This window comes from Streptomyces sp. NPDC101234 (assembly GCF_044767525.1).
Classification (GTDB): Bacteria; Actinomycetota; Actinomycetes; order Streptomycetales; family Streptomycetaceae; genus Streptomyces; species Streptomyces sasae.
In genome coordinates this window covers 343108-399502 of sequence record NZ_JBIWOA010000006.1, presented here as the reverse complement: position 1 = coordinate 399502, position 56395 = coordinate 343108, and the positions used below count along the sequence as shown (strand labels likewise).

General features: G+C 71.3%; 49 protein-coding genes and 2 pseudogenes (1 of these 51 cut by a window edge). 18 read left to right on the top strand and 33 right to left on the bottom strand.

The annotated features are described in order from the left end of the window. Positions 1 to 95: the 3' end of an LLM class F420-dependent oxidoreductase gene (locus ACIRR9_RS14525; protein WP_403751107.1), read on the top strand. 751 nt of this gene lie to the left of the window's left edge; only the last 95 of its 846 coding nucleotides appear in the window; the start codon falls outside the window, past its left edge; it ends in the stop codon at positions 93 to 95. A 102-nt stretch (positions 96 to 197) separates the two neighbouring features. Here the strand turns inward: ACIRR9_RS14525 and ACIRR9_RS14520 are convergent, their stop codons facing one another. Beyond that, complete coding sequence (locus tag ACIRR9_RS14520; RefSeq protein ID WP_403751105.1) at positions 198 to 1793, bottom strand: peptidoglycan-binding protein; 1596 nt, start codon at positions 1791 to 1793, stop codon at positions 198 to 200. A gap of 393 nt (positions 1794 to 2186) precedes the next feature. Here ACIRR9_RS14520 and ACIRR9_RS14515 point away from each other — a divergent pair, with 393 nt between their 5' ends. After that, positions 2187 to 4799 carry a bifunctional FO biosynthesis protein CofGH gene (locus tag ACIRR9_RS14515; RefSeq protein ID WP_403751103.1) on the top strand — a complete coding sequence of 871 codons (2613 nt, stop codon included), beginning with the start codon at positions 2187 to 2189 and terminating at the stop codon, positions 4797 to 4799. A 97-nt stretch (positions 4800 to 4896) separates the two neighbouring features. Continuing rightward, positions 4897 to 5466: a hypothetical protein gene (locus tag ACIRR9_RS14510; protein ID WP_403751101.1), complete on the top strand. Its 570-nt coding sequence runs from the start codon at positions 4897 to 4899 to the stop codon at positions 5464 to 5466. Here the strand turns inward: ACIRR9_RS14510 and ACIRR9_RS14505 are convergent. Beyond that, positions 5459 to 5959, bottom strand: coding sequence for a DUF2165 domain-containing protein (locus tag ACIRR9_RS14505; protein WP_403751099.1), 501 nt, complete (start codon positions 5957 to 5959; stop codon positions 5459 to 5461). The genes ACIRR9_RS14510 and ACIRR9_RS14505 overlap by 8 nt on opposite strands. Before the next feature lie 128 nt (positions 5960 to 6087). On the opposite strand from ACIRR9_RS14505, the gene ACIRR9_RS14500 reads away from it, so the two are divergent. After that, positions 6088 to 7515: an aminotransferase class V-fold PLP-dependent enzyme gene (locus ACIRR9_RS14500; RefSeq protein WP_403751097.1), complete on the top strand. Its 1428-nt coding sequence runs from the start codon at positions 6088 to 6090 to the stop codon at positions 7513 to 7515. 14 nt (positions 7516 to 7529) lie between these two features. Here ACIRR9_RS14500 and ACIRR9_RS14495 read toward each other — a convergent pair whose 3' ends face one another. The 4 genes from ACIRR9_RS14495 to ACIRR9_RS14480 form a co-directional block, all read right to left on the bottom strand. Further along, complete coding sequence (locus ACIRR9_RS14495) at positions 7530 to 9236, bottom strand: ATP-binding cassette domain-containing protein (protein ID WP_403751095.1); 1707 nt, start codon at positions 9234 to 9236, stop codon at positions 7530 to 7532. A 49-nt stretch (positions 9237 to 9285) separates the two neighbouring features. After that, complete coding sequence (locus ACIRR9_RS14490; RefSeq protein ID WP_403751093.1) at positions 9286 to 10113, bottom strand: alpha/beta fold hydrolase; 828 nt, start codon at positions 10111 to 10113, stop codon at positions 9286 to 9288. Positions 10114 to 10423: 310 nt separating this feature from the next. After that, positions 10424 to 11896, bottom strand: coding sequence for an FAD-dependent oxidoreductase (locus ACIRR9_RS14485; protein WP_403751091.1), 1473 nt, complete (start codon positions 11894 to 11896; stop codon positions 10424 to 10426). A 137-nt stretch (positions 11897 to 12033) separates the two neighbouring features. After that, positions 12034 to 12435: a hypothetical protein gene (locus tag ACIRR9_RS14480; protein ID WP_403751089.1), complete on the bottom strand. Its 402-nt coding sequence runs from the start codon at positions 12433 to 12435 to the stop codon at positions 12034 to 12036. A gap of 200 nt (positions 12436 to 12635) precedes the next feature. On the opposite strand from ACIRR9_RS14480, the gene ACIRR9_RS14475 reads away from it, so the two are divergent. Next, positions 12636 to 15050 carry a tetratricopeptide repeat protein gene (locus tag ACIRR9_RS14475; RefSeq protein ID WP_403751087.1) on the top strand — a complete coding sequence of 805 codons (2415 nt, stop codon included), beginning with the start codon at positions 12636 to 12638 and terminating at the stop codon, positions 15048 to 15050. Positions 15051 to 15237: 187 nt separating this feature from the next. After that, positions 15238 to 15786 carry a DUF1062 domain-containing protein gene (locus ACIRR9_RS14470; RefSeq protein ID WP_403751085.1) on the top strand — a complete coding sequence of 183 codons (549 nt, stop codon included), beginning with the start codon at positions 15238 to 15240 and terminating at the stop codon, positions 15784 to 15786. A 323-nt stretch (positions 15787 to 16109) separates the two neighbouring features. On the opposite strand, the gene ACIRR9_RS14465 is transcribed toward ACIRR9_RS14470, so the two are convergent. The 3 genes from ACIRR9_RS14465 to ACIRR9_RS14455 are packed head-to-tail and all read right to left on the bottom strand — an operon-like array spanning position 16110 to position 17394. Further along, positions 16110 to 16397, bottom strand: a complete 288-nt coding sequence (locus ACIRR9_RS14465; RefSeq protein ID WP_403751083.1) for a hypothetical protein — start codon at positions 16395 to 16397, stop codon at positions 16110 to 16112. Beyond that, a complete protein-coding gene (locus ACIRR9_RS14460; RefSeq protein ID WP_403751081.1) occupies positions 16394 to 16585 on the bottom strand; it encodes a DUF397 domain-containing protein in 192 nt (63 codons plus the stop codon). Before ACIRR9_RS14460 ends, ACIRR9_RS14465 begins: the two co-directional genes overlap by 4 nt. Next, positions 16582 to 17394, bottom strand: a complete 813-nt coding sequence (locus ACIRR9_RS14455) for a helix-turn-helix transcriptional regulator (RefSeq protein ID WP_403751079.1) — start codon at positions 17392 to 17394, stop codon at positions 16582 to 16584. Before ACIRR9_RS14455 ends, ACIRR9_RS14460 begins: the two co-directional genes overlap by 4 nt. A 113-nt stretch (positions 17395 to 17507) precedes the next feature. Between ACIRR9_RS14455 and ACIRR9_RS14450 the strand changes: the two genes are divergently transcribed. From ACIRR9_RS14450 to ACIRR9_RS14435, 4 genes are all read left to right on the top strand, one after another. Continuing rightward, positions 17508 to 17927, top strand: coding sequence for an ATP-binding protein (locus ACIRR9_RS14450; protein WP_403751077.1), 420 nt, complete (start codon positions 17508 to 17510; stop codon positions 17925 to 17927). 228 nt (positions 17928 to 18155) lie between these two features. Continuing rightward, positions 18156 to 18494 carry a hypothetical protein gene (locus ACIRR9_RS14445; protein ID WP_403751075.1) on the top strand — a complete coding sequence of 113 codons (339 nt, stop codon included), beginning with the start codon at positions 18156 to 18158 and terminating at the stop codon, positions 18492 to 18494. 29 nt (positions 18495 to 18523) lie between these two features. Next, a complete protein-coding gene (locus ACIRR9_RS14440; RefSeq protein WP_403751073.1) occupies positions 18524 to 18889 on the top strand; it encodes a hypothetical protein in 366 nt (121 codons plus the stop codon). A 112-nt stretch (positions 18890 to 19001) separates the two neighbouring features. After that, entirely contained in the window at positions 19002 to 20120 is a 1119-nt protein-coding gene (locus tag ACIRR9_RS14435) for an ADP-ribosylglycohydrolase family protein (protein WP_403751186.1), read from the top strand. A gap of 33 nt (positions 20121 to 20153) precedes the next feature. On the opposite strand, the gene ACIRR9_RS14430 is transcribed toward ACIRR9_RS14435, so the two are convergent. The 8 genes from ACIRR9_RS14430 to ACIRR9_RS14395 form a co-directional block, all read right to left on the bottom strand. Next, positions 20154 to 20948 (bottom strand): hypothetical protein, encoded by a 795-nt coding sequence (locus tag ACIRR9_RS14430; RefSeq protein ID WP_403751071.1) that lies wholly within the window; start codon positions 20946 to 20948, stop codon positions 20154 to 20156. 162 nt (positions 20949 to 21110) lie between these two features. Next, positions 21111 to 22670 carry a sodium:solute symporter family protein gene (locus tag ACIRR9_RS14425; protein ID WP_403751069.1) on the bottom strand — a complete coding sequence of 520 codons (1560 nt, stop codon included), beginning with the start codon at positions 22668 to 22670 and terminating at the stop codon, positions 21111 to 21113. 219 nt (positions 22671 to 22889) lie between these two features. After that, positions 22890 to 23675 (bottom strand): SDR family oxidoreductase, encoded by a 786-nt coding sequence (locus tag ACIRR9_RS14420; RefSeq protein ID WP_403751067.1) that lies wholly within the window; start codon positions 23673 to 23675, stop codon positions 22890 to 22892. A 95-nt stretch (positions 23676 to 23770) separates the two neighbouring features. Continuing rightward, positions 23771 to 24628, bottom strand: a complete 858-nt coding sequence (locus ACIRR9_RS14415; RefSeq protein ID WP_403751065.1) for a hypothetical protein — start codon at positions 24626 to 24628, stop codon at positions 23771 to 23773. A gap of 127 nt (positions 24629 to 24755) precedes the next feature. Then, the gene (locus ACIRR9_RS14410; protein ID WP_403751063.1) at positions 24756 to 26105 is read right to left on the bottom strand and encodes a DUF4407 domain-containing protein; all 1350 of its coding nucleotides are present in this window, start codon (positions 26103 to 26105) and stop codon (positions 24756 to 24758) included. Next, the gene (locus ACIRR9_RS14405; protein ID WP_403751061.1) at positions 26095 to 27657 is read right to left on the bottom strand and encodes a hypothetical protein; all 1563 of its coding nucleotides are present in this window, start codon (positions 27655 to 27657) and stop codon (positions 26095 to 26097) included. The genes ACIRR9_RS14410 and ACIRR9_RS14405 overlap by 11 nt, the downstream gene beginning before the upstream one ends. An 11-nt stretch (positions 27658 to 27668) precedes the next feature. After that, complete coding sequence (locus ACIRR9_RS14400) at positions 27669 to 29813, bottom strand: hypothetical protein (protein ID WP_403751059.1); 2145 nt, start codon at positions 29811 to 29813, stop codon at positions 27669 to 27671. Positions 29814 to 30031: 218 nt separating this feature from the next. Further along, complete coding sequence (locus tag ACIRR9_RS14395; protein WP_403751057.1) at positions 30032 to 30805, bottom strand: hypothetical protein; 774 nt, start codon at positions 30803 to 30805, stop codon at positions 30032 to 30034. A 385-nt stretch (positions 30806 to 31190) separates the two neighbouring features. On the opposite strand from ACIRR9_RS14395, the gene ACIRR9_RS14390 reads away from it, so the two are divergent. After that, entirely contained in the window at positions 31191 to 31745 is a 555-nt protein-coding gene (locus tag ACIRR9_RS14390) for a hypothetical protein (protein ID WP_403751055.1), read from the top strand. A 10-nt stretch (positions 31746 to 31755) separates the two neighbouring features. Here ACIRR9_RS14390 and ACIRR9_RS14385 read toward each other — a convergent pair whose 3' ends face one another. Together ACIRR9_RS14385 and ACIRR9_RS14380 are read right to left on the bottom strand one after the other, a co-directional pair. Beyond that, a complete protein-coding gene (locus tag ACIRR9_RS14385; RefSeq protein WP_403751053.1) occupies positions 31756 to 32481 on the bottom strand; it encodes a Crp/Fnr family transcriptional regulator in 726 nt (241 codons plus the stop codon). 91 nt (positions 32482 to 32572) lie between these two features. After that, a pseudogene (locus ACIRR9_RS14380) lies at positions 32573 to 32824 on the bottom strand (MFS transporter); the annotation flags it as partial. A gap of 2 nt (positions 32825 to 32826) precedes the next feature. Between ACIRR9_RS14380 and ACIRR9_RS14375 the strand changes: the two are divergent. After that, positions 32827 to 33036: pseudogene (locus ACIRR9_RS14375) on the top strand (hypothetical protein); the annotation flags it as partial. 14 nt (positions 33037 to 33050) lie between these two features. Here the strand turns inward: ACIRR9_RS14375 and ACIRR9_RS14370 are convergent. From ACIRR9_RS14370 to ACIRR9_RS14360, 3 genes are all read right to left on the bottom strand, one after another. Beyond that, complete coding sequence (locus ACIRR9_RS14370) at positions 33051 to 33905, bottom strand: DUF6424 family protein (protein ID WP_403751051.1); 855 nt, start codon at positions 33903 to 33905, stop codon at positions 33051 to 33053. Between the two features lie 179 nt (positions 33906 to 34084). Further along, positions 34085 to 35986 carry an MFS transporter gene (locus ACIRR9_RS14365; RefSeq protein WP_403751049.1) on the bottom strand — a complete coding sequence of 634 codons (1902 nt, stop codon included), beginning with the start codon at positions 35984 to 35986 and terminating at the stop codon, positions 34085 to 34087. A 197-nt stretch (positions 35987 to 36183) separates the two neighbouring features. Continuing rightward, positions 36184 to 38850: a D-alanyl-D-alanine carboxypeptidase gene (locus ACIRR9_RS14360; RefSeq protein WP_403751047.1), complete on the bottom strand. Its 2667-nt coding sequence runs from the start codon at positions 38848 to 38850 to the stop codon at positions 36184 to 36186. Between the two features lie 144 nt (positions 38851 to 38994). Here ACIRR9_RS14360 and ACIRR9_RS14355 point away from each other — a divergent pair, with 144 nt between their 5' ends. From ACIRR9_RS14355 to ACIRR9_RS14345, 3 genes are all read left to right on the top strand, one after another. Then, positions 38995 to 39756, top strand: coding sequence for a GPP34 family phosphoprotein (locus tag ACIRR9_RS14355; RefSeq protein ID WP_365336171.1), 762 nt, complete (start codon positions 38995 to 38997; stop codon positions 39754 to 39756). A gap of 288 nt (positions 39757 to 40044) precedes the next feature. Beyond that, on the top strand, positions 40045 to 40902 hold the full coding sequence (locus tag ACIRR9_RS14350) for a helix-turn-helix transcriptional regulator (protein ID WP_089102094.1): 858 nt from the start codon (positions 40045 to 40047) through the stop codon (positions 40900 to 40902). A 225-nt stretch (positions 40903 to 41127) separates the two neighbouring features. After that, the gene (locus ACIRR9_RS14345; RefSeq protein ID WP_293995171.1) at positions 41128 to 41319 is read left to right on the top strand and encodes a DUF397 domain-containing protein; all 192 of its coding nucleotides are present in this window, start codon (positions 41128 to 41130) and stop codon (positions 41317 to 41319) included. A gap of 123 nt (positions 41320 to 41442) precedes the next feature. Here ACIRR9_RS14345 and ACIRR9_RS14340 read toward each other — a convergent pair whose 3' ends face one another. The 5 genes from ACIRR9_RS14340 to ACIRR9_RS14320 form a co-directional block, all read right to left on the bottom strand. Beyond that, positions 41443 to 42336 carry a MerR family transcriptional regulator gene (locus ACIRR9_RS14340; protein ID WP_403751044.1) on the bottom strand — a complete coding sequence of 298 codons (894 nt, stop codon included), beginning with the start codon at positions 42334 to 42336 and terminating at the stop codon, positions 41443 to 41445. Between the two features lie 77 nt (positions 42337 to 42413). Beyond that, positions 42414 to 42920 (bottom strand): glutathione peroxidase, encoded by a 507-nt coding sequence (locus ACIRR9_RS14335; protein WP_403751042.1) that lies wholly within the window; start codon positions 42918 to 42920, stop codon positions 42414 to 42416. Positions 42921 to 43085: 165 nt separating this feature from the next. Continuing rightward, positions 43086 to 44015 (bottom strand): SPFH domain-containing protein, encoded by a 930-nt coding sequence (locus tag ACIRR9_RS14330; protein ID WP_403751040.1) that lies wholly within the window; start codon positions 44013 to 44015, stop codon positions 43086 to 43088. 117 nt (positions 44016 to 44132) lie between these two features. Further along, positions 44133 to 45473, bottom strand: a complete 1341-nt coding sequence (locus ACIRR9_RS14325) for a twin-arginine translocation signal domain-containing protein (RefSeq protein WP_403751038.1) — start codon at positions 45471 to 45473, stop codon at positions 44133 to 44135. Between the two features lie 103 nt (positions 45474 to 45576). Then, positions 45577 to 45984 (bottom strand): tautomerase family protein, encoded by a 408-nt coding sequence (locus ACIRR9_RS14320; RefSeq protein ID WP_365336176.1) that lies wholly within the window; start codon positions 45982 to 45984, stop codon positions 45577 to 45579. Between the two features lie 144 nt (positions 45985 to 46128). Between ACIRR9_RS14320 and ACIRR9_RS14315 the strand changes: the two genes are divergently transcribed. Then, a complete protein-coding gene (locus tag ACIRR9_RS14315; protein ID WP_403751036.1) occupies positions 46129 to 47016 on the top strand; it encodes a LysR family transcriptional regulator in 888 nt (295 codons plus the stop codon). Between the two features lie 215 nt (positions 47017 to 47231). Here the strand turns inward: ACIRR9_RS14315 and ACIRR9_RS14310 are convergent, their stop codons facing one another. Next, positions 47232 to 49616 (bottom strand): FtsX-like permease family protein, encoded by a 2385-nt coding sequence (locus tag ACIRR9_RS14310; protein ID WP_403751034.1) that lies wholly within the window; start codon positions 49614 to 49616, stop codon positions 47232 to 47234. Next, on the bottom strand, positions 49613 to 50353 hold the full coding sequence (locus ACIRR9_RS14305; protein ID WP_403751032.1) for an ABC transporter ATP-binding protein: 741 nt from the start codon (positions 50351 to 50353) through the stop codon (positions 49613 to 49615). The genes ACIRR9_RS14310 and ACIRR9_RS14305 overlap by 4 nt, the downstream gene beginning before the upstream one ends. Positions 50354 to 50641: 288 nt before the next feature. On the opposite strand from ACIRR9_RS14305, the gene ACIRR9_RS14300 reads away from it, so the two are divergent. After that, a complete protein-coding gene (locus ACIRR9_RS14300) occupies positions 50642 to 52165 on the top strand; it encodes a sensor histidine kinase (protein WP_403751030.1) in 1524 nt (507 codons plus the stop codon). Further along, the gene (locus ACIRR9_RS14295) at positions 52162 to 52845 is read left to right on the top strand and encodes a response regulator (RefSeq protein WP_403751028.1); all 684 of its coding nucleotides are present in this window, start codon (positions 52162 to 52164) and stop codon (positions 52843 to 52845) included. Before ACIRR9_RS14300 ends, ACIRR9_RS14295 begins: the two co-directional genes overlap by 4 nt. Before the next feature lie 22 nt (positions 52846 to 52867). Here the strand turns inward: ACIRR9_RS14295 and ACIRR9_RS14290 are convergent, their stop codons facing one another. From ACIRR9_RS14290 to ACIRR9_RS14275, 4 genes are all read right to left on the bottom strand, one after another. Then, a complete protein-coding gene (locus tag ACIRR9_RS14290; protein ID WP_403751026.1) occupies positions 52868 to 54058 on the bottom strand; it encodes a flotillin family protein in 1191 nt (396 codons plus the stop codon). A gap of 12 nt (positions 54059 to 54070) precedes the next feature. Continuing rightward, positions 54071 to 54322: a hypothetical protein gene (locus ACIRR9_RS14285; protein ID WP_123976237.1), complete on the bottom strand. Its 252-nt coding sequence runs from the start codon at positions 54320 to 54322 to the stop codon at positions 54071 to 54073. Positions 54323 to 54463: 141 nt separating this feature from the next. Beyond that, positions 54464 to 54679 carry a hypothetical protein gene (locus tag ACIRR9_RS14280; protein WP_365336183.1) on the bottom strand — a complete coding sequence of 72 codons (216 nt, stop codon included), beginning with the start codon at positions 54677 to 54679 and terminating at the stop codon, positions 54464 to 54466. A 98-nt stretch (positions 54680 to 54777) separates the two neighbouring features. Beyond that, positions 54778 to 56373, bottom strand: a complete 1596-nt coding sequence (locus tag ACIRR9_RS14275) for an FG-GAP repeat domain-containing protein (RefSeq protein WP_403751023.1) — start codon at positions 56371 to 56373, stop codon at positions 54778 to 54780. Positions 56374 to 56395: the final 22 nt, after the last annotated feature.

The window sequence follows — 56395 nt, the reverse complement described above, 5'->3', positions numbered from 1 at the left end:
CGGAGCTGGGCATCGAGGAGGTCGTGGTGCAGTTGCCTCCGGCGGGGGAGGCGGAGGTGCTGGGGTTGCTGGACCAGTGTGCCCGGTTCCTCTGAGGGGGGTGCCGGACCGGCCGCGGCACCGCGATACCGGACGCGCCGGGGCCGGATCTCCCGGCGGCATCCGGTATCGCAGGTCAGGACCCGGAGCGCGCCCGGTCAGCGGACTCGGATGAACAGCACGTCGTAGCTGCTGTTCCTGCTGCGGGTCTTGACGTACACACCGTCCGACCCGCCGTCGGGGTTGCTGGTGTTGCCCTCGACGGTGGTGAAGCTGGAGCCGCTGCTCACCGTTCTCACGATGCCTATGTGCTCGTGCCCGCCGGTGAAGTCATTGCCCCCGTTCCAGTCGAAGGCCACGATGTCGCCGGGTTGCGGGTCCGTCGTCACCGAGAGGTGGTAGTTGCCGGCCCGCGCCTGGTTGACCCAGCCCGAGACGTAGGTGTTGCGGTAGGAGGTGGCCCCGGTCTGCTTGGCCACCCAGCTCACGAAGGTCGCGCACCAGGCGTAGTCGCTCGTGGACATCGACAGGCCCACGGCGGAGCCGTAGCTGTTCGCCCGCGCGCTGCCCTCGACCGTGCCGGCCTCGGCCTCGGCCACGTCCAGGATCTTGCTGTACCCGCCGCCGGGTGGGGTCGAGGCGGGCGGGGTGACCACGTTGTACAGGGCTGTCTTGGTGGCCGGACCCACCTGGCCGTCGACCGACAGACCGTTCTCGGTCTGGAAGTCGCGCACCGCGCTGTAGGTCAGCGGTCCGAAGTCGCCGTCGACGGCGAGATCGGCTCCGTGGTGGTTGAGCAGGCTCTGCAACTCGGTGACGCAGCCGCTCTTCTGGCCCTGCACGATATTGCCCGGGCATGAACTGGAGTTCAGGTCGACCGGCGCCGGTGCGCCGCTGCCGCCGCCCGTGCTGATGTTCGAGTACAGGGCGGCCTTGGTGTCGTGGCCGACCTCGCCGTCGGCGGAAAGGCCCGCCGCCGACTGGAACGCCTTCACGGCCGCCAGCGTGGCCGGGCCGAACTGGCCGTCCACGTCGAGGTGTTGTCCCTTGCCGTTGAGCAGGGCCTGCAGCGTCGAGATGCAGCCTCCGCTGTCTCCCTCCACGATGTTCGACGGGCAGGACGCCGATCGCAGGTCCATGGCGGTGGACGGCGACTCGTCGGTGTCGTAGAGCTCCCGCTTGGTGTTCGTGCCGACCTGGCCGTCGACCGTCAGGCCGTTGGACGACTGGAAGGCCCGGACCGCACTGTATGTCCCTGATCCGAAATCGCCGTCCACGTCGATCGAGTAGCCGAAGTGGCGGAGCAGCCGCTGCAGTTCGGTGACGCAGCCGCCCGTGTCGCCCTGGACGATGTTCGCCGGGCACGACGAGGAGTTCAGGTTGATCGGCGCCGGGGCGGAACCGCCGGTCTCGTACAGCTTGGCCTTGGTCTGCGGGCCCACCTTGCCGTCCACGGCGATCGCGGTGGAGGACTGGTACTCGCGGACCGCGTAAAGGGTCTTGGCCCCGAAGCTGCCGTCCACCGTCAGACCGGCGCCGTGGGCGTTGAGCAGGTTCTGCAACTCGGTGACGCAGCCGCTCGTCTGGCCCTGCACGATCTCGTCGGGGCAGGACGAGGACGTCAGTCTGATCGCCGTGGGTGCGGCGGACGCCGGACCGGCACCGAGCAGCATGCCCGTCGAGAGGAGCGCCGTCGTGGCGGCGAAGACGCCGACTCTGGCTCTCCAGGGAACATGAATGGGACTGTTTCTCATGACTTCGGAACGTCTCCTTGGCCGGACTGAGGATGAGGGGCGGACTGGTCGGTGCTCTGGCCGGGGCGAGGGGCCCCTGGGGCGTGTGAACGTCGTCAGCCGCAACTGGAGGCGGTCCCGGTGAGCAACGCGGACGCTATCGACGGCGGTTCTCCCCCAGAAGGGAATCCAACGGTCGTGGGAGGCTGGGATGCCGTTGCCGCGACCACCTGGGACGTTCCGCCGGTGGTGGGACGCCTGTGGGACGCCTGTGGGTGTGTGCCGCGGATCACGGTGCGGTACGGCGCGGCCCCGTCGCACGGGCGCGACCAGCCACAACGCACCCGCACCCGGCCACGCATCGCACGCCCCCGGCCCCACTGAACCCGCGGAGCCCCTACGTATGCTCAAAGAATGACGACTTCCGCGACCTCCGGAACCGGCCCCACCGACCGCCCCGGCGGTACCGGCCCCACCGAGAACTCCATGCGTCGCGCCCTCAAACGCGCCCGGGACGGTGTCGCCCTCGACGTCGCCGAGGCCGCCGTCCTGCTCCAGGCGCGCGGCGAGGCCCTGACCGACCTCGCAGCCTCCGCCGCCCGGGTGCGGGACGCCGGTCTGGAACAGGCGGGCCGCCCCGGTGTCATCACGTACTCGAAGAGCGTCTTCATCCCCCTCACCCGCCTGTGCCGTGACAAGTGCCACTACTGCACGTTCGTCACCGTCCCCGGCAAGCTGCGCCGGGCCGGGCACGGGATGTTCATGTCCCCCGACGAGGTCCTCGACGTCGCCCGCAAGGGCGCGGCCCTCGGCTGCAAGGAAGCCCTGATCACCCTCGGCGACAAGCCCGAGGACCGCTGGCCCGAGGCGCGCGAATGGCTCGACGCGCACGGTTACGACGACACGATCGCCTATGTCCGCGCCATCTCCATCCGCATCCTGGAGGAGACGGGCCTGCTGCCCCACCTCAACCCCGGGGTGATGTCCTGGACCGACTTCCAGCGTCTCAAGCCGGTCGCGCCGAGCATGGGGATGATGCTGGAGACGACCGCGACCCGGCTGTGGTCCGAGCCCGGCGGCCCGCACCACGGCTCCCCGGACAAGGAGCCCGCGGTCCGGCTGCGGGTCCTGGAGGACGCCGGCCGCTCCTCCGTCCCCTTCACCTCCGGCATCCTGATCGGCATCGGCGAGACCTACGAGGAGCGCGCCGAGTCCCTGTTCGCGCTGCGCAGGGTGGCCCGGTCGTACCACGGTGTGCAGGAACTGATCATCCAGAACTTCCGGGCCAAGCCGGACACGGCGATGCGCGGCATGCCGGACGCCGAGCTGGACGAACTGGTGGCGGCGGTGGCCGTGGCACGGCTGGTCATGGGCCCGGCCGGCAACATCCAGGCCCCGCCCAACCTCGTGGACAGCGAGTACGAGCGGCTGATCGCGGCCGGGATCGACGACTGGGGCGGGGTCTCCCCGCTCACCATCGACCACGTCAACCCGGAACGCCCCTGGCCGCAGATCGAGGAGCTGGCGGAGAAGTCCGCGGCCGCCGGCTTCGAGCTGAGGGAACGTCTCTGCGTGTACCCGGAGTTCGTCCGCCGCGGCGAGCCCTGGCTGGACCCGCGGCTGCGCCCGCATGTCGCGGCGCTGGCGGACCCGGAGACGGGCCTCGCGGTCCCGGACGCGGTCGTCGAGGGGCGTCCGTGGCAGGAGCCGGAGGAGGTGTTCGTCGCCTCCGGCCGCACCGATCTGCACACCGCCATCGACACCGAGGGCCGTACGGGCGACCGCCGCGACGACTTCGACGAGGTGTACGGCGACTGGGGCGCCCTGCGCGAGGCGGCCGCCCCCGGCATGGCCCCTGAGCGCATCGACACGGACGTACGCGCGGCCCTGGCGACCGCGGCCGACGACCCGACGAAGCTGACGGACGCCGAGGCCCTGGCCCTCTTCCACGCGGACGGCCCGGCGCTGGACGCGCTGACGCGGATCGCCGACGACGTCCGGAAGTCCGCGGTGGGCGACGATGTCACCTACATCGTCACCCGCAACATCAACTTCACCAACGTCTGTTACACCGGCTGCCGTTTCTGCGCCTTCGCGCAGCGCCGCACGGACGCGGACGCGTACACCCTCTCCCTGGAGCAGGTCGCCGACCGGGCGCAGCAGGCGTGGGACGTGGGTGCGGTCGAGGTCTGCATGCAGGGCGGCATCCACCCCGACCTGCCGGGCACGGCGTACTTCGACATCGCGAAGGCGGTGAAGGAGCGCGTCCCCGGCATGCACGTGCACGCCTTCTCGCCGATGGAGGTGGTGAACGGCGCGACGCGCACCGGCATGTCGATCCGCGAGTGGCTCACGGCCGCGAAGGAGGCGGGCCTGGACACCGTCCCCGGCACGGCGGCGGAGATCCTGGACGACGAGGTGCGGTGGGTGCTGACGAAGGGGAAGCTCCCCGCGGCCACCTGGATCGAGGTGATCACCACGGCCCACGAGGTGGGCATCCGGTCGTCGTCGACGATGATGTACGGGCACGTCGACCAGCCCCGCCACTGGCTGGGCCACCTGCGCACGCTGGCCGGGATCCAGCAGCGGACCGGCGGCTTCACGGAGTTCGTGACGCTCCCCTTCATCCACACCAACGCACCGGTCTACCTGGCGGGCATCTCGCGCCCGGGTCCGACGATGCGCGACAACCGGGCGGTGACGGCGATGGCCCGGCTGCTCCTCCACCCGTACATCCCGAACATCCAGACAAGCTGGGTGAAACTGGGCGCCGAGGGTGCGGCGGAGATGCTCCGCTCGGGCGCGAACGACCTGGGCGGGACGCTGATGGAGGAGACGATCTCGCGGATGGCGGGCTCGTCGTACGGCTCGTACAAGTCGGTGCGCGACCTGATCGCCGTGGCGGAGGCGGCGGGCCGACCGGCGAGGCCGCGTACGACGTTGTACGGCGAGGTGCCGGAGGAACGGCAGCGGGCGGCGGAGGCCTCCGACGGGCACCTGCCGGAGCTGCTGCCGGTCCTGGACTGAGCGGGAGAGCGGGAGGGGCCCTCCGGTACGGCCCGGTACGATGATCCGACCTCTGTCGTCTGTACAGGGGGCCTCATAGCGGAGGAGATGCGTACCCGTGGCTGCCCTACTGCCCTCCTGGGTCACGGTCACCGGTCTGACGGCGGGGGCGACGGTGGCCGTCGTCTTCCTCGCCGTCCAGGCCGACAAGGGGCCGCACCCCACGGCCGCGGCGGTCCGCCCGTCGGCGAGCGCGTCGGCGGGCGCCCACCCCTCCGCGTCACCGGCCCCGGCGAAGGCCCCCGGGATACCGGCGGCCTCCGGCACGGGCCGCCGGGTCGTCTACGCGCTCGGCGACAAGCGGGTGTGGCTGGTCGACGCGACCGGCAAGGCGACCCGCACCTTCACGGTGTGGCCGGGGACGGTGAGTCCCGACCCCGGCACCTACACGGTCACCAGGACCAAGGCGTCCACTACCGGCTCGGACGGCGTCGCGATCGAGCACATCCTGTACTTCGCCTACAAGGCGGGCCTGTCGGTCGCCTTCTCCAACGCGGTCGACGGCTCGTCCCCGCCGCCGGCCGCCGCCGGCAAGCAGACCAGCGGCATTCGCATGCCCAAGGCGGACGGCGCGGCCCTGTGGACGTTCGGCACGGAGCCGGACACCAAGGTCACGGTCGTCAAGTAGCCGACGAGCGCTCCGGCAGCTGTACGACGATGAGCGCGAGCCCGGTGAGCACCAGCACCCGGGTCGCGGCGTCGAGTCCGTTCCAGGTCTTGGACTGCCACATGGCGAACCACTCACCGCCGATGGCGATGAACCCGGCGCCGAAGAGCAGCACGAGCATCAGCAGACCGTAGGTGGAGAGCTGCCGCGCGCGAGCGTTGTCACGCCGGAACCACAGCACGGTCCCGGCGATCAGCACGAGCGCGGCGACGGTCTCCCAGACGATGATGGCGATGTAGGCGGCGTTCTCCAGTCCCTTGTCCGTGATGGCCCGCCACATCAGATCGTCGTCCTTGAACGTGGTGTCCATGGCCAGGACATGCTGGACGAAGGCCTGGTTGGTGCCGAAGTCGGTGATGTTCCCCAGTGCGACGAGGGCGATGTAGAGGGCGACCGTGCCGGTGAGGACGGCGGCGGCGAGCGCGAGTGCGCGTGATGAGTGGGAGGTGGACATGACACCGTCCTTCCCGCTCCCCGACGCTCACACCCCCCTGCGCGGCAAGCGCCGTTCGACGTCGTGCCGCGGCGGTGAACCGCTCGTACGCCGGTACCTTGGTCGGAGTTTCGTGCGAGGGGGGCCTCATGGACACGGCGGACGCCACCGGACACATACCCGGCGGAGGAGCGGAACGCCCCGACGGCTTCGCGGAGTTGAGGGAGCGCGAGTTCGGCTACCTCGACGAGGGCGGACACACCTATCTCGACCACACCGGCGCCGGACTTCCCCCGCGCTCCCTGGTCATGGGCAGCGCCCGGCGGATCACCGGCGGACTGTTCGGCAACCCGCACTCCGAGAGCCCGGCCTCCCGCGCCTCCGGGCTCCTGCTGACCGAGGCGCGCCAGGCGGTGCTCCGGCACTTCAATGCCGATCCCGACGACTACGCGGTGATCTTCACCCCCAACGCGACCGGCGCCCTGCGCCTGGTCGGCGAGGCGTACCCCTTCACCCGCGACAGCAGACTCGTGATGTCGCTCGACAACCACAACTCGGTCAACGGCCTGCGGGAGTACGCGCGGGCGCGCGGAGCCACCACCTTGTACGTGCCCGGCCTGCACATCGACGAGGGACGACTGCTCGCCGCCCTGGCCCCGCCCCGTCTGCGGCGGCGGGCCGGCGGCCTGCTCGCCTATCCGGCGCAGAGCAACTTCACCGGCGTCCAGCACTCGCTGGACTGGATCGAGACCGCCCACGCCCACGGCTACGACGTCCTGCTCGACGCCGCGGCCTTCGCACCGGCCAACGCCCTGGACCTGAGCCGCCACCGGCCGGACTTCACCGCGGTCAGCTGGTACAAGGTCTTCGGCCACCCCACCGGCATCGGCAGTCTGATCGCCCGGCGCACGGCCCTCGCCAGGCTGCGCCGTCCCTGGTTCTCGGGCGGCACCATCTACGCGGTCAGCGCCCAGGCCCAGTGGCACGTCCTCGCCACCGACGAGGCGGCCTTCGAGGACGGCACGGTCAACTTCCTGTCCCTGCCCGACGTGACCGCCGGACTCGCCTGGATCGACGGCATCGGCATGGACCGCGTACACGCCCATGTCGCCGCCCTCACCGACCAACTGCTCACCGGTTTACGGTCCTTGACGCACAGCGACGGCTCCCCGCTGGTCCGGGTGTACGGCCCCGACCGTGCGGGCGCGGCCCGCGGCGGTACGGTCGCGCTGAACGTGCTCGGAGCGGACGGCCGGATCGTCGACGAACGCGTCGTCACGCGCGACAGCGCCGCACACGGCATATCCCTGCGCACGGGCTGCTTCTGCAATCCCGGCGCCGGAGAAGAGGCGTTCGCCCTGCCACTGAACCGACTGCGCTCGGCGGCCCGCCGGCAACTCAGCTCACTGGAGGAGTACTTGGAGCTGCTGCGGCTGCCGTCGGCGGGCGCCGTCCGGGTCTCGCTGGGCGTGTCGTCCCAGCCCAGGGACATCGAGACGTTCCTGAAGTTCGTGACGAAGACCTACCGGGACCGGGTGCCGGGGGTGACCGGGCTGGCCGCCCGGGAGGGCTGCTGAGCCCCGCCCGGGGATCACCGTCCCGACCGGCTCCGCGCCGCGCCGTCCCGGCACTTGCGCACCAGAACCGCCCAGGTCCAGGCCAGGAACAGCAGCGCGAAGCCCGCCAGGACCAGCCAGCCGCGGCTCGCCGGATGCCCGAACGAATCCCCGTACGACTCCAGGAGCGGCGGCCCCGACGGCGAGCCGCCCGCCCGCCACAGCGACGCCAGCCCCACCCCGCTGCCCAGCGCCTCGAACGCCCAGCGATTGGTCATCGCCCAGCTGATCGCCTGCCCGGCCACCGTCATACGGGGCACCGGCACGAAGGCGCCCGAGAACAGCACCTGGGGGAAACAGAGCAACGGCAGCATCAGCGTCGCCTGTCCCGGCTCCGACACGGCGGCCGACGCGAGCAGTCCGAGTGCGAGGGCGGCGGCGGAGGCCAGCACACTGGACGCGAACAGCGAGCCGTAGGTGTCCCAGCCCGCCGCGGGCAGCCGGTCCAGGGCGCGCAGCACGATCAGCAACAAGGCGTCCGCGACCGCGAGTACCGGCAGCATCGTCGTCAGCTTCGAGGCGACGTAGGGGCCGATCCGCAGCCCCGCGAGCCATTCACGGCGCAGGACGGGCAGTTCGGTGCAGATCTGCAGCAGGCCGTACGTCAGCCCGAAGAAGAACGCGCCGAACGCGATCCAGAACATGATCATGGCGGTGGAGCCCGGATCAGGCGCCGCCCGGTCGAACGCGCCGGACCGGAACAGCACCGCGAACATCGCCACGATCATCACCGGCGAGCCCGCCAGGACGGCGACCGAGAGACGGTTGTGCAGCATCAGCGCGGTACCGCGCCGGGTGAGCAGCGCCCACTGACGGAGAGCGCCGACACGGGCCGGGCGCCGGGACGGTGACGGGCCGTCAGCGGGGCCGGTATCGCCTGGGCCGACCTGTTCTGTCCGTACACCGCCCGCCACCGCCTCGTACACCTCCTCCACGGTGCCGACCCCGAACGCCTCGCACAGCGCGGCCGGTTCACCCGCGTACGCGACCTCACCGCCAAAGGACAGGAACACGACCTGATCGGCGCGGAGCAGATCGGCGAGGACATGCGTGGTCAGGACGACGGTGGTGCCGTCCTCGGCCAGTGCCCGCAGGGTGCGCAGCAGGGCCGCGCCCGTGACCGGGTCGAGCCCGGACGTCGGCTCGTCGAGAAAGAGCACCCTGGGGCGGGTGAGCAACTCGACGGCGATGCTGGCCCGTTTGCGTTCACCGCCGCTCAGCGCACGCACCGGAGTCCCCGCCCGCTCCGCCAGTCCGAGCGTGTCCAGCACCTGCTCGACGGTTTCGAGCACGGTCCCGGCCGGCGTCCCCGGAGGCATCCGCAGCCCCGCCGCGTACACCAGCGTGCGGCGCAGCGGCAGCTCGCGGTGGATGATGTCCTCCTGCGGCACGAACCCGAACTCCGGCCCCGGCGGCCCGGGTTGCGTCCCGTCGTGCAGCACCTCGCCCTCGGTCGGAGCGCTCAGCCCGGCCAGCGTCTGCAACAGCACGGTCTTGCCGGCGCCGCTGCTCCCGGCGATCACCGTGAGCTGTCCGGGCGGCACGTCGACCGATATCCCGTTCAGCACCCGCCCCGCCCCGCGGACGTCCCGGCTCACCCGACGCGCCTGCAGCCGCAGGCCGTTGACGGACGGGAGGGGTGTCTCGACGGATGCGCGGGGGTGCGGGGGTGGCGTCGACATGGGGGCAGCATGTCAGGCCGGGGCCGGATCCGTCCGTGGGGCGGGCGACTCAGCCGCGGGCGAATTCGAGGAGGTCGGCGTCGAAGCGGTCCGCGAACTCGGGGACCATCGCCAGGCCGTGCGGGGCACCCGCGTAGACCTTGAGGACGGCGTCCTTGACGAGCTGCGACGACTTCTCCGCGGACGCCACGATGGGGACGATCTGGTCGTCGTCGCCGTGCACGATCAGGGTGGGGACGTCGATCGTCCTGAGGTCCTCGGTGAGGTCGGTCTCGGAGAACGCCTTGATGCAGTCGTAGGCCCCCTTGATGCCCACCGTCATGCTCCAGAGCCAGAACTCGTCTCGGGTCCCCTGAGAGACCTTCGAACCGTCGCGGTTGGCACCGTAGAACGGAGCGCTGAGGTCCTTGTAGAACTGGGAACGGTCCGTGAGCACGCCCTGCCGTAGCCCGTCGAAGACATCGATCGGCAGCCCCTCCGGGTTCGCTTCCGTCTTCAGCATCAACGGGGGGATCGCGCCGAGCAGGACCGCCTTGGCGACCCGGCTCGTGCCGTGCCGGCCGATGTAGCGGGTGACCTCCCCGCCGCCGGTCGAGTGCCCGACCAGGATCACGTCCCGAAGGTCGAGGGTCTCGATGACCGACGCCAGGTCGTCGGCGTACGTGTCCAGCTCGTTCCCGTCCCAGGGCTGACCGGAGCGCCCGCCCCCGCGCCGGTCGTGGGCCACGGCCCGGAAGCCGTTGTCCGCCATCAGCTTCAGCTGCGGATCCCACGCGTCCGCGGTCAGCGGCCAGCCGTGGGAGAACACCACCGGCTGCCCCGCCCCCCAGTCCTTGAAGTAGATCTGAGTGCCGTCCTTGGCAGTGGCAAAAGCCATGATCGCTCCTCCAGCACTTGTCCGGAACTTGGCGAGAGCGTCGTGTTTTTCACCCTACGCGCGGCGTCCCGACAAGGCGCGGCGGGCGGGCGGCGCCGGGCGGGCGGCGGGCGGACGGCGGCAGTGGCGGGCGGATCGGCGGGCGGGCGGCGGGCGGCGGGCGGATGGTGGATGGCGGACGGTGGGCGGACGGCGGCAGTGGCGGGCGGACGGCGGTGGCGAGCGGATGGCGATGGGCGGGCGGCGGCGGTGGGCGGCGGTGGTGGTGGTGGGCGGGCGGCGGTGGCGGGGAGCGGCGCCGGGTGGCCGGTCACGGCGCCTGACGGCCGTCCCGACCAACCGGGCCCAGCCAGCGCGTCAGGGCCCGTCGTACGTCCTCCGGGTCCGGGTCCTCGGCCGCCCACGCGGCATAACCGTCGGGCCGGACCAGTACGGTCGGGCGCAGGCCGGCCGCCGGGGAGGCCGTCACCACCCGCTCCGCCCACGGCGCGGCGACCGCAGCGACATCGCGCCCCACCAGCACGAACTTGCCCTCCCGCAAGGCCTCATAGAGCCGAGCCGGCTGCTCCGACAGGCGGAGATCCGGTATCCGGCGGCCGGCGAGCGGATGCGAACCCCGGGGCGCACGGTAGGAGATCCCGATGCCGGAGATACCACGTGCCGCCTGCGCCTCCACCACGACCAGCCCGTGCACGACGGTGGCCAGAGCGGCCCGCAGCGCACGGACCAGAGCCGACCCTGTGGTCACCGCCGAGAGCAGTGCGTGACTGACACGCAGCACCATGCGCCCCACCGGGTGGCGCTCCGCGTGGTAGCTGTCCAGCAGCGCGTCACCGGCCCAGCCCTTCAGGACGGCCGCCAGTTTCCAGCCGAGGTTGGCCGCGTCCTGCATCCCGGTGTTCATGCCCATGCCGCCGGCGGGCGAGTGGACGTGCGCGGCGTCGCCCGCGAGGAACACCCTTCCCTGCCGGTAGCGGGGTACCTGGCGCTCGTCGCTGTGGAACCGGGAGAGCCACCGCGCGTCGTGCATCCCGAGGTCGTCGCCGACCGTGCGTTCCGTGATGTCCCGGACATCCTCCAAGGTGACCGGCGCGTCGTCGGGCAGCTGCCGGTGCCGGTCCCAGCCGATGATCCGGTACCAGCCGTCCCCGAACGGCGCGAAGAAGGTGAAACCCTGGTCGTTCGAGCTGAAGTTGAAGATCTCGTCCGGTGCGCGGTCGAGCAGTACGTCCGCCAGCATCACGGAGCTGATGGCCGATTTGCCGGGGAACGGCATACCCAGGCTCTGCCGGACGGTGCTGCCCGCGCCGTCCGCACCGACCACGTAACGGGCTCGGAGTACGGCCGTGGTGCCGTCCGGATGACGTACGTCCACGTCGACGCCTTCCGGGTCCTGCCGCAGCCCGGTCACCCGGACCCCACGGAGGATGGTGGCTCCCGCTTCCTCGGTCCGGCGCAGCAGGGACCGCTCGACCTGCCACTGGGGAATGGTGAGGATGAAGGGAAAACGCGTGCGCAGCCTGGAGAAGTCGATGCTGAGGCGGCCGAACGGATGCAATGCCCGGGTGGGCGTGCCGATCCGGAGCAGTTCGTCGGCCAGGCCCCGGGCGTCGAGCTGTTCCAGGGTCCGCGCGTGCAGACTGAAGGCCCGGCTCAGGTTGGATTCGTGATCGCGTCGCTCCAGCAACGTGACAGCGACTCCGGCCTTGGCGAGGTCGCCCGCGAGGAGGAGGCCGGTCGGGCCGGCCCCGACCACCAGGACGTCGGTATCCGCTGAGCTCACACTCCCGAGTGTCGGCCCGCTCCGAGGGCCCCGCACGGCGAGGAGGCACTGAACCCGATCACCGCCGCTGCTCGCGGCGATCACCGGGAGCTGTCCGGGAGCGGTCCCCTTCGGCTACGACGGCCTGGGCGTGCGGACTACTCGGAGGGGATCGGCGCAGCCCTGTTCACCGGTCGTCGTTGGATCTTGAGGAACAGTGCGGGTCCTGCGCCGAGGGCGAGCAGGCCGGCAGCCAGAAGGAGCCAAGGGTTGAGCAGGCCCTCGGTGCAACTGCTGCCGCCGGCCGAGGTGGTGCAGTAGGTGCCGGGGCCGTGCCGATTGAGGTAGGCGAGCAGGAACAGCGGCAGGCTCGCACCTGACAGCAGGCCGGGCAGGCCCCGAGGGGCGTCCCGGCGCGTGGCCAGCACGACCGTACCGGCCACGGCGATCGGAAGGATGAAGATCCCGACCGACAGCGCGGTGAGGAGGGCGAGCAGATAGCAGGCTCCTGTCAGGAGCCATCCCGTGAAGAGCAGCCAGGCACGTCCGTTGCTGGTCATGTCTTCTTCCTTCGTTCGAAGACGCCCGGGAGACAGGTTTTGAGCAGTCGCTCAAAAAGTAGAAGTCATCAGAAGCCCCGGGCAAGAGGCCAAAACCGGCCAGTGATCGAGTCCCCGCCAAGTCATCGACCGCGGCGGCTCTCTGCGGACACAGCGGCCTCTGCCAGACTCACTGTGGGCCGACTGCGGGGGAGGCACGGATGGGGTCGACACGGCCGTCGATGCAGGAGCTGATCGGGCGGCGGCGGAGGGCCGGGTTCGTCGGGCGGGCCGAGGAGCGGGCGGCGTTCCGGCGCAACCTCGACCTGGCGCCCGAGGACGAGCGGCACCGCTTCCTCTTCCATGTCCACGGTGACGCCGGTGTCGGGAAGACCCGTCTGGTACGGGAGTTGGAGCAGATCGCCCGGGAGGCCGGGGCGCTGACCGTGTACGTCGACGAGGGCGTGGCAGGAGTGCCCGAGGCGCTGGCGGTGATGGCCCGTCAGTTCACCTCTCAGGGGCGGCGGTTCAAGGAGCTGGAGCGGCTGCTGGCCGCGCACCGGGAACGGCGGCACGAGGCGGAGGCCGCCCTGGCGGTGGGCGGACCGGAGGACCGGGAGGGGCCGTCCGCGGGGAGCCTCGCCGTGGCGCGGGCGGCGCAGGTGGGGCTGGGGATGGTGCCGGTGGCCGGCGCCTTCGCCGTGGCCCTGGACACCGACCGCCTCGCCCAGGGCGCCGACCGGCTCCGGGCCCGTTTCCGCAGCCAGGAGGACGCCCAACTGGTGCTGTCCCCCGAGCGGGTACTGACCCCGGTACTGCTGAACGAGCTGGCCGGTGCGGCCGACACCGCCCCCTGGATCGTCCTCCTCCTCGACACCTACGAGCGCACCGGACCGTTCCTCGACCCCTGGCTGCACGATGTGATGACCACCGACCGCTACGGCGCCCTCCCCGCCAACGTCGTCGTGGTCACCTCCGGCCAGCACCCCTTCGACACGGCCCGCTGGGGCAGCTTCGCCGACTTCAGAACCGACCTGCCGCTCGGCCCGTTCACCGAGGCGGAAGCCCGCGGGCTGCTCGCGGACAAGGGGGTACGGGACGAACCGGTGGTCGCCGAGGTGCTGCGGCTCACCGGCGGCCTGCCCGTGCTCGTCACCGCCCTGGCCGAACAGCACCCCACCGACCCGGACGACGTGGGCGACCCCAGCGCCACCGCCGTGGAACGCTTCCTGAAGTGGGAGCCCGACCCGGCCCGCCGCTCCGTGGCCCTCGCCTGCGCGCTGCCCCGGCGCCTGGACCTGGACGTCTTCCGGACCGCCGTGGACTGCCGGGACGAGGACGCCGACGCGCTCTTCGACTGGCTGCGCGGCCTGCCGTTCGTCACCGAGCGCCCCGACCGGCTGACCTACCACGACCTGGTCCGTGACGCGATGCTCCGACTGCGCCGACGGCACTCGCCGCGCGGCTGGACACGGGAGCACGAGAGGCTCGCGGAGGCCTACCGCGGCTGGCGCGAGGAAGCGGCGAACGGCCTGCGCCCCGGCACCGAATGGGACCACCAGCCATGGCGCGAACTCCTGCTGGAGGAGACGTACCACCGGTTGTGCGCCCGGCCGCAGACAGCTCTGCCGGGAGCGCTGAACACCCTCCTGCCGGCCTGCGCCGCGGATCCGGCGGTCGGCCGCCGCTGGGCGGCCATGGTGGCGGAAGCGGGCGTCACCGCCGACGCCCCGGCCGTACGGGACTGGGGCCGCCGCCTGGGCCAGGCCCTCACCGACGGCGTGACCGAGGCCATGGACCTGCTCCTCGCCCGGCCCGATCTGGACAGCGCCGGCCGGGCGCTGGCACATGTCGTCCGGGGCCGGGAACTCCGCAACGCCGGAGACTTCGACGGCTCCCTGGCCGAGTACGACCGGGCGATCGAACTGGACCCGGAGCGGCCGATGGCCCACTACGGCCGTGGCCTGTGCCGCCGGGCCCTGGACGACCTCGACGGCGCCCTCGCCGACCTCGACAGCGCCGACGAACTCGCGCCCGACACCGCGCTGTTCATCGCGGCCCGGGGCGAAACCCACCGACTGGTCGGCCGGTTCACCGAGGCGCTGGCCGACCTCGACCGGGCCGTCGCCCTGGAACCGGCCGACGCGAGCACCCTGGCCTCCCGGGGGGTGTGCCGGCACGCGGTGGAGCAGTACGACGCGGCCCTCGCCGATTTCGACCGCGCGCTGAGCCTCAACCCGGGGCATCTGTGGGCGCGGGTGCGCAGGTCACGACTGCGCGGCGCCCGGGGCGAGTGGGCCGAGGCCTTCACCGACCTCGACGAGACGGCCCGGCGCGCGCCAGACTCGCCCTGGATCGCCTCCGAACGCGGCGACGCCTACCGCCGCGCGGGCCGCTTCGCGGACGCGGTCACCGAACTCACCCGGGCCGCCGCCCTGCTCCCGGACTACCCCTCCGCCCTCGCCGGCCGAGGCGCGGCCCTCCACGAACTGGGCCGCAGCGAGGAGGCCCTGACCGACCTCGACCGGGCCGTCGAGCTGGACCCCGACTTCACGTGGGCACGGGAGGCACGGGCCCGGATACGGCTCCGGCTCGGCGAGGGGGACCGGCCCCTGCCCGGCGGATCGATCACGTGACGGCGCTCGAAATCCGGTGGAGCAGCGCCGCCGTGCGCCGTTACCGTGCTGCCCAGCCAAGTCGTCCAGGCAAGGACGTGCCGTTGTACACCGTGTGAGACCTCCCGAGAGCTGATCTGTCGCGCGTCGCGCATATGCGCCGCGCTCCTTTTTGCTGCGGATTTCTCACTGAAACCGGTGTACTTCTGTGCTCAATAGCTGGGTGGTCATGCCCACCTGCCTGCCGACCGTTCTCCGTCGCTGCCACGCGTGCGCGTCCGAGCGCTTCCGGGCGAACGGCAAGTTCCGTGTCAACGCACACCACAAGCTCCTCGACGCCTGGCTCCTCGTGCTCTGCACCGCCTGCGGGGACACGGCGAAGCTCACGGTCCTGGAGCGGATGAACGTCCGCTCCGTACGGCCCGAACTGCTGGACCGGATGCACGACAACGACCCAGGCCTGGCAGCCGAGTTGCTCCAGGATCCGCTCCTGCGGCGCCGCAACCGCATCGCCCTCGACTGGGACGACGCCTGGCGCCTCGACACCGGCGGATCGGATCACCTGGACCACGAGGTGATCGACGTCTCGGTCCACTTCGCGGCGCCGATCCCCGTCCGGCCGGTACGACTGATCGCTGACGGTTGCGGTCTTTCGCGGGCCCAGGTCGAGCGACTGATCACGGAGGGGAAGCTCGTCTCGGCGGCCCGGCTGAGCGGCAGGCTCTCCGACGACTTCACCTTCACGCTCAAGCGCTGAGCCCTCCCGCGACCACGGGCCTGTCCGGCATCATCCGCCGTCATCCGCCGGACAGGCCCAGGAACGCCGTGACGGTCCGCGCAAAGCCGTCGGCGTCGTCCAGCCACGGGTAGTGTCCGGCTCCCGGCCGGATCACGAGCCGGACGTCCGGGAACAGTTCCGCGTACTGGGCCCTCGCCCGCCGCGTCGCCGACCTCGACCGTGCCCTCGCCCTGCAACTGGGCGACCTGCCGGGCATGCGCGAGGATCTGCGCCGAGCCGTCGTGGCGGATCCCGACACCGACTGGATCCGCCGGGAGCTCGTGGAGACCTGAGTCCCGGGTTCAGCCGAGGCCGCGATGGGCGGCCCACAACTCCCCGGCACGGCCGGCCGCGTCGGTGACCAGGGCCGCGAGTTCGGGTCTGTCGGGGACCGGGAAGGAGACGTATGCGCCCCGGCCGCCGGCGACGGGCCGGCCGTAGGCCTTCACGGCGAGGTGACCGTCCGGGAGAAGCCGGATGTTGAGCGTGGTCAGCGTGAACGCCTCACCGCGTCGGGTGTCCGTCCAGCGGAGGGCCTGCGGGATCGTGACATTGATCGCCAGAGCACTCACTTCCAGGTCGTCGGTCACGGACGGGAGATCCCCCGCACGAACCCGGCCCACGAGGCGTCGGCGAAGGCGAGCCCGCCTCTGTCCTTGTCCTTGGAGTCACGCACGTGGACGGTGGGGGTGGCGGGGGATATGGCCACCTCGACGCACTCGGGGCCGTCGTTGCTGCTGTAGCTGCTCTTGAACCAGTTCAGCGCGATGGGCGTCATGTCTTCTCTCCCAGCACCTTGTCGATGAACGCCAGCGACTCCCGGGGCGTGAGCGCCTGCGCCCGGATCATTCCATAGCGCATTTCCAGGATCTGAACTTCCCGCGGATCACTGATCATGCGACTGTGTAGCTGGGCCTCCGAGTGCCCAAGTGTCTTGCCGTCCGGGAGCTTCACCAGTTGGAGCGAGCCTCCCATACCCGCGTGGTCCTCACGGTCCGTGGGCATCACCTGGATCGCGACATGCCTCAACTTACCGATCTCCAACAGGCGTTCGAGTTGTTGCCGCAGCACCATTCTGCCCCCGATAGGTCGCCGCAGCGTCACCTCTTCCAGGACGAAGGTGAGCTCCGGCAGGGGTACACGCTCGAAGACGCTCTGCCGTGCGATGCGCGCAGCAACCTGGCGTTCGATCTCCTCCTCGGGGAACGAGGGCCGCCGCATGGCGAACAATGCCCGTGCGTACTCCGGTGTCTGCAGCAGACCGTGCATGTTGTGGTTGGCGTAGGCCCCGAGTTCCACGGCTTCGCCCTCCAGACGCGCCAGATCCCGAACCTTCTTCGGATACCGAGCCCTCTCCACGTCCTCCTTCATCGACGCGAGCTTTCCGGCCGCCCCGAGCACCTCGTCGGCCTTCTCCAGGAAGTCCGGCTTGGGGATCCGCCGCCCCCGCTCCACGGCCGAGACCATCTCCTCGCTGTAGCCGATGGCCGCCCCGAGTTCCGCCTGCCGCAGCCCGGCCGCGTCCCGCCACACCTTGATCTGCCGTCCGACCGCCCTGAGTACGGCCTCGGCCTCCTCGTCCTCCACACCTGCTCCCTCCGACGTACGACCCGTACCGCCCCGACCGATGCCCGGACAGTCACGCTCTGTGCCGGGTCCATCACTTTTCAGGGTAGGGAGAGGTCGCCACGCTGGGTGACATGACCCAGAAATCCCTCACGCACCACTTCACGGTCCAGCTGTCCGCGACCCGAAGAGGTGCCCGACTGGCGCGGTTGCTCACGGAACGCCAACTGGACGACTGGGGGCTGTCGCACGAGTCGGCGACGCAGGTCGTGGCCGAGCTGGCGTCCAACGCCGTACTGCACGGACGCGTCGTGGGACGGGACTTCCGGCTGGGGCTACGGCTGCACCCGGGTGGAGCCCTCCGTATCGAGGTGACCGACGCCCGGGGCGACCGCGTCCCGTACGTCCGCGACCCGGCGACCGCCGACGCGGAATCGGGGCGAGGTCTGCTGATCGTCGCGGCGTACGCGGACCGTTGGGGCGTGGACTCGGCCCCGGCCGGGTGCAAGGTCGTATGGGCGGAGCTGGGGGGACCGGGTCGCGAGGACCCATGACCCGGTCGTTCCCGACGCCAAAAACCAAAGAACCGGGGAAAGAACCGAACCCTGCCCTGCCGTCCCCGTCGATCACTCGCCGGAGTGAATATGCCGAACTCAACTGGCGCGGAGGGGCAGTTGTGCGGCAGCGTCTGCCGCAACAAGCCCACGCGTGCTTCGGCCCTCGCGGGGACTGCCATCCCACTGCGAGGGCCTGATCATCGAGGAAGAGAAAGAGCCTTCCCCATGACTGCCCGGCAGCCTAGCGCGCCCGCGCCCGCCGAGACCCGGCATTCCCACTCCGGTGTCACCCACGTGAAGGAACGCCTCGACGGCAACTTCACTGTGATCAGCAACGAACTGCTCCAGCACCCGGAGTTGTCGTCCACCGCGAGGGGCATCGGGAGTTACATCCAGTCGCTGCCCGAGGGGGCCCCGGTCGGCATCAAGGCGCTGGCCGAGCGACTGCCCGAGGGCGCTCCCAGGAGCGTCCCGGCGCTGGCGCGGCAGCTCGGAGACAGCGAGTTCGAGATCGTCGCCGCCCTCCGGGAACTGCGGGATCGCGGCTTCCTGCCCAAGGCGTGACGGCCGACTCGTCAGAACCGCCGGCCCCCATGCCGGACCTCACACCGGCGGCTCTGCGCACAGCGGTCGAACGCCTCGCGCCCGCTCGGCTCCCGGCGCTGACCCAGCACCTCTTCGAGGCCACGACGAATGCGCAGCAGACCCAGAGCCTTGCGCCCCTGCGAGTCTTCGTCCACTCCTGGGCCGTGTTCGTGGCGATCGAGCGGTACCCGGAACGCGCCGCCCGCCTGCGCGAACTGGAGCGCGTCGTGGATGCGGGCGAGCAGGAGCCGGCGGCGGCCATCGCGGAGATCCGGGCCATCTGGGAGGCGGCCGAAGCGGAAGCCGGGGTCGGTAGGGCCGGCCCCTCGCTTCATGCCCGACCTCCCCTTATCTGGCCGAAAGCTGCCCACTAGGGACCACACAACCCACACTTCGCATACCTAACTGCACCCTGAACGGACCGTTCCCGGTCGATTACAGTGCTGAGCTGTCGTACGTACGGACGGTGCCCGTGAGGAGGTCATGGTGGGTGCGACATCCGGCGCCGTCTGGGGTCGTGCGGAGCAGCAGGACTTCCGGGGCAGGGTGCGGGGCACGCTGCTCGGGGCCGCCGTCGGGGACGCGTTGGGCGGTCCGGTCGACGGGCTGACGCTGGAGGAGGTCCGGGGGGCGTATGGGCCGGAGGGGCTGGTCGACCTCGGGTTCGGGTACGGGCGGCGCGGGACCGTGACCCATCACACGCAGCTCACCCTCTTCACCGTGGACGGGTTGATAAGAGCTCAGGTGAGGAGGGACACGGGAGCCTGGCATCCGCCCACCGACCTGCACCGGGCCTATCTGCGGTGGGCGGCCACCCAGCGGGACTGGGGGCCCGACGAGCGGCGGAAGGAGGACGGGTGGCTGGCCCGGGAGGAGTGGCTGTACGCGAGGCGGGATCCCACGCGGTCGCTGCTGCTCGGGCTCGGGGACGAGACCATGGGGACCCTGGAGTCGCCGAAGAACCCGGACGACATGGGGCCGGAGGCCGTCGCCCGCTCCGCGCCGTTCGGGCTGCTCGTGGGGTGGGAGCCGCAGCTCGTCGTACAGCTGGCGGTGGAGTGTGCGGCGCAGACGCACGGGCATCCGACGGCCTGTCTGTCGGCCGGTGCGTACGCGGCGATCGTGCATGCGCTGGCGAGAGGGGACTCCCTCGACGGGGCGGTGCAACGGGCCCTGGCGCTGCTCGCCGCCCGGCCGGGACACCAGCCCGTCTCGGACGCGCTGCAGCATGCGCTCGGCGCCGTACGGCAGGGCATGCCCTCCCCGGCCCGGGTCGAGGAGCTGGCCGGGGACGGGGCCGCGGACGGGATGCTCGCCGCCGCCGTCTACTGCGCGCTCGTCGGCGAAGACGTACGGCACGGGCTGTGCCTGGCCGTGAACCAGGCCGGCCCCTCCGCCGTCGCCGGAGCCCTCACCGGCGGGCTCCTCGGCGCCCTGCACGGCGAGACGGCCCTCCCGCCGGCCTGGGTGGCCGAGCTGGAGGGCCGTCCCACGATCCTGGAGCTGGCCGACGACTTCGCGATGGAGATGACCCAGGGGCCGGCCCTGCACAACCCGGCGGGCGCGGCCCCGGGGTGGCTGATGCGTTACCCGCGGAGCGGCTGAGCGGTTCCCCTCCGCCGGGTGCCCTGCGCACGCTCAGAAGACGCGACGAGCTCTGACCACGTTGGGCTCGAAGTCGTAGACGGTGTTGTTGATCCGCAGGCCGTCGACGGCCCCGATCCACATGTAGTCGCGGCCCTTGCTCACCCCGGCGCTGTAGATCACCGGCTGCGCGCCGCCGTCGTTGAGCGCGGCCAGCAGTTGCTGGAAGGTGCACTGCGTGGTCAGGTTGCAGCCGGTCGAGCTTCCCGCGGCGCCCGTGAGGAACCACGAGCCGGTCGTGGTGGCGTCCAGGTAGGGACTCCACTGGTTCAGTTCCGACGTGGGGAGAGCGGGCGGGTTCCACACCATCGAGGAGTAGGTGGTGGAGGGGAGCGCGGTGAGGTTCGGATTGATCTCGAACCTGATGTTCGGCAGGTTCCTGGTGCCACCGTACGAGACGTTCTCGCCGGTCTGGAAGACGCGGAAACCGACCTGGCTCAGTCCCAGCACCGGGGCACCGAAGAAGTCGACCTCGTTGCCGAAGTGGACGGCCTCACTGGGCGGGGTGAGGGAGGTGGACTTGTCCGCCACCTCGATGCCCAGGCTGCCGCGCCCGAAGGGCGGTCTCGCCGTGGGGCCCACCACGCCGAACGAGCCGAACGGGCCGGTCCGCAGGGCGGCGACGGGAGAGCCGATCGTGTTGCGGGTGATGACACCCCAGTGGTCGGAGATTCCCCACCTGCCGTCACCGGCGACGGAGGCCGACGCCGGGACGGCCGAGGCGGCGATCGCGAGCAGCGCCGTGGCCCCGAGCGCCGCTTTTCGTTTCACCCCGAAGCAAGCTTTCACGCCCGCTCCTTTCGTGGTCCTTACATGGGCAGGACGGGCAGGGGAGCCGGGCCCTGCGTGGCGCACGCCACGGTAAGGAATCGCCGTACCGAAACCATCTCGACGCACCAGTGATATGTGCTGATTAATCACGATGGTGGATCGAACGGCTGAACGCTTCGGTCAGTCCTGAACCGGTGTGCCCGCCGGGGCCTGTGCCGGTACCGGGACCGCCGCCGTGCTGTCGCCGTCCGTGTTGACCGTCTCGATGATCGCCAGGCGTTCCGGGGTGTCCTCCGGCTTCAGGTAGCCGATGAGGATGTAGAGGACCAGGGAGACGGCCAGCGGGATCGAGACCTGGTACTGGAGCGGGACCCCGCCGCTCACGTTCCAGTTGATCGGGTAGTTGACCAGCCAGAACGCCAGCAGGCCCATGGACCAGCTGACCAGCGCCGCCGTCGGGCCGGAGCGGCGGAACGGGCGGAGCAGGCCCAGCATCATCGGGATCGCGATCGGGCCCATCAGACCGGCCACCCACTTGATGACCACCGTGATGATGTCCTTGAAGGTGGGGGAGTTGACCTGGGTGGCCACCGTCATGGACAGGCCGAGGAAGACGACCGTGGTGACGCGGGCGGCGATCAGGGCGGTGCGCTGGTTCCACTCGCGGGCCCGGCGGGAGAGCACCGGTGCCGCGTCCCGGGTGAAGACCGCGGCGATCGCGTTGGCGTCGGAGGAGCACATGGCCATCGTGTGCGAGAAGAAGCCGACGATGACGAGGCCCAACAGGCCGTGCGGGAGCAGCTGTTCGGTCATCAGGCCGTAGGAGTCGGAGCCGTCCGGCTTCTGGGCGTGGACCAGGAGGGGGGACATCCACATGGGGAAGAAGAGGACCACCGGCCAGACCAGCCAGAGGGCCGCGGAGAGGCGGGCGCCGCGCTCGGCCTCCTTCGGGCTGCCCGTCGCCATGTAGCGCTGGGCCTGGTTGAGCATGCCGCCGTTGTACTCGAAGAGCTTGATGAAGAGGAAGGCGAGCAGGAAGACGGTGCCGTACGGGCCGGTCAGCCCCTTGCCGTGGCCGTGCAGGGCGGGCTGGTTCCAGGCGTCGAAGAAGCCGATGCCCTTGTCGTTCAGCTTCAGGACGACGGCGACGAACATCGAGATGCCGGCCAGCAACTGGATGACGAACTGGCCCAGTTCGGTCAGTGCGTCCGCCCACAGGCCGCCGATCGTGCAGTAGACGGCGGTGATCGCGCCGGTGATGAGGATGCCCTGGTTCAGGGTGACGCCGGTGAAGACGGACAGGAGGGTGGCGATCGCCGCCCACTTCGCGGCCACGTCCACGATCTTCAGCAGCATGCCGGACCAGGCGAGGGCCTGCTGGGTCTTCAGGTCGTAGCGGTTCTTCAGGTATTCGAGCGGGGACGCCACATGGAGGCGGGAGCGCAGGCGGTTGATGCGCGGGGCGAACAGCTTGGAGCCGATCGCGACGCCGAGCGCGATCGGGAAGGACCAGGTGACGAACGACGTCACGCCGTAGGTGTAGGCGATGCCCGCGTACCCCGTGAACAGGACCGCGCTGTAGCCGGACATGTGGTGCGAGATGCCGGAGAGCCACCAGGGCATCTTGCCGCCGGCAGTGAAGAAGTCGCTGACGTTGCCCACTTGTTTGTGCGACCAGACGCCGATCGCGACCATCACACCGAAGTAGCCGATGAGCACGGCCCAGTCGAGCCCGTTCATGCGCCCCCCTTTCCAGGGTCCGCCTTGTGAACTCCGCTCAGCTGGCTGGCACTTCGCATAAGCGGAGCGAGGACGGGGAAGGCCGCGAAGTGCCCGCTCATCGTGGGTTCGTTTACGAGGGCACGACAAGCGGGCGTAAGGTCAAGGCGAAGTAAAATCGTTCGAATTACTGACCTTGATTTACATATATGAACTGATGGATTGGCTGGAAACAGTGCCTCAGTGCATCAGCTCCCCCGCGTTGACCAGCAGCGACTGGCCCGTGATGGCCCGCGCCCGGTCCGACGCCAGGAACACCGCCGCGTCCGCGACGTCCCCGTCCGTCGCCAGGTCCGGGAGCGCCATCCGCCCGGTCAGCCGACCCAGCACCTCGTCCTCCGGCACGCCCTCCGTGTGCGCCGTGAACTGCACGTACGCCTGCACCGGCGGTCCCCACATCCAGCCCGGCAGCACGGTGTTGACCCGGATCCGGTGCGGCCCCAGTTCCCGGGCCAGCGAGTACATCGCGCTGGTCAGCGCCCCCTTCGAGGCGGCGTACGCGGCCTGCCGCACCTGCGAGGGCGCGGCGACGGCGGACTGGGTGCCGATGAAGACGACCGAGCCGCCGTTCTCCTTCATCGCGGGCAGGCAGGCCCGGGTCATCCGCAGCGTGCCCAGCAGGTTCACGTCGATCACCGACGCCCAGGTCGCGAAGTCCGCGTCCTCGACCCCGCCGAAGTAGGAGTCCCAGGCGGCCACATGCACGACCGCGTCGATCCCCCCGAACCGCTCCCGCGCCAGCCCCGCCAGCGCCTCGCACTGCCCCTCGTCGGTGATGTCGGTGGCCCGGTACGCGGTCCGGCCGCCCTCCGGGTCGATCCCGGCGGCGCTCTTGGCGAGGTTCGCCTCGGTCCGCGCGCCCAGCACGGCGTTCCCGCCGTCCCGTACGACCGCCGCCGCGACCTGGTGCCCGAGCCCGGCGCCGACCCCCGAGACGACGACCGTCTTGCCCGCGAGCAGCGACATCGCGCTCCACCTCCCTGGTGTGACAGTTGTTCTGACGGAGCGTCAGAGTAGGCGCGGCCGTCGGAAAGGGGAACCGTGCGGACATCGCCGACGGCTCACCGCAGCTCGTCCACGTAGCGGTCCGTCCCGGGCACCGTCGGTATGAACGGCGCGACGAACTGCACGTCTCCCCGCCCGGAGGCCGCGACCGCCGTGTCCAGGTCCGCGAAGTGCTCCCGCCAGTGGTCACGGGGGTCGCCGTCGAGGAACCACAGCAGGGTCAACCGGGTCTGGACCCCCTCGACCTGTTTGACGTAGGTCATCCGGTCCAGGGGCAGCGGCGTCGGCGTGAAGACGGTCGCCATCGCCGCGGGCGAACCCGCCAGCCGTTTCGGAAGGTGCTCGTCGCGCAGCCACGCGAGCAACTGCTCGCGACTGTCGGGGGAGTCGGCCTCGACGACCTGGACGACGAGCCCGGCGTAGGGGTGGTCGAGGGCGTGGATGTCGCGCGGGCCGTCGCCGCCGTCGCGGTAGACGGTCGCCGTGTGTTCCTGGAAGGCCGTGAAGACGTGCGTACGGTCCTGGAAGACCCGGTGGTCCCGGTTGAGGCGCTTGTTGATGCCGACGGTCCACTGCATGTGATCGGCGTAGCGGCCCGCGGTCATCCAGTAGACGGATATGTAGCATCCCGCCGTCACCGGCTGCGCGATGGCAGAGGCTTGGGGGTAGCGCAGGAGCTGCAGGTCCCGGGTGGCAACCCAGCGTCGTCCCGCGTACATCCACGGCATGGCCATCGCGCCGGCGATGAAGTGGTCGTCCTCGTACCAGCGGTTGTACTGGCGTTCGCGGCCGGGGTGCGGCTCGACCATCGTGATCAGGGCGTGGCCGAGGTCGGCCCCGTAGGGGCCGACTGCGGCCAGTTCCGCATAGGTGTGGCTGCGGGTTCCCTCTGTGTGCGTCGCGTCGTCTGTCATGGATCCGGTGTAGCTGACGCAGCGTCAGATGGGGAGGGGGATTGCGGGCAACTCCGCCCGGAGTCGGCACGCCAGCACATCCTCATGGTGGGGCCGGCGCCGGGATCGGGCGTGCCTTCGTGACGTCCTACTGGTCGCTCAGCAGGTCTTTGGACAGCTGGTCGATCAGGGCGCGGCGCTCCGACTCGCGACGGGCGCGGGCCTGGGCGAGGCGGTGTTCGGCCGCTTCCCGGGCCTCCGTCTCCGCGATCCTCGGGATGGCCAGCCCGTGTTCCAGCCGCCTGCGATGCCGGTCCTCGACCGAGCGCAACTGCGTCTCGTACCGGCGCTCGACGCTCTCCATGTGGTGGTGCAGCAACCGGTCGTAGCGGGTCACGCCACCCATCAGCTTCGCCAGGACCGGAAGCGAGTCCATGACCAGCAGCAACAGATGCAGCAGGATCGCGAAGAAGAACGGGTAGAAGGCGCTGGTCATGACCGCCCAGAGGGCTTCCGCGCGGTCGAGCAGACCGGTGGAGCGCAGCTCCGCCTCCTTGGCGGCGCGCTTGGTCCGCGCCGCGGCGACCACTTTGTCGTGGTACTCGTCCGTGGCCGCCTTCATGCTGCTCGTCAGTCTGCCGACCTGGTTACGCAGGGCCGTGGCCTTCCTCCGCTCCTGGCCGACGTTGTTGCCCTTCCGGTAGCTGTCGGCGTCGGCGCGGGCGATCCGGCATTGCTGGGTGATGTCGCGTACGCCTTTGACGAATATGTAGTTCTTCCTGCTGCACAGGTTGTCGGACGTGGTGTCCAGCTTGTTCTGCTGCCGGTCGACCTCGCCGATGTGGGTGTTGAGGGTGGCCAGTTGCTCCTTGACGTCGGTGATCTGCCGGCCGAGCGCGGCCGGTGAGCCGGGCAGGCCCAGCTGGAAGTCCGCACAGTCGGGCCGGGCCTCGGTGGAGGAGCCGTCGGTCGGATTGCAGCGCAGCAGGTTCCGGTAGTAGACCTGCACGGCCTGTTCGCGGTCGCCGGCCAGATACTTGTCTATCTCGGGGGCGAACACCGTGAACAGCAGGGGCTCCGCGATGGCCAGTCCCAGCAGGAGCGAGAGCAGAAAGCGGGGCAGCAGGGCCAGGCGCCTGCGTCCCGTCACCTTGCCGTGGGTGCCGGAGACCAGCCAGCTGTCGATGAGGTAGACGAACAAGCTCCAGGTCGCCCCCGCCGACAGCAGCGCCCAGACCGACGGCCTGTCGAGCAGGGCGGTGAGGGCAAAGCACACGGAGACCCCGCCGATGAGGGCCGTGGCCAGCACGATCGCGCCGTAGCGGCTGTAGATGGCGCGCTCGGCCGGAGCCCGGTCCAGGATCGGTTCGTGCACGCCGATCTGCCCGCGCAGGAAGCGTCCCAGCCCGGGGCCGGCGGGGGCGGCGGGGGCGGTGGGGTCCTGATCGGTGGTGACGGACCCCGTGCGGGCCGAGGGCATGCGTAGTTCAGTAGCCATTTTCTTCCCTGCCCACCTCGCCGATGTCGTATGTGTCGTGTCCCGCGTCCCCGCCGTACGGGGCGTCGTCCTTGGTCTCCTCGGCCACCACGTCCTCGGCGCCGCCCGACCGGGCGCCGCCGGTCCCGGTGGCGGAGTCCGGGCCCGGCTCCCCGGCGACCAGGGAGCCGGTGACGCCGCCCGACTCCAACTGCTGGCCGGGATCGTCCGAACCGGGCTCCTGGCTGCCCTTGGCGATGATCCGTTCGAGCAGGGCCGGCATGTCGATGGGGGTGGTGGCGGTGTGCCCCTCCTGGATGAGCTTCTTGTAGAGCTCGAAGTACATCTCCTGTTCGCGGTCGGCGCGGATCCGCTTCTCGCGCTCCTTGCGCAGCAGGTCCTCCCGCTGCTGGCCCTCGTGCCGCAGCAGGTCGTCCCGCTGCTCCTTGCTCTGCTTCAGGCGTTCGTCGCGCCGGGCCTCCAGCTCCCGCACCTTCTCCAGCCGCTGCACCTCAAGGCGCCGGTCGGACCGTTCGATCTCGCGCTTCAGTTCTTCGCGCCGGACTTCGGAGATCTTCTCCAGCAGGGCCCATTCCTTCTCGTCCCGGCGCTCCTCCGCCTCCCGCACCTCGCGTTCGGCCTCGCTGAGCCGGTCCGCCAGTTGTTCGGCGGTCAGCTCCTTGCGCCTGAAAGCACTCATCAGGGCCTCGCGCCAGCCCATCCGCTCCGCCCGGGCGTCGTCGAGTGCCTCCTGCTCGCGCTCGTACGCCTGCCGCTGCTCGTCGAGCCGTATCGTGGCCTCCTGCTCGCGCCGTGCCAGTTCCTCCTGGTGCTGCTTGGTCATGAGCTCCAACTGCTGCTGGTGCTCCCGTTCGCGGACGTTGCGTTCATGGGCGACCGCCTGCTCGACCTCGTCCTGCTTGCGGCGCCGGTCCAGTTCATCGAGCTTCTGGTGGAACTCGCGCAGCTGGGTGGGCGTGAGCAGCTCCACGCCCACCAGCTCGGCCGTCATCCCGGGCAGCCGGGGCGGCTCGGCGACCGAGAAGGCGGTGACCCGGGCGGCCACCTGCCTGCGCGCCTCGGCGATCCGGGAGGAGGTGTCGTGGCCCAGGCACTGCTCAGCCAGTCCGTGGCAGGCCTGCAGATAGGCGGCGAGGGCGGCGGCGGCGTCGGCGTGTCCCTCGCGCACCAGGGTGACCGCGTCGACGACCGTGCACAGGAAACGGGCGCGTACGGCGAAGTCCGTGGAGTCGGCCGCCGGGACGGTCACCATGGCCTCGACCGGGACGTTCCGCCGCTTGTCCACGACGGTCACCGAGGTCGCGGAGACCGCGGTCTCCGAGCGCAGGTCGAGGCCGCCGTGGTCCTCGACCAGGGCTCCACGCGTCCGGTACACGGCCACCTGGTGGGCATCGAGCCGGGGCAGGTCCTTCGCCTCGCGTCGGGGCGTGCCAAGGGCACGCCAGCCGGTGGCGACCGGGGGGTGAAGCGTCCTGGCCGATACGACGGGATAGCTCGGCGTGGCGGGTCGGGCAGGCGCCCAGGGCTGGGAGGGACGTGACTCGTCGCTCATCGGTACACCTTTCAGAGTTCTTCCAGCAACGGGCCGATCGCGTCGCCCGGGCCTTTTCGTCGGGTCAGTCGCACCAGATCGGCGCGGAGTGCCGCCCTGTCCACCTCGCCGAGGCGGACGCGCAGGCCTCTGCCCAGGGCGCGGCTCACGTCGGCGGGCTTCTCGGTGAGCTGTGGGAGCGCCCGGAGGTGGGAGGCGAACGCCGCTACGGTCCTCTCGCGCATCGGCCAGTAGGAGAAGGCGGCGGCCCACAGCTGCAGGAGCTGGTCGCAGCGGTCGGAGTGGAGCGCGAAGTAGCGCAGGGCGATGGGCCGGTTGGAGGCGTCCCGGATGGACAGGATGGTCACGACGGCCCCGAAGGTCAGCGACTTCAGCGGGGACCGGCCGGCCTGCGAGGCGTGTTTGCCCAGCCGGTAGGACAGCAGCCCCAGGATGCGGGAGGGGTCCTCGTCGTGATAGACGAGCAGCGCGAAGAACCTGGCCAGGGCGGCGGTGCCCATGCCCTCGATGCCCTCGTGGACGATGAGATGCCACAGCCACTTCACCGCGTCCGTGGGGAAGCGCACGCCCAGCCAGCCGCTGAACGCCAGTGCCGCGGTGTCCCGCAGCGCAGCGGAGCGGGACTGGGCCCAGCTCCGGGCGATGGCCAGGGCGGCCGTGTCCAGGCCCAGGTCGTTCTGGCACATGTCCCACAGCACGTAGACGGCCATGGCCTGGCCGCGCTGACCGGCCTGTCCGGCGGCCCACGGCAGCAGGTACCGGTCGGCGACCTCCTCGAAGTCCGTGGCCGCCAGCATCGCGAGCGCCGCGGCCATGGACACTTCGAGCTGGGCGCCCGCGAGGGTGCCCGGGGGACACGGGGCGTCCGGTTCGCTCACCACGGCGGTCAGCCACTTCTGCACCGCGTCCCAGAACTCCGCGGGGTAGCGCGCCCACAGCTCGGTGAGCACCCAGCGCCGATGCGACGGCGTGCCGAAGACCACGACCTCGCGGGTGACCGAGTCCACCGGGATGCGTACGGTCGTCAGCAGGTCGATTCCGAGCATCGCCCGCCGGTGGTCCAGCAGGATGGCGTCGCCGGTCCCGGACTGTTTCGCCGCGAGGTCCTTGCCCTTGCCCACCGTGACGCTCGTGGCGCCCATGGCGGTGGGCGCGGTCAGCGGCGAGGAGAGGCCGCTGCCCCTTCCGCGCGAGCCGTTCAGGCTCCCGAACTCCCGGCTCAGATGGTGGTCGAGCAGCGTCAGCAACTGCTCGCAGGCCCTGATGCCGTTGCCGGCGGCGAAGGCCACGGTGGTGACCTGGAGGATCTCCCGCATGGTGCGCCCCGGCGCGTTGAACCACCGCTGGACGGTTTCGTAGGTGTTGGAGTCGTATTCCCTCCAGACCTCTTCGGGCTCCCCGCCCCGGCAGATGCCGTCGGCGACCTCGACGGCCTTGGCCACCGGGCAGTTGGGACGGATCAGCTCGACGGCCCTGGCGACCTTCGCGTCGGAACAGCCGCTCAGCTTCAGCCGCAGCCGCAGCACCTTCTCGGTGGCGGGCGCCTCCCAGGTGACGTGGCGGACCGACGACGGAGGCGTACGGTCCACGCGTGGCCGGGTGGTGATGACGAGGTGGGCCTCGCAGGCATGGATGCGTTCCTGCACGCGCCGCCAGGCGAAGTCCGCCTGAGCGTCCCTGATCCCGCCGTCGTCGACCCGGTCGAGCACGACATAGCCGTTGCCGCTGTCGAAGCGCCGCTCCGCCAACTGCTCCAGGGTGATGTCCGGGGACAGCACGATCATGCGGCCCTCTTCGTGCACCACGTTCTTGAGCAGGGCGACGGCTCCGGAGCGTTTGCCCGTCCCGGACGGGCCGATCAGGGCCACCACCCGGTCGGCCTCCAGCGCGGCCAACGCCTCGGAGAACACGGCGGGTTCGGTGTAGCGCCGCAAGAGGAGGCTGATCTCCTCCTCACGCATGGGGCCGGTCGCCCGGCCCTGGGCGATGGGGGCCGCACCCGTGACAGCGGTCACTCCGCCGGGGCCGATCGGTCCGTACATGTTCTGGTGGACCGTGGTGTACGTGGTGTGGACGGCGGAGACCTGCTGCTCGCTGGCGTCGGCGACGGGCGACGCGGCCTTCCCGGCGGACGGCTCCCGGCCGCGGGGCTTCACCGGTTCTCCGTCCGGCGCTATTCGGTTTTCCGGTTCCGGCGCTCTTCGCATCTCCGATTCCGGATTCTTTCGCCTCTCAGGCCCCTCGCCTTTCTCGCCGATATCAGGTTCAACATCTGTCCCCGAATTCACAGGGGCATACGCGGAAGTGGGTTTTCCCGGCGACGGCTGCATGGAATCCCCGCCCTCCGGATCCGCTGGCAACGACTTCTCGTCGTTCATGGGCGTGGGTTGTTCTGGATCCCGATGACGGGACCCTCGACCGTGGCGTTGAAGGTCTGCACCGCCTGCTGGCCCGGGGCAGGACCCGGCCCCGACCCGGGCGTGCCGCCCGGGGCCGGGCCGCCCCGGGGTGGTGGATCGTCCCCGGGCGGCGGCTCGTCCCCGCCCGGGTCGCCCAGGTCACCGAGCCCGTGGACGTCGCCGCCCAGCACCCGGATCCAGGCGGTGTCGTCGAACTCCTTTTCCCTGACCCGGACTTCGCGGAACTCCGCGGCGCGCAGGGTCGTGTAGTCGCTGACCACGACGGTGTTGAAGACCTCGCGGGAGACCGCGACCGCGAGCCGCGCTCCGGCACTCAGGCGCAACGCCTGCCTGAGCGGGCGGGAGTTGAGGATCCGGCTCACCGCCACCGGTCCCCGGTCGGAGAAGCCACTGGCCGCGAGGGTGACCGGGCCGTGGTGCACCGCCGCCCGCAGCTGCAGCCAGGCGTCCGGCTGGCGGCCGTCGTTGACCCCTTGGATGGCCGAGTCGAGGTGGCGCATGAAGTCGTCCACGAGCCGCGGTTCGGACTCCTCGACGGGGAGGATGGACAGCGCGGAGTCACCGGCGACCTGGGTCAGCCAGGCCGCTCTGTCGAAACCCACTTCCTCGGCCGCCTCGTCGAGGACGCGGGGCACCGCCTCCTGGATCCAGTGCTGGCGGAGCGGGGTGCTCCGCCCGTACCCCTGAGCGTCCACGGCCAGCAGAGGTCGGCGCGAAAAACCTTTCATTCGATTCATGTTCTATTCTTTCGAAACGGTGACCGAATTTCTTGCGGGGAAAATCGGCGATCGAGAAGGGACAAGCAGCATCACAGGAAAGCCCGCCGCCCCGTGCCTCTGTTGCGGAAACGAGACAAAGAAGACCTCATAGTGCGAACCGTGCCCACGGGGCGGGGAACTGTCGTATCAGTCCCAGCCGACCCGAACCCCATGGAAATACGGGATCCCGCTGTTTTCCGAGAACCCGCAAAAGTAGGTGGTCACCCGTTGCCGTAGCGGCCTTACTGGGGGCACGCGGTGAACGGATCCCCCACGATCCCCTGCGATCCGCCCAGGGCCACCAGGGGCCCACCCCGGGTCCACCGGGGATCTTCGCCAGCACGAAGGAGTCGGCATGGCACACGAGCCCCACGGCGACGGACCACCGCAGTCCGACCGGTCGGGCGACCCGGCGGTGATGCTGGTCTCGCTGCAGACGACCCATCAACTCGCGGACGGCAAGGCCGGCATCCTCGCCGGTGTCCAGGCGGCCCTGGTCGTGCCGTTCGGGCCCTGGGTGCGAACGGCACGGCAGTCCTGGGCGCACGGCGCGTTCGGCAGCGTGTTGCTGGACGGGCTGTGCGCCCTCTTCGCGGCGGCTTTCCTGGGCGGAGTGGTCTGTCTCGCCCTGGTGCTCAAGCCGCGACTGTGGCAGCCCGCCTCGTTCAACAGATACAGCGTCCGTGCTCTGATGGACGCCGTGACCGTGCCACCGCCCGGCCCGGCGCCGCAGGGCGGGGCGGGCGGCGACCCCGCGGGGGGCGAGCGGGCAGAGCTGTGGCAGGCGTGCCGCTTCCTGGCCACGGTCACCGTCACCAAGTGCCGCTACACGGCGGCCGCCGTCGCCTGCACCGCCGTGATGGCCACGACGGCCGGCCTGTGCCTGATCCTCCGGGCCTGTCCGGGCTGAGGCCCCGGCTTCAGGAGGTGTCCCACGGCAGCAGCCGCGCCTCGGCCCGCAACCGGTCGAGGCTCCGGATCGTGGTGGTCCGATAGCCGGTGCTGATCAGCCGCGCGTCGCGCAGCTCCTTGAGCGCCTTGTGCACAGTCGGCTCGGCGGCACCCGTCAGCGCGGCCAACTCCGGCTGGGTGAGGGTGAATTCGAGATCCATTCCGTCCCGCCCCGGCCGCCCGTGGGCCGACACCAGGTCGACCAGGATCCTCGCGAGCCGTTCCTTGACGCTGTACCCACGGAACTCGAGCCGACGGCTGTTCGCCCAGCGCAGCCGCTCCGACACGATGCGCGTCAACTCCACGGCGGCATCCGGGCAGCGCAGCAGGAACGCGCGCAGCGCCTCGTGGGAGACGGCCCGGGACGACACCCTGCCGCACGCGGTGACGGTTGCCGAACGCGGCATGTCCCCGACCGCCGCCATCTCGCCGACGATGTCCCCGCTGAGCCGGATGGCCAGCAGGGACTCCTGCCCGTTCTCCACGGTGGCGGTGACCTTGGTGAAGCCGGAGAGCAGCAGCAGCGAGTACCGGTCGGTGTCGCCCTGGCGGATCAGCACGTCCTTCGCCTCGAACGTCCGGGGCCGGCCCAGCGCCAACAGGTCGTCGAGCGCCGCCTCGGACAGTCTCCCGAGGAAACTCCCCCTCGGCCACCCGCCCCCGTGATCCGCGTCCTGCCGTGGTACTTCCGTCACAACCCGACGATAGCCCTCGGCCGGGAACTTCCGGCGAAGTACGAGGTTCCCCGGTCGTGGCCGGCAGACGACGCCGCAGACCGGGCCGGGATCACTTGAGTTCGTCGGGGCAAGGGGTGCCCCGGGGCAGCTGGTACGGCGCCGCCAGCCGGTACGTGCCCGCCTTCGGCGCGAGCAGCATCGTCCACTTGTCGCCCTTCGCGTCCTCCGGTGTCTCCGCGAGGCGGCCGTTGACGTTGACGTACGTCTTCGGCCGGCCCGCGGCCCGGTGCTTGGACGCCTGCGTCTCCTGCGGGGGCTTCAGGCTCTTGCCCTTCGCGTCGACGATGCTCAGCCACGGCGAGCCGGATGACCTATGTGAAGCAGGTGGAGGGCGTCGACACCCGGCTGACGCTCCTGTGGTTCCTGGAGACCGACCCGAGGGACTGCTGGGAGGCCCGCTTCACCGGGCTGGACGAGCAGGTCGCCGAGTCGGGTCTGGGCAGGGTGGAGCTGGTGGCGCCGTTCGTCCCGACGGTGCCGGGCACGGACCGCCACGTGGCCGAGCTGCGCTGAACCCTGCTGAGGCCCTAGTGGCCGTTGGACAGCGGGCCGGAGGCGGTTCGGCGGCCGGGGCCGATCTGCTGGGCGAAGGCCTGCCGGGCCACGGTGCTGGTCGCCGGCAGTACGGCCATCAGGCCGCGCTCCTCCGCCTGCGCCAGCGTGTCCGCGGCGTCGCTGCCCTCGGGGACGAAGGCCAGGCGGACGTGCCCGTCGCCGGAGCCGCGGCGGTCCACCGGAGCCACGGCGCCGTGCGTGCCGTCGGGCAGTGTCACCCACAGCTGGAAGTCGTCGAACCGGACGAAGTCCGCGCCCTTCACCGGCCAGGGATAGTGGTGTTCACCGGGCACGCTGGGGAGGATGCCCTGGTGATTCCCGTGGCTCAGCGGCACGCAGGCGTTGAACAGGGAGTCCGTCCACGCCTCGACCCCGTCGGCGTCCTTGATCGGCGTGCGCAGCAACGCGGCGGCGCCGTCGTAGCCCAGCTCCGCCAGCGCGGGCAGCGTGAGCGGGAAGGCGTCCATCAGCTCGGCCGCTTCCTCCCGGAGCCGGTCGACCTTCACGGGGTCCGCGCAGAACTGCATGCTCCACTCGATACCGACACGGGCGCGGTACATGCGCCAGCCCTTGGCACCCTTCACCCACAGGCTGCCCCCGTGGTGCATCTCCCAGTGCTCGCCGCCGTTCGGTCCCGGCCCCGGGTCGACGGGCCTGGGCCCGTAGGGCAGATCGGCGTCGGCCATGGCGTGCAGGATCGCGTGTGCCGTCTTCTTGGCGGCGATGAACTGCGGGGAGTCGAAACGTGCGGGATGTTCGACGAGACGGATCTTCCACGGATGGTCTTCCGATTCGGTGCCACCCGGCGGGAGTTCGGTGTGGGCCACAGCTGACCTCCTCGGCCTGGCCCCGCGGACCGGCCACCGGCTCCGATGGTGCGAACCGGTGCAAACCCCTCGCGGGGCGCGATGCGGTACCCCCTGCTTCCATCGTGCGCGCCGCACGGGTTGATCGCGACTCGAGCGGAGACCCCGTCAGACGGTGAGGGCCGGAACCGCTCCGGCCCTCACTTGAGTTCGTCGGGGCAAGGGGTGCCCCGGGGCAGCTGGTACGGCGCCGCCAGCCGGTACGTGCCCGCCTTCGGCGCGAGCAGCATCGTCCACTTGTCGCCCTTCGCGTCCTCCGGGGTCTCCGCCAGGCAGCCGTTGACGTTGACGTACGTCTTCGGCCGGCCCGCGGCCCGGTGCTTGGACGCCTGCGTCTCCTGCGGGGGCTTCAGGCTCTTGCCCTTCGCGTCGACGATGCTCAGCCACGGCGAGTACGGGATCCGGATCAGGATCCGCCCGGCCTTGTGGACCTCGATGGTCAGCTCGCCCTGGTCGGCGCTGTCCACCACCGCGTTCGGCTCGGCGAGCGGTATCGGGTCGGTCACCTTGAACAGCTGCCAGTTGGCGTCGCCCCAGATCTGCTTCAGATACGGCATCCCGCGCCGGACCAGGGCGCGTTCCCGCTCGCCGCCGTCGCCGTCCGGCTCGCCCTTCGGCAGGACGACGAAGTGGACGGCCCAGCGCTGCAGCCACTCGTGGTAGTTCGCGGAGTTGAGGGTGTCGTCGTAGAAGAGCGGGTTGCGCTCCATGTCGGCCTGGCGGTTCCAGCCGCGGGCCAGGTTGACGTACGGCGCGAGCGCGGACGCCTCCCGGTGGGAGCGGGCCGGGACCACCTCGACACGGCCCTTCTCGGCGCCGACCTGCTGGAGCTGGTGGACGAGCGGGGCGAGCTCACGGGCCCAGGACGCGGCCGGGGTCGTGTGGATGATGTCGTCCACCGACTTGAAGCCGATCCAGCCGACGAAGCCGAGGAAGGCGAGGACCGTGACGTAGTACTTGCGCGAGCGCGGCACGGTGTACGGGAGGGCGGCGACCAGGGTCGCGCCCGCGAACAGCATCGGCAGCCGCGAGATGTTCGAGCCGATCTGCGAACTGACCAACCACACCAGCACCACGGCGAGGCTGTACACGGCGGCCGTCAGCCGGACCGTCTTCCACTCCCTGGGGACGAGGAACAGACACAGCAGGCCGTAGCCGAGGGGCAGGATCACCGAGCCGATGGTCATGGGCTGGGTGCCGGAGAACGGGAACAGCCAGGCGGAGACCGCCACCACGGCCGCGGGTGCCAGGCCCAGCGCCCAGGCGCCCGGACGCCGCTTCTGCAGGAACAGCGCGACCGCCACCAGGCCGATGAAGAGACCCGCCACCGGGGACGACATGGTGGCGAGCGCGGCGAGCGGGGCCGCGACGAGCGCCTTCGCCCACCGTTTGAAGCGCCAGCGGTGCGGCCAGCAGAACACCGCCCCGACCGAGGCCAGCGCGAACGCCGTGCCGAGCCCGAAGGTGACCCGCCCGGAGATGGCGTTGCACAGGAGCGCGAAGACCCCGGCGGACGCGGTCCACAGCGGGTTCCGGACCGCCCGGCTGCGGATCAGGAGCAGGGTCAGCAGGCCGGCCGAGGCGGTGCCGGCGATCATCATCGTGGTACGGACGCCGAGCACCGACATCAGGTACGGCGACACCACGCTGTACGACACCGGGTGCATACCGCCGTACCACGCGAGGTTGTACGCCGAGTCGGGGTGCCGGCCGACGAACTCGGCCCAGGCGTCCTGTGCCGCGAGGTCGCCGCCGCTGTTCGCGAACGTGAAGAACCAGATGATGTGCAGGACCCCGGCGAGGATCGTGACCGACAGCACGGGATGCTGCAGCATGCGCCGGCGCAGGGGTTCGGCGGCCTCCAGGAGCCGGCCGACCACGCCGGCTCTCCTTGCGGTCCCGTCGTCACGGTGTGTGTCGTGCGTACCGTCCGCACCGGCTTCGAGGCCGGTCTCGGGACCGGCCTCGGGCAGGGCTATTCGCGGGCCGGCTACCGGGCCCGGATCGGCATCGTCGGCGCGTGTCGCATCCGCTGTGGCCACCTGAAGGCACTCCCCGTGTCCCGTCTTCTGTTCCCGGCCGCGTTTCACGGTGTTGGCGGCCGCTTCCCGTCCAGTTCGCGGCCGTGTCCCGACGACCGGCGACCTGCCCCGATTCGTGACGCTAGCACGCACCCCGCCGCGGGGCCCTGGGGTGGGCCGCCATCGGCGGGGTGCGGAGACGGAATGTGCGTTATGGGTCAGCCGAGGCGGGTCAGCTTGCTCGTGAACCCGGGCTCGGCGAGGTCCTTCTGCAGGGCGACCGGAACCTGGACGGCGGAGCCGGAGCCGTCACCCACGGTGAGGGTGCCGACCTTGGTGCCCGCCTTCGCGGTGTGCGGCACCTTGTCGGCGGCGAAGGACAGCTTCACCTTCAGCCCCGACCAGCCGATGGCCGTGACGTCCTGCGTGGCCACGACCGGGGTACGACCGCCGAGACCGTCGTCCACGTAGCCGACGACGTCGCCCTTCTTGTAGATGGTCGCCGACTTCAGTGCCCCCTGCGCCGCCTGGATGAGCTGGTCGCCGGCGTTGAGGGCGGCCTTGAGGATGCTGTTGCCGTTGCTGGCGTTGGCCGGCTGCCGGATCACCGCGCCGATGACCGTGCGGGTCTCGCCGTTCACGTCCTTCTTCGCGGCGAAGACCAGGTTGCCGAGGGCGGAGGTGGTGGTGCCGGTCTTGATGCCGACCACGTTGTTGTGGCCGACGAGCTGGTTCCAGTTGGGGTGGTTGACACCCTTGTAGTCGTCGTACGACATCATCGCCGCGACCTCGCGGAACGCGGGCTCGCTCGCCATCGCCGCCTTCGCCAGCTTCACCTGGTCCACGGCGGTGGACACGGTGGAGTTCGTGAGGCCCGACGGGTCGGTGTACGTCGTGTTCGTCATGCCCAGCTTCTTCGCCGTGGCGTTCATCTTCACCACGAACGACTTCTCACTGCCCGCGTCCCAGCGGGCCAGCAGGCGGGCGATGTTGTTGGCCGAGGCGATGAGGATGCTCTCCAGGGCCTCGCGCTGGGTGACCGAGTCGCCGGCCGTCACGTCGACGGTGGACTCCTGGCCGGCGTTCGCCTGGTCCTGGGCGGCCTGGTCGATCTTGATCTTCGGGCCGGCGGCGCCGCTCTTCAGGGGGTGGTCGCGCAGGATGATGTACGCGGTCATCACCTTGGCGACGCTGGCGATCGGGACCGGCTTCTGGTCGCCGGAGGAGCCGAACGTGCCGATGCCCTGGACGTCGAGGGCGGCCTGTCCGTCGGCCGGCCAGGGGATGTCGGTCTTGCTGCCGTCGAAGGTGTACGTGTCCTTCGCGGTGAGGTCGAGGGTGGGCTGGGGGAGCGGACGAAGAGTCTGTACGACCGCAAAGACGATCAGCAGGACGATGACCAGGGGCGTCCAGATCTTGACCCGGCGGATGGCGGTCCTGACCGAGGTCTCCGGCGGTGGAGGCGTGTTGGTCAGCTCGGCGAGCAGGTCCAGCGGGGGCTTCGGGGGGAGCGGCTGCTGAGTGGTGCGCTCGGGACCGACCTGGGGGATGACCGTGGTGCGGGTGGTGGAGGCGGTCTCGGGCTTGGCCGCCGGCTTCGCGTCCGGCTTCGCGTCCGGCTTCGCCTCCGACTGTATGTCCGACTTGAGCGCGACGAACTTGCTGGTGCGCTCGGGGGACTTGGGATCGGGCTTGGGCTTCCCGCCCAGCTTGAGCGTGGTGGTGGGCTGGTCGACCTGCGGCGGGCGGGGGGCCTTGAGCATGGTGGTCGGCTGATCGACGGCGGACCCCTGCGGGTCGTCCTCGCCGCCGGTTGCGGTTCCGGTGTCCCCACCCGCACCAACCGTGCGGCCATCGTTGTCAGGCGCGGGTGACCCCTGCGACGTGTCCTCACCGTCGGCGTCCGCGGCTTCGTCGTCGGCCTTCGCCTTGTCGGCGGGCTTGGCGTCCTCGGGCTCCGCGTCGGCCTTCGCCTCGTCCGCGGGCTTGGTGTCCTCGGGTTCGTCGTCGGTTGCGGTCTTGGTGTTCCCACCCGCACCACCCGTGCGGCCATCGTTGTCAGGTGCGGGTGGCCCCTGCGGGTCGTCCTCGCCGTCGGCGTCCGCGGGTTCGTCCCCGGGGACGGCATCCCGAACATCACCCTTCGGCTCGTCCGTGGGTGTCGCGTCCTCGGGCTCGGCGTCGGCCTTCAACTCGTCCGCAGGCTTCGCGTCTTCAGGCTCTGCGTCGGCCTTCGCCTTGTCGGCGGGCTTCGCGTCCTCGGGCTCTGCGTCGGCCTTCGCCTTGTCGGCGGGCTTCGCGTCCTCGGGCTCTGCGTCGGCCTTCGGCTCGTCCGCGGGCTTGGCGTCCTCGGGCTCTGCGTCGGCCTTCGGCTCGTCCGCGGGCTTGGCGTCCTCGGGCTCCGCGTCGGGCTCAGTGGGCGGCTCTGGTGTTGTGTTGGGCTTCTGGGCGTTCTTCGGCGGCTGTGGGGGCTCCTGGCCCTCCGTGTCGTCCTCGGGGCGCTCAGCGCGCTCCTCGGGCTTCTCGGGCGCGTCGGCGGGGTGTTCGGAGGGCGTCTCGGTGTCCTCGGAGGTCTCCGTGTCCTCCGTCGGGTTGCCCGTTCGTACCCATGCCGCCACCGCCTCGCGGAGCTTCGTGTCGTTCTCCTCGGCCGGGTTCGGCTTCAGGTCACGTACCGAGAAGACCCGGGTCGCGGTGTCCACGCCCCCGGTCGTCTCCTTCTCGGCGGCCACCGCCAGCCGCGGGTCGCGTGCTTCGGGAACCGAACCCGCGCTCCCCGACGTCGGTTCTGCCGACGACTCGCGCTGCTTCGACCTGTCGGGGGACTCGCCCGCCACCGATGCCTCCTCCACGCTCCGCACGTTTCCGTGCGCTGTCCGAACCATGTACCAGTGTCCTGTGTGCGGGCTTAGCCCCTGCGGTAGACGAGAACGACATACCTTCCGGTTCCCTTACAAACCGGTCACGCACCCTCGACAGACCAATGTGAGAGGGGTCACCCTGTCATTCATCCACGCGGGGAGGCATGGATGGGCAGGAGCCGCAGAACACTTCCGGAGGAGCTTCTGCTGCTGGCACTGGACCCGGCCACGGGTACCACTGCACAGCCGCAGTCGCTCGACCTCGGTCTGGCCGGAGCACAGCTAGTGGAGCTGGCGCTGGCCGGACGGATAGCCCCAGACGGGGATCGTATCGCCGTGGTGCAGCCACGGCCGACTGGAGATCCGACTTTGGACTGCGCGTTGGAGTTGCTGCGAAGGCGTGGCGCTCCCGTGCGGGCTGTTCACTGGATCGGCGGGCCCCGGCTGGGGCTGCGTCAGATCTATCTCGCGCATCTCGAACGGTGCGGCATGGTCGCCGCCGTAGCGGGGCAGATGTGCGGGGTGCTGCCGACCACTCGGTACCAGGCGACGGACAACGCCGTCACCCGGGAGATCCGTGGCCGGCTGGATTCGGCGATCCGCACCGGCGTACCGCCGGACCCGCGGACCGCCGCGCTCGCCGCCCTGGCCCACGCGGTCGGTCTCGGCAAGCACCTGTATCCGGGCAACGAGGGACGCTCCTCTCGTTCCAGGCTGCGGGACTTGATCCGGCACGACCCGATGGGCGGGCTCGTCGCCCACGCCGTCATGGACGTGCAGAACGGCGCGGCCGCGCAGCCACGCCGTAACCCGGCGGCCCCGGCAGGCCGTCAGGCAGGACCAGGCGCCAGGCCCGGTGCGCCGGAACCCGCCCGTGGAGTTCCGATGCAGCCGCGCCGAGGTGCGATGGCCCGCGCCGTGGTGCACTGAGCCGCAGTGCCACGGCGGCAACGGGCGGCAACACAGCACCCCTGAGACCCGGTTCGGGAGCCGCTGGTCCGAGCGGGGCGGTGAGGCGTACACAGCAGTACGCGCCTCGCCGTCCCGCTCGGCCGTGTCCGCCCCCGGAGTCCGGAGAATCCGGAACGCGCCCGAGCTGACGCGTACGCGCCGCATATCCGCCGTTTCCCAGCGGTAGAAAGCACCTTGGTGGCAGTCTGCTCAACAGCAGATACGCAAAGTGGTAGTTACAGGCAGGCAGCCGGAGGTGCACGTCCCGTGGCGTCCAATGTCAATCCCACCGTCAGGCGGCGCCGACTGGGCCAGGAGCTGCGCAGGCTCCGCGAGCTCAAGGGCATGACGGCGGAGGAGGTCGCGGAGCGGTTGCTCGTTTCGCAGTCGAAGATCAGCCGGCTGGAGAACGGGCGCCGGAGCATCAGCCAGCGCGACGTCCGCGACCTGTGCGGGGTGTACGAGGTCGAGGACCAGCGGGTCGTCGAGTCCCTGATGGAGATGGCCAGGGATTCACGGCAGCAGGGGTGGTGGCATGCGTTCGGGGACATTCCGTACAGCGTCTACATCGGCCTGGAGACCGACGCGGAGTCGCTGAGGGTGTACGAACCCCAGCTGGTCACCGGGCTGTTGCAGACCCGTGCCTATGCCGAGGCCCTGGTGCAGGGCGCGTTGCCGGAGACCTCCGCCGCCGACATCGAGAAGCGCGTCCAGGTGCGGATGCGCCGACAGGAACGTATCACCGCAGAACACAACCCCCTTCGCCTCTGGGTGGTGCTCGACGAGGCCGCGCTGCGCCGGCTCGTCGGCAACAGGCTCGTGATGCGCGAGCAGTTGGAGTACCTCCTGGAGATGTCCCAGCAGCCGCACATCACCGTCCAGGTGCTGCCCTTCGAGTGCGGCGCCCATCCCGGCCTCAACGGCCAGTACGCGATCCTGGAGTTCGCCGACGCGGCCGACTCCAGCGTCGTCTACCTGGAGGGCGTCACCAGCGACCTGTACCTGGAGAAGGCCCACGACGTGCAGAAGTACGCCGTGATGTACGAGCACCTGCGGGCCCAGTCGCTGAACGTCGAGCAGTCCCGTCAGTTCATCGCCGACGCGGCCAAGGAATACGCCCGCTGAGCTCTCCCGGACGCCTCCCGGACGCCCTTCCGGACGGAGGGCGCCGGATCGTACACCGGCGCCACGCTCCAGCGGAAGTCTCCTCTGGAATATGCCATCCGGTCGAGTGAACGAGTGCTCCAGGCGGGGGAGTTGGCTAGTAGCGTCGATCACGCCAACCGGTCAGAAAGGTTGGCGTGATTCGCACTACAGCAAGCACCACAGCAACTCGCTACAGGAGTGGACATGGCACTGCTTCAGGGCGCCACGGAGACGTGGACGAAGTCCTCCTATTCCGCAGGGAACGGGGCGTGCGTCGAGGTCAAGTCGCCGACGACCGCTGGACTCGCCGTACGCGACTCCAAGGTCGAGGAAGGCCCCGTCCTCGCGTTCCCGGCCGGCGCGTGGAACACCTTCGTGGCCTCGGTCAAGGCGTAGGGGGCACTCGCTGACCCACCGCCCGCTCTTCCGACTACGACAACTGCACAAGCGTCACCAACAGAGCCCTCTCGACTGGCCCGCCGTCCTTGCCGAGGGGGCTCGGCTTGTGCCCTGACCGTCCTACCGGCCCGACCGCCTGACCGGGAAGGCGACATCGCACACCGGGTCCTGGGGCCCGGCCGCGTCCCAGTCCGCGAAGTAGACCTCCCGGCACGGGCCGTCGTACTCCAGGCCCTGCTGCCCGGCGATCCAGTGCTCCACCGCCTCGAAGGCCGCGAGGATCTGCGGATGCGCCACCTGCGCCTTGCGGATCCGGGTGTACGCCAGCGTGCACGCCGGCTCGATCCGTACCTTCGTCTCCCAGGCCCGCCCGTGCCGCTCCGCCCACGCCCGGGCCGCCGCCTCGTCCGCCACCGGCACACAGGCCTCGGCGGGGCCGTCGCTCTCCATGGACACCTCCGCGTGGTACACGACGAACGGCGCCCCGGTCACACCCCCGCACTCCAGGGCCGCCGCCTCCAGCCGGCCCAGCGAGGCGCCGATCCAGGCGGGCAGCTCGCCCGCCAGCGTGTGCCGCGTCTCGGTGATCACCACCTGCGCGGGCACCTCCACCGTCTCCACCGCGAACGTCTCGTACATCTCCGAACTCCTCCCGGACAGCCGTCCACGGAGATATGCGGCGAGCGTCCGCTGCCCGGCGACCCGCGCCTCGACGTCCGCCCAGAAGCCGGCCAGCAGGGCGGCGGCCCGGTCACCGTCCGTCGCCTCCTCCGCCTCCACCACCTCGGCGATCCGCGCGAGCGGCATGTCCAGCTGGCGCAACAGCGCCACCAGCCGGGCGCGCTCCGCCTGGCCGGCGCGGTAGTAGCGGTAGCCGGTGGCCTCGTCGACGTGTGCCGGGGCCAGCAGCCCGAGGCGGTCGTACAGGCGCAGTGCCTTCGCCGAGAGCCTGGACCGGGCGGCGAACGCGCCGATCGTGAGCAGTTCCTCGTCCACGGCCACATCCTCCGTCACCGGGCGGATCCTTTCCGCCCGGTGACCCGGAGGCTGGTCCCTGCCCCAGGGACAAGGTCAACCCGGACTACCCGGACTCAGACGAGGGCGGCCTCCACCGCCGCCACGACCTCCGCCGACTCGGGCTCGGCCTGCGGCGAGAACCGGGCGGCGACCTGCCCGTCCCGGCCGATCAGGAACTTCTCGAAGTTCCAGCGGATGTCGCCGCTGTGCCCCTCGCCGTCGGCGAACCCGACCAGACGGTCGTACAGCGGGTGCCGGCCCTCGCCGTTCACCTCGACCTTCTCGGTCATCGGGAAGGTCACGCCGTAGGTCGCCGAGCAGAACTCGGCGATCTCCTCGGCGCTGCCGGGCTCCTGGCCCATGAACTGGTTGCAGGGCACCCCAAGCACGGTGAAGCCCTGCGCCGCGTACCGCTCCTGGAGCTTCTCCAGGCCGTTGTACTGCGGGGTCAGACCGCACTTGGAGGCCACGTTGACAATGAGCACGGCCTTGCCGGCATAGCTGCCCAGGTCGGCGGAGCCGCCCCGCAGCGCACCGATCTCGATGTCGAGCACGGACCCGTTGTTCTCGGTAGTCGTCATAAACGGATGCTAACTCCGTTAAGTGGCGGACCGGCTCCCGGCCTCGACCAGCGCCCCGAGCCCGGCCGGGACGGGCCGCCGGCCGTGCTGACCGTCGGCCGTCTCGTACCGCCCGTGCGATGACGCTCATGGCGTGCGCGTCGCTCGCGGTGACGCCGGCCCTCGCTACGGCTGCTCGACGGGAGCGGACGGCTCCGGTGCCGGTTCCCGCGGAGCGGTGAGTTCCGCGGCGGGCCCGAACTTGTCGGCGACGGCGGCGATCTGCTCGATCCCGGCCTTGAGCCCCTCGTTGAGGACCTCCGCCTCCCGCTCGTTCTTCTCGACCTCCTGGTCGAGCCGCTTGGTCGCCCGCTCGAAGTAGCGCAGCAGCTCGACCGGGAACGGCATGACGAGCGTGGAGTTCTTCTCGGCGGCCACCTCGACGACGGTCTGGAGCAGCCGCAGCTGCATCGCCTCGGGGGAGTCGGACATGATCCGGGAGGCGTTGGCGAGCTGCTGCGCGGCCTGGAACTCACCGTCCGCGGTGATGACCCGGGCCCGCCGCTCCCGCTCGGCCTCCGCCTGCCGGGACATGGACCGCTTCAGCGACTCCGGGAGCTGTACGTCCTTGATCTCGACGCGGTCGATGTGGATGCCCCACTCGGTGGCCGGGCTGTCGATCATCAGCGCGAGCCCCTCGTGCAGCCGCTCGCGGTCGGTGAGCAGGTCGTCGAGGTCGCTCTTGCCGATGATGGACCGCAGGGAGGACTGGGCGACCTGCCCGACGGCGAACATGTAGTCCTGCACCTCGATGGCCGCCCGCACCGGGTCGGTCACCCGGAAGTAGACGACGGCGTCGACCTTCACCGACACGTTGTCCTTGGTGATGCCCTCCTGGGTGGGGACGGGCATGGTGACCACCTGCACGTTCACCTTGCGCATCCGGTCGGCGAAGGGGATGAGGAAGGTGATCCCCGGGTGCCGGTACGACGGCAGTGCCTTGCCCAAACGGAAGACGACCCCGCGCTCCACCTGGTTGACCACGCGCATCCCGCTGCGCAGCACGAGCAGGGCCAGCGCGACGACCAGTACGACCCCTACAACGGCGCCGTCCATCGGCACTCACTCCATTCTCCGACGAGATCCGGACAACGCCCGGACAGGAATGAGGACACCGGCCGGGCTCCCGGAGATGCGGTCGCCAGTGTCAGGAGTGCGTAAAGAACGGCGGAATCACCGGGGAGTCGGCGTGGCGGAAGGGCGGGCGGTGCTTCCGCCGGTCCTGGGCGGTGCGCCGGTCAGCCCGAACTGGGCGGCTTCGAGGGCGCCCGCCCCGGTCCCGGTGGCGCGGGTGCCCGCGAGGTCGAGGTCCAGGTCGTTCGTCGTGGCGTACCGGGTGTACCAGATCTCGTCGATGCCGAGCCTGTCCAGAGCCGACCGCTGTGCCGGGGTCGGGTCGGAGAGGTAGTGGCGGGAGACGATCCGTTGGCCGGTGTCGGTGAAGGTGAAGTCGGCCTTGCCGGCGCCGTCGCGGTAGGCCCAGTGCACCTTGCTGCAGTAGTCCCGGGGATAGGCCGGGTCGTCGTAGGGCACCGGCGCGGACTCCGTGGCGGTCACCGTCCGGGTGTCGTACGCGCCGGCCAGCCGCTTGCCCGTCTGCGTGTCGTCGACGAGGAAGACGGGGACGACCGCGGAACCGTACTCCCGGCGCAGGTGCAGATCGGCGCCGATCACCGAGTACGCGCCGACGCTGCCGCGGCCCCAGCGCCAGTGCTCGACGGAGTACGGGAAGGGCCGGTTGCCCCAGTTGCGGTCGTGGTAGCCGTGGCCGGTGAAGGCGCGCTGCTTGCCGTTCACGGTGACCGTGCCGGTGGCCGTTCCGTACGGCACCACGCACAGCCAGCCGAAGTGGTGGTCCGTGTCGCCGAAGTAGATGATGCCGGTGCCCGGCCGGAACGGCTGGACCAGGCTGGTCAGCGTGAGGTCGACGCCGACGTCGCCCGACCGCCCCTTCATCCGGTACGTCTTCAGGTCGCCGGTGAAGGTGTAGGGCCCCAGCCGTACGTCACAGCGGTCCGTGGAGCTGCTGAACTCCGCCCAGTCGTACGACTGCACACCGCCGTGGCCGGTGCCGTCCGGGTCGGTGACGATGACGGCCGACTTGGGTCTGCGGCCCGCCTCGCCCGGCTCGGGGACGAAGCCGTCGTCGAGCCGGGTGCTCAGGGTGAAGGAGACCACCGTGCCGTCGGCCCCGGTGAAGTCCGAGTACCACCACTCGAAGACGTTCGGCTCGTCGTTGTCGGCCGCGGTACGGAAGCCGTCCTCCCACTGCTGGACGGTGCCGGGGGTGAGGCCGGCGTGGGCGTAGTCGGCGGCGGTGCGGCCGTAGCCGTTGGACGTACGGCCGCCGGTCGGGGCGCCGACGGTCGGCGCGACCGCGCCGGGACTGGCCGCCGCGGCCACCGTCCGCTCCGGTCCGGCGCAGGCCGACAGCGTGAGGCCCGGTACGGCTCCGGCCAGCCCGGCCGCGGCGGAGCCGCGCAGGAACGCGCGGCGGGAGGGGGCTTCGGGCATCGGGGGAGCCTTCCGTTCGTCGCGGCCCTCCCAGTGGACGCCGGGCGCTGCGGCCGGGCATCCGCAGGGGACCGGACGGGGGAAGGGGGCGGCCCGGTGCCGGTCAGGCCGCGCCGGGGATGCCCAGATCGCCTTCGACGTACTGGGCGCGGCCGAAACCGAAGGACCAGTCGGCGGCGGTGTTCTCGACGTAGCCGATGAACACGTCCTCCCCGGCGACGCCCACCGCCTGCAGGGACGCGGCGATCGCGGCGTACAGCTTCTGCTTCACCTCGGTCGGGCGTCCGGCCTGCGTGAAGATCTGGATCATGACGACGCCGTCACCACGGTCGAAGCCCAGCCCGGCGTCGAGCGCGAGGACCCGCCCGGCCTCGTGCTCGGTGACGATCTGGAAGCGGTCCCGCCCGGGGATGCCGAGCACATCGACGACGGCGGTGTGAACGGCGTCGGCGACGGCCCGGACCTGGGCGTCGTCGCGGCCCTTGATCAGGTCGATACGGACCAGAGGCATGGGAACCCACTCCTTGGGTGTCGCGTGTGGCTGTGTCTCCAGCGTGGGCGGGAGTGGTCGATAGGTCAAAGACCTGGGTCTTCCACCACCGATAAGAATCAGGAATAGAGGGAGGTCGTAGGGGTGTGGCCCTAGGGTGAGGGCATGGAGGTCCGCACCCTGCAGTACTTCCTCGCGGTGGCCGAGGAGAAGTCGTTCACCCGGGCCGCGGCCCGCTGCCATGTCGCCCAGCCGGCGATCAGCCAGCAGATCCGCGCACTGGAGCGGGAGCTGGGCGAGGCGCTGTTCGAACGGGACTCCCGTTCGGTCCGGCTCTCCGCGGCCGGCGAGGCCCTGATGCCGCACGCCCGCGCGGTCACGGCCTCGGTCGCCGCCGCCAAGGCCGAGTTCGCGGCCCGCTCCGGGCTGCTCACCGGAAACCTCTCGCTGGGGGCCGCCGACGGGGTGGAGCACAGCGGCCTGCCGGGCCGGCTCGGCGCGTTCCACCGGCAGTACCCGGGAGTGAACGTCCACCTCGTCGACGGCACCAGCGCCAGCCTGGTCCCCCAGGTGCGGCAGGGCTCCCTGGACGCGGCGTTCGTCGCCGTACCGCCCGACGGCCTCGACACGGGCTTCCGCCACCGGGTCCTGATCCGGGACGAGATCGTCGCGGTCGTGGCGGCCGGCCGCCCGCAGGCCGGGCGGTCCGAGCTGAGCCTGGCCGAGCTCGCCGGCCTCCCCCTGATCACCTACGGGCCCGACAGCGGCCTGCGTCCCCATCTGCGCGCCGCGTTCGACACGGCGGGCGTGCCCTTCCAGCCGGCCTACGCCACCAACCACGTGGCCCTGCAGATCGAACTGGTCGCGGCGGGCGTGGGCATCGCCCTCGCGGGAGCCGCGGCCCACCGCGTCACCGGAGACCCCCGGGTCAGGGCGGTCCCCCTCACCCCCCGCATCCCCTACGCCAAAGCCCTCATCTGGCGCGCGGGCCCGCACACCTCGGCGCCCCTGAAGGCGCTGTTGGCACTGCCTTCGGCGGAGGCCGACGGCTGATCCCCGGCCGGCGGCCGCCGAGCGCACCCCCGGCCGTATGGGCTATGATCAACTCAGAGCTGGCCGGCCCGACTCGGGTCGCCCGGTACTGCGTTGGTGGTCCAAGGAAAGACGCCCCGCTTCCTGCGGGGAAATGCAGGTGCAAGGCCTGCCCGGCGCTCCACGAAGAGGCCCGTCCACGTCGGACGGGCCTCTCGCGTTTCTCCCAGTGCGGCTCACTCGCTGCGCAGTGCCGTCGCCGTGTCGCTTCGCGCCGCCCAGCCCGCCGGGAGGAACGCGCCCGTCGCCGCGATGAGCAGGCCGCCGAGGGCGAGCAGGGCCAGCTGGGGGGCGTGGTAGACGGCGATGTCCGCGGTGGGCAGGGTCATGCCCACCGCGTCGCCCATGAGCGGTGTGACCAACCGGTGCAGGGCGACCCCGGCCGGGACCGCCGCCACGCCGGCGAGCAGACCGATTCCGGCGACCGAGGTGAGGACCATGGTCACGGTCTGGCGCGGGGCCATGCCCAGGGCCTTGAGGACGCCCAGGTCGTGGACGCGGTCGCGGGTGTCGAGGACGACCGTGTTGAGCACGCCCAGGCCCGCGACCACGACGAGCATCAGGGTGAGCGTCCCGACCAGCGCGTCCATGGTCGCGATCACCTCGGACGTGTTGGCGGTGTTGGCCCGGGCGACGGCGCCGACCGGGTCCAGGGCGGTGTTGAGCGAGGTCAGGTAGGACGCCAGGGCCGTGCCCGGTTTCGTCTGCACGTGGTACTCGCCCGGTTTCGCGTCGAGTCCCAGTGCCGTGAGGGTCGAGGTCGGGGTGAGGAGCGCCATGCCCTCGCCCTCGGTGAAGAACGCCTCGCCGACGATCCGCACCGAGGTCCGCCGTCCCCGCTCCGTCAGCGTCACCGTGTCCCCGACCCGGAGTCCGGCCGCCTTCAGGAACCGGGTGGTGACCACCGCCTGCCCCGGCCCGTGCAGCCAGCGGCCCGAGACCAGTTGCGGCGCGCCCCACGCCGAGTCGCCCTGGTACGCCACCACGGTGGTGGTGCCGGTGATCCCGGACGCGACGGCCTCCGCCTGGGCCGTGCCGTAGAAACGGCCGGTCCCGCCCTGCGCCCGCAGTGCGGCTGCCGCCTTCGCCGGATCGGCCTTCGGCAGGTCGGATTCGCCGCCCGCGTGGACGACTTGGGCGCCCGCCGGCCCCTGCCCGCCGCCGGCCTCCACCACGACCTGGCCCGCCGAGTTCAGCATCCGGCCCGACTGCACGGCCCCCAGCGTCAGCGCGAGCCCGACCCCGAAGGTGACGGCGGCGGCCCCGAAGGCGACCGCGGCGGCCGTGGTGGCCGAACGCGCCGGGCGGGCGAAGGGGTTCGCCAGGCCGAGGCTCACCGCGCGCGGCACCGGCAGCCGCCCCGTCAGCCGGCGGACGAGCCGTCCCCGGCCGGCAACGGGCGTACGCCCCACGGTGAGCGCCGCCACGGTGCGCAGCCGGCCCGCGCGCAGCGCCGGCACCAGCGCGGCGGCGGCGACCAGGACGAGGGCCGCGCCGGGCACGACGGCGTCGACCCACAGGGGAATCGGCGCCCCCGGGCCGCCGAAGGCCGTACCGACCTCGCCGAGCACCGGAACGGCCAGCAGATTGCCCAGCCCCAGCCCCAGAACGCAGCCGGCCCCCGCCGGGATCAGCGCCTGCCCGACGTAGGCCCGTACGACCTGCGCCGGGGTGAAGCCGAGCGACTTGAGGATGCCGATGCGCCGGGTCGCGGCGCCGACCGCACCGCTGACCACGATCCCGATCACCAGCACCGACAGCAGCAGCCCGAGGACCCCGAAAGCGGCCAGGAAGGGCACGAACGCCATCGCGTTGGCGGTCTCCTGCCGCTTGACGGCCAGATAGGAGTACGACCCGGTCAGCGCGCCCTTCGGCACCGTCGCGCGGATCGCGGCCCGGTCGGCGGCCAGTTGGGCGTCCGTGCCCGCGTGGCGGAAGCGGTAGAGCATCTCGTACGTGGACGGGCTGCCCGGCGCGGTCAGCGCCCCGGCCTGTGCGGGGGTCACCCAGGCGTCCGCGGTGCCGGTCACCGACCGGGCGACGCCGACCACGGTCAGCGTGGGGCTGCCCGGCGCGTCGGGGAACGTCAGCCGGGTGCCCGGCCGCGCGGGCACCTTGTCGTAGGCCACCACGATCTGACCGGGGCGGGCGGCCCAGGTGCCGGAGACGAGGCTGAGCCCGTCGACACGGCCCGCCGCGTCCCCGCGGCCGGCGACGGTCATCGGCGGCAGATCGACGCCGGCCGGAAGCAGGTCCGAGTCGGATGCCGTGCGCGGCCGTACCGAAAGCGTCCGGAAGGGACCCGCCGTCGCCGTCACCCCGGAGGCGCGGGCGGTCGCCGTGAGCTGTGCGGCGGTCACCCTCGTCGCGTCGAACTGCGCGGTCAGATGGGCGCCGTGCTGCCGGGCGAAGGCGTGGTCGAAGGGGGCGCGGGCCGCGACGAGCAGTCCGGCGGCCAGCACCGACGCGGTGACCGACATCAGCGTGGTCAGGACCAGCACCGCGGTCTGGACGCGCCGCCGGCCGACCCCGGCACGCACCACCCGGCCGAGGGCGCTCACGAGGACACCGCCGCGGTGTCCGTCGTGTCCGTCGTGTCCGCGGTGTCCGCGGTGTCCGCGGTGTCCCGTACGATCCGGCCGTCGACCAGCTCGACGGTGCGGGTCGCGCAGGACTCCGCGAGGCCGAGGTCGTGGGTGACCAGGATGATCGTCTGGCCCCGCGCGTTGAGTTCGGCCAGCAGCTCCCGGACGTCGTCGCCCGAGGCGGTGTCCAGCGCGCCCGTGGGCTCGTCGGCCAGCAGCAGGGCCGGACGGTTCATCAGGGCGCGGGCGACCGCGACCCGTTGCCGCTCCCCGCCGGACAGCCTGCCGGGGTAGGCGTCGGCGTGCCGGTCGATACGGAGGTACTCCAGCAGACGGGCCGCCCGCTCGCGGGCCTCGGCCCGGGGCAGGCCCGCCAGCTGCGCGGGCAGCAGCACGTTGTCGGCGACCGTCAGGTCGTCCAGGAGGTTGAAGAACTGGAAGACCATGCCGACCTTCGCCCGCCGGTACTCCGCCGACCTCGCCTCGCTCAGCCCGTCCACCCGCAGCCCGTCCACCGTGACGCTGCCCGCGCTCGGCCGGTCGAGCCCCGCGACCAGGTTCAGCAGCGTCGACTTGCCGCTGCCGGACGGCCCCAGGACGGCGACCGCCTCCCCGGCGCGCACGCTCAGCGTCACACCCGCGAGCGCCGGCGGGCCCTCTCCGTACGTCCTGGTCACCTCACGGATGTCGATGACGGGCGCGGTCGCTGTCACGGTGCCTCCACGGGCCGGTGGTTGACGGTTCGGCCCGAAACTAGGGGCCGGGCCGCAGGCGGGGCGTCCGCTGTGAAGGCGAGACGGTCTGCCGTAGCCGGATGACCGGCCGGCCGTGTCATCCCTGCGATGTACGCGGGAGATGTAGCGGCCGTCGGCGGCGGGAGGGATGTGGCGGGCGGAGGGGGTTGCCACACTGGGCGCTCGGGCGGGGGCGTGGAGCGTGGCGGCCGGGGACCGCGGCACGGTGGCGGAGAGGCACGGGGTGACGGCGGAGGGGGGTACGGCATGACGGGGGAGGAGGGCCGTGGAGTGGCGGCCGACGGTGCGCCCGGCGCGGGGGCGGAGGCGGGCGCTGAGCGGTGGCGCACGGGGACCGCGGCGCGGTGGCGGACAGGGACCGTGGCACGGTGGCGGTCCGGTGCCGCCGAACGGTGGCGGACGGGTGCCGTGGGGCGTTGGCGGTCCGGTGCCGTGGAGCGTTGGCGCGCCGGTGTGGAGGCGCTGCGACGCTGGAGTCCGTTGCCGCGGCCGTCCCGGTGGATGTGGGCCGCCGACGCGATCCTCGCCTTCGTCCTCGCCGCCTGCACGGTGGGTACGGTCCTCAGGCAGGGCGGCGGTGACGTACCGGTGCCGTCGATCCTGGTGCCGTCAGGCCTCGTGCCGCCGGCGCCGGATGCCGTGCCGGCCCATCCGCTCCCGCCGGTTGGTGTGGCGGGGCACCTCGACGCCGTCCAGCCCTGGCAGTTGGTGCTCGCGGCGCTGACCGCGCTGCCCCTGGTGGTGCGCCGGCGGTATCCGCTGGCCGCGTTCTGGGCCGTGACCGGCGCGAGCCTGCTGTTCAACCAGCGCCAGGGCGGCGGCGATCCGACCGTGTACACCTTCCTGTCCTGTGTGGTCGCCGCCTACAGCGCCGCCGTGTACAGCCCCTACCGGGTGCGCGCGATCGCCGGCCTGGTGGCCGGCGCCGGCCTGCTCGCCTGGTTCCACGAGGAGGACTTCCCGTCCTTCACCCCGAGTCTGGCGCCGTTCCTCGTGCTGCTCGGGGTGGGGCTCGCGGCCAACGCGGTCCACACCTGGAAGCAGCGCCTGCGCGTTCTCCAGGAGGAGCACGAGGCCGCCACCCGGCTTGCGGTCGACCGCGAACGCTCCCGGATCGCGCGTGAACTGCACGACGTCGTCACGCACAATGTGAGCGTGATGGTGATCCAGGCGGGTGCGGCCCGCAAGGTGATGGACACCGCGCCCGACCGGGCCCGCGAGGCGCTGCTGGCCGTGGAGGCGGGCGGGCGCACCGCGATGGCCGAACTGCGCCATGTCATGGGCCTGTTGACCATGGCCGGTGACCTGCCGGACGCGGGCGGCGAGGCCGACCTGGCGCCGCAGCCGGGCCTCGGCCAGGTGCCGGCCCTCGCCGACCGGGTCCGCGGGACCGGCGTCCCCGTCGAACTCACCGTCACCGGTGCCCCGGTGACCCTGCCGGCCGGGGCCGACCTGGCCGCGTACCGCGTGGTGCAGGAGGCGCTGACCAACACCGTCAAGCACGCCGTCGGCGCCCGGGTGCGGATCACCGTCGAGCACGTCCCAGGCGCCGTGCACATCGACGTGTCCGACACCGGCGGCACCGGCGCGGCACCGGCCGGACCCGGCGGCGGCCGCGGACTGATCGGCCTGCGGGAACGCCTCGCCGTCTACGGCGGCACCCTCCGGGCGGGCGGTCACCCCGCCGGCGGCTTCCAGGTACGGGCCGTCATACCGATCCCGGCGCAGATCCCCGCGCAGATCCCCGCGCCGGTCGAGGAGTCCGCGTGAGCGAACCGCCCCGCGTGGTCATCGCCGACGACCAGGCGCTGGTCCGCACCGGCTTCGGCCTGATCCTGGCGGCGGACGGAATCGACGTCGTCGCCGAGGCATCCGACGGCGACGAGGCGGTCGAGGCGGTCCGGCGCACCCGCCCCGACCTGGTGCTGATGGACATCAGGATGCCCGGGACCGACGGCCTGGAGGCCACCCGCCGCATCCTCTCCGACCTGTATCCCGCCCCCGATCCGCCGCGGGTCCTCATCCTGACCACCTTCGACCTGGACCGTTACGTCTATGCGGCACTCACCGCGGGGGCGAGCGGCTTCCTCCTCAAGGACGTCACCCCGGAGCAACTGGTCGCCGCCGTCCGCCTCGTCCGCAGCGGCGACGCGCTGCTCGCCCCGGCCATCACCCGACGCCTCGTGGAGCGCTTCGTGGCCGGCGACGGACAGTCCGCCGCCCTGCACCGGGACCTGACGGTGCTCACCCCTCGCGAACTGGAGGTCCTCCGCGCGCTGGGCAGCGGCCTGAGCAACGCCGAACTCGCCGCGCGCTTCCGCCTGAGCGAGGCCACCGTGAAGACCCACGTGGCCCGGATCCTGGCCAAGCTCCGCCTGCGCGACCGCGCCCAGGCCGTCGTCGTCGCGTACGAGACGGGACTGATCACACCTGGGGCGGGCGCGCCGTAGCCGGAGCCCGGGGAAAAGGCTTCTAGTCGACGTCCACCGGACCGTCGTCCGACTTCCGGGCCTTGCCGGTGGGCAGCTGGAGCAGGCCTTCGACCGCGCTCTTCCCGGAGCGCTCGCCGTCGGAGGCCTGGTCGTTGCCGTTCAGGTTCTGCCGGACCGAGTCGAGGATCGTCAGGCCCTGGGACACCAGGCCGGCGGCGAGCTCGCCGAGGCCGTCCGCGCCGTTGAGGACGTTGACGTTGGCACCGGCCAGACCGCCGGCGGCCTCCTTGACGATCTGCGGGAGCTGGTCGATCAGCATCCGGTCGAGCGCGACCCGGTCGTACGAGGCGGCCGCCTCCGCCTGGATCTTCATCCGCTGCGCCTCGGCGGCCGCGAGGATCCTGACCCGCTCGGCCTCGGCCTCGGCGGGCCGTACGACCTCCGCGACCAGCTGCTCCTGGCGCAGCCTGGCCTGGCGCTGGGCCAGCTCCGTCTGGGCGGCCAGCACCTCCTGCTGGGCGTGCGCCTGCGCCAGCGGACCGGCCTGCCCGGCCTGCGCCTGGGCGCGGTCCACCTCGGCCGAGTACTCCGCCTTGACGATGGCGGTCTGCCGGGCGTACTCGGCCTGCTTGCGGGCCGCCGCCTGCTCCGCCTCGACCGAGGCCTGGGTGGCCTGCGCCTGGGCGATCTGCGCCTGGCGCTGGATGGCCGCCTTGTGCGGGGCGGACATCGCGTCGATGTAGCCGGTGTCGCCGTCGTCGATCGACTGGATCTGCAGCGAGTCGACGATCAGGCCGATCTTCGCCATCTCCGTCTTCGACGTGTCCAGCACCTCCGCGGCGAGCTTCTGCCGCTCGGTGACGATCTCCTCGACGGTCATCGAGCCGATGATGGCCCGCAGGTGCCCGGCGAAGATCCGGCCGGTGAGCACCGACATCTGCTCCTGGTCGGAGAGGAAGCGCTGGCCCGCGTTGATGATGCTCTCGTGGTCGTTGCCGACCTTGAAGGCGATGACCGCGCGGACGTGCAACGCGATGCCCTGCCGGGTCACACAGGTCTCGGTGACCTCGGACTCGCACATGGACAGAGTGAGGAACCGGACCTTCCGGAAGACCGGCAGCACGAACTTCCCGTGCCCCGTGACCACTCGGAACGGCGCGCCCCCCAGTCCCCGCCTGCCCCCCGAGATCAGCATCGCCTCGTCGGGAGCGGGTACGCGGTATCCGAACATTCCTGTAACTCCTCAGCCGGCGTCGGCGGCATCTCCGCCGAGCGCGTCCAATGGATCCACCCACTCGATGACGCCGACCTCGCGGCATCCCCGCGATTCGATCACGAGCACCGTCGCGCCCTCGGGCAGGGGCTCCTCCGACCAGGCGAGGAACGTCTCGGAACCGCCTCTGACCCGCACCAGGACCTCGCCCGGGCCGGTCGAACCGCGCGTTCCGATGAGCACCTTCCCCATGCAGCCGATCACGGCCTCGTCCTGCGGCATCACCGGCCGTCCTCCTCGTCCTGGCCCCATGATTCCGACGATAGACCCAGTCCGGCCAGGACCCAACGGGCGGGACGCCCGCCGTTGCCCACGGCCGTTCCGGCCGGGGTGAGGAGGAGTCGGCGTGACAGCGACAGGCGGCTAGTCCGTTTCCCTGTTCAGGACCCGGCGGGCCGCCTCGGCCTCGGCCGCGGGCGGCGACAGCTCGTCGAGGGTGTCGAGCTCGTCGTCCGCTGCCAGCTCCCGTTCCCAGGCCGCCGCGAGGCGCTCCTGCTCCTGGCGCGGCCTGGCGCCGATGGCCTCCCTGTGCTCCGGGTCCAGGGCTGCAAGGAATCGTCCGACCGGGTCCGTCGACATGCGGTTCTCCTCGTCGTGGGAAGGCGCTGCCTCTCAGCCCAGCATGACCGAACACCCCGGCATCGGCCGCCCGGTGCCGCCGGGGCACAGGGCTCGCGTCACAGCAGGTCCGACCAGCTGCTCCAGCCGCTCGTCGCCTTCGACACCCGGGACTTGAACGTGCCGGTGCCGGTGCCGGCGTAGAAGTACAGGGCGCCGGAGGAGTTGGTGGTCATGAGGTCGGCCTTGCCGTCGCCGTCGGCGTCGCCCGGGGAGAAGAGCTTCTTGTACTGCTGCCAGCCGGTGCCGATCTTCACACGGGCCGAGAAGGGGGCCGAGGCGCTGCCCGTGCCCGCGTAGCGCCACAGGGCGCCCGAGGTGTCGCGGGCCAGCAGGTCGGGGCGGCCGTCGCCGGTGAAGTCGCCGCCGCCGACCAGGGCGTTGTACTGCTGCCAGCCGGAGCTGATCTGCACCCGGCCGGCGAGGTTCGTGCCGGTGCCGTCGCCCGCGTAGAGGTAGAGCGTGCCGCTGCTGGTCATGGCCAGGATGTCGCCCTTGCCGTCGCCGGTCAGGTCGCCGGGACCGACGATCCGGCTGTAGGAGGTGGAACCCGTGGCGAGCTTGGGATCCGAGAGGGCGTAGAACGCCGGGTTGGTGAGCTGGCCGCCGGAGACGGAGTGCACCACCAGGTCGGCCAGGCCGCCGTCCCGGAGGGAGGACGCGTAGGCGAGGCGGGTGGTGGAGGCCGGCCAGGACGAACCGACCAGGAGCTTGTTCGTCAGCGTGCCGGTGCCGGTGACCTGGTAGCTGTAGACGGACCCCGCCGACGTACGGGCCATGATCCCGTACTTGCCGAAGTGCGGGTTGTTGCCCGCGCCCGCGAACTGGGTGGCCTTGCCCCAGCCCTTGCTGCGGGCGGCCCGGGCGGCGAAGGTGCCGTTGCCGTTGCCGGCGTAGAACCACAGGTTGCCGGAGAAGTCCCGGGCCAGCAGGTCGGTCCTGCCGTTGCCGTCCCAGTCGCCGCCGCCGATGATCTGGTTGTACGACGCCCACTCGGTCCTGGAGTCCTTGACCTTGGCGTTGAAGGTGCCGCCCTTCCTGCCCTGGTAGCGGTACAGGACGCCGGCCGGGGTGCGGGCCAGCAGGTCGCCGACGCCGTCGCCGTTCAGATCGCCGGCGCCGACCAGCTCGTCGTACTGCTGCCAGCCGGTGCCGATCTTCACGCGGCTGCCGAAGGCGCCGGTGCCCAGGCCCGGGTAGTAGTAGAGCGTTCCGGAGAACGTCCGGGCGAGCAGGTCGGCCTTGCCGTCGCCGTTCATGTCCCCCGGTGCGGCGACCTTGTTGTAGATATGCCAGCCGGTCGCGACCGTGCGGCGTGAGCCCAGGCCGCCGGGGACACGGGCGTAGATGCCGGGGTGGAAGGACAGGACGCCGCTGGAGCTGAGGGTCAGGATGTCCTGGACGCCGTCCCCGTCGAGGTCGCCGGGGGTCAGGACGTCCTTCACCTTGGACACGTCCGCTTCCAGCGCCATGGTCTCGGCGGAGCCCGTGTTGACGTACAGCTGGCCCGCCACGTTGCGGTAGACGAGGTCGGAGGTGCCGTCCCCGTCGAAGTCGGCGCGCGCCGGGGAGGTCGCGTCCGCGTCGCCGGGCAGCAGGGTGAGGGCGCCCGCCACCAGCACCGCCGCCGTGCCGGCCAGCAGGGACGCCTTCATGACGAGAGGGCGCCGGTGTCTG

Coding starts and splice junctions, on each gene's coding strand:
- ACIRR9_RS14520 (WP_403751105.1), bottom strand. CDS start 1,793: ATGAGAAACAGTCCCATTCATGTTCCCTGGAGAGCCAGAGTCGGCGTC.
- ACIRR9_RS14515 (WP_403751103.1), top strand. CDS start 2,187: ATGACGACTTCCGCGACCTCCGGAACCGGCCCCACCGACCGCCCCGGC.
- ACIRR9_RS14505 (WP_403751099.1), bottom strand. CDS start 5,959: ATGTCCACCTCCCACTCATCACGCGCACTCGCGCTCGCCGCCGCCGTC.
- ACIRR9_RS14500 (WP_403751097.1), top strand. CDS start 6,088: ATGGACACGGCGGACGCCACCGGACACATACCCGGCGGAGGAGCGGAA.
- ACIRR9_RS14495 (WP_403751095.1), bottom strand. CDS start 9,236: ATGTCGACGCCACCCCCGCACCCCCGCGCATCCGTCGAGACACCCCTC.
- ACIRR9_RS14490 (WP_403751093.1), bottom strand. CDS start 10,113: ATGGCTTTTGCCACTGCCAAGGACGGCACTCAGATCTACTTCAAGGAC.
- ACIRR9_RS14480 (WP_403751089.1), bottom strand. CDS start 12,435: ATGACCAGCAACGGACGTGCCTGGCTGCTCTTCACGGGATGGCTCCTG.
- ACIRR9_RS14475 (WP_403751087.1), top strand. CDS start 12,636: ATGGGGTCGACACGGCCGTCGATGCAGGAGCTGATCGGGCGGCGGCGG.
- ACIRR9_RS14460 (WP_403751081.1), bottom strand. CDS start 16,585: ATGACGCCCATCGCGCTGAACTGGTTCAAGAGCAGCTACAGCAGCAAC.
- ACIRR9_RS14450 (WP_403751077.1), top strand. CDS start 17,508: ATGACCCAGAAATCCCTCACGCACCACTTCACGGTCCAGCTGTCCGCG.
- ACIRR9_RS14445 (WP_403751075.1), top strand. CDS start 18,156: ATGACTGCCCGGCAGCCTAGCGCGCCCGCGCCCGCCGAGACCCGGCAT.
- ACIRR9_RS14440 (WP_403751073.1), top strand. CDS start 18,524: ATGCCGGACCTCACACCGGCGGCTCTGCGCACAGCGGTCGAACGCCTC.
- ACIRR9_RS14425 (WP_403751069.1), bottom strand. CDS start 22,670: ATGAACGGGCTCGACTGGGCCGTGCTCATCGGCTACTTCGGTGTGATG.
- ACIRR9_RS14420 (WP_403751067.1), bottom strand. CDS start 23,675: ATGTCGCTGCTCGCGGGCAAGACGGTCGTCGTCTCGGGGGTCGGCGCC.
- ACIRR9_RS14415 (WP_403751065.1), bottom strand. CDS start 24,628: ATGACAGACGACGCGACGCACACAGAGGGAACCCGCAGCCACACCTAT.
- ACIRR9_RS14410 (WP_403751063.1), bottom strand. CDS start 26,105: ATGGCTACTGAACTACGCATGCCCTCGGCCCGCACGGGGTCCGTCACC.
- ACIRR9_RS14405 (WP_403751061.1), bottom strand. CDS start 27,657: ATGAGCGACGAGTCACGTCCCTCCCAGCCCTGGGCGCCTGCCCGACCC.
- ACIRR9_RS14395 (WP_403751057.1), bottom strand. CDS start 30,805: ATGAAAGGTTTTTCGCGCCGACCTCTGCTGGCCGTGGACGCTCAGGGG.
- ACIRR9_RS14390 (WP_403751055.1), top strand. CDS start 31,191: ATGGCACACGAGCCCCACGGCGACGGACCACCGCAGTCCGACCGGTCG.
- ACIRR9_RS14360 (WP_403751047.1), bottom strand. CDS start 38,850: ATGGTTCGGACAGCGCACGGAAACGTGCGGAGCGTGGAGGAGGCATCG.
- ACIRR9_RS14355 (WP_365336171.1), top strand. CDS start 38,995: ATGGGCAGGAGCCGCAGAACACTTCCGGAGGAGCTTCTGCTGCTGGCA.
- ACIRR9_RS14345 (WP_293995171.1), top strand. CDS start 41,128: ATGGCACTGCTTCAGGGCGCCACGGAGACGTGGACGAAGTCCTCCTAT.
- ACIRR9_RS14335 (WP_403751042.1), bottom strand. CDS start 42,920: ATGACGACTACCGAGAACAACGGGTCCGTGCTCGACATCGAGATCGGT.
- ACIRR9_RS14330 (WP_403751040.1), bottom strand. CDS start 44,015: ATGGACGGCGCCGTTGTAGGGGTCGTACTGGTCGTCGCGCTGGCCCTG.
- ACIRR9_RS14325 (WP_403751038.1), bottom strand. CDS start 45,473: ATGCCCGAAGCCCCCTCCCGCCGCGCGTTCCTGCGCGGCTCCGCCGCG.
- ACIRR9_RS14320 (WP_365336176.1), bottom strand. CDS start 45,984: ATGCCTCTGGTCCGTATCGACCTGATCAAGGGCCGCGACGACGCCCAG.
- ACIRR9_RS14315 (WP_403751036.1), top strand. CDS start 46,129: ATGGAGGTCCGCACCCTGCAGTACTTCCTCGCGGTGGCCGAGGAGAAG.
- ACIRR9_RS14300 (WP_403751030.1), top strand. CDS start 50,642: ATGACGGGGGAGGAGGGCCGTGGAGTGGCGGCCGACGGTGCGCCCGGC.
- ACIRR9_RS14290 (WP_403751026.1), bottom strand. CDS start 54,058: ATGTTCGGATACCGCGTACCCGCTCCCGACGAGGCGATGCTGATCTCG.
- ACIRR9_RS14285 (WP_123976237.1), bottom strand. CDS start 54,322: ATGCCGCAGGACGAGGCCGTGATCGGCTGCATGGGGAAGGTGCTCATC.
- ACIRR9_RS14280 (WP_365336183.1), bottom strand. CDS start 54,679: ATGTCGACGGACCCGGTCGGACGATTCCTTGCAGCCCTGGACCCGGAG.
- ACIRR9_RS14275 (WP_403751023.1), bottom strand. CDS start 56,373: ATGAAGGCGTCCCTGCTGGCCGGCACGGCGGCGGTGCTGGTGGCGGGC.